Genomic DNA, 56122 nt, shown 5'->3' on the forward strand with positions numbered 1-56122 from the left:
GTCGCGGTGTCGGCCGTCGTACGGAACACCGACTTCCCGGCGGGGCAGGCGCGGGATTACCGCGCCCTGGTCTCGCTGACCCTGCAGAACGGCCACTGGCTGGTGGCGGATGCGCGAGTGGTGCCATGAACAGCCGGATCGTCGTCCCCGCACTGCTCGCCGCCGCCGTCATCGGCACCGGCGTCCCCGGCACCCTGCTCTACCACGAATCGCTGGCCGGCGCGGCCGCCGAGGCCAACCGCGCACCCGCCACCGCCGCCGCCAAGGCCCGGATCGAGCGCATCCTCTCCTACCGGTCCGCAGCGATCGGCCAGGACCTGGCCGAGGCCAAGGCGGCGACCACCGGTGAGTTCGGACAGCAGTTCGCCACCACCGCGGACCAGGTCATCACCCCCGCGGCCATCCAGGACCAGATCACCACCATGGCCACGGTCGTGTCGACGGCCGTGGAGTCGGCCGACGAGAACAGCGTGGTGGTCCTGGCCTTCGTCGACCAGACGACGACCACAAAGGACAAACCGCAGCCCAGCACCACCGCACTGCGGCTGCGGGTCACCCTCGATCGCGCCGGCGGCCAGTGGCTCGTCTCGCACCTGGCCCAGGTGTAGGCGCGCTCAGCGCAGCGGCAGGTTCAGCGGATTGAGCAGTGACGTCAGCGAAGCGGGCAGGCCCGACTTCGTGATGTCGCCGAGGATGTAGGGCTTGCCGTCCGGACCGAGGAACAGCCCGGTCGCCGGATCGTACGTCGTGGTGCCGGCCGCGGTCGGCGGCGAAAGGGGCACCGTCGCCGGTCCGGTGCCGGAGAGGAAGTCCAGCCCGCACCCGGCGGCGGTCGCCGAGCGCCGCGTGCGGTCGTTGGGACACGGCGAGTTGCGCGCGCCACGCACGAGCTGCTGGGCGTCCTGGGGCAGCTTGCAGTAGGAGTCACCAGGCGCCGGGATCGAGGTCGTGTCCGAAGGATCCCTTGCCTGCGCCCGGAAACCTTCGGTGCACGCGGTCGGCGAGTTGATCGCCGTCTTCAGGTTGAGCACCGCGGTGCCCGGCACCGGGCTGCCGCCGAGCGCACTGATGATGTCGTTCACCGTGGCCGGCAGGATCGCCACCACCTGCGCGACGTTGGGCAGGTACACGTCGACCATCTGCTCGGTCGACGTCAGGCTCGTCAGCAGCCGCGGCAACGTCGGGCGCAACGCGTCGACCAGTGAGCTCAGCTCGCTCGCGAACCCCGGGCCCTGGGTGAGCGCCGCGCGGATCTGCGGGTCGCTCATCCGCAGCTGATCGCTGAACGAGGCCAGATCCGCGGTATAGGAGGAAATGTCGGGCGCCTCGGCCTTCTGCGTGGCCAGCACCGGGACGAGGTCCGCGATCAGCTTGCGTGTCGGGTCCAGATTGTCCGCGGCCGCGGTGGTGAGCGTCCTGGCGGAGTCGAGGAACTGCTGAAGTGTCTGCCCGGTTCCGTTGAACGCGTTGTAGAGCTCGTCGATGGTCGTGTTCAGTTTGTCCTGCGGCACGGAGTCCGCCAGCGCCTGGGTGTTGTGCAGCACGCTGCCGATCTCCGTGGGCAGCGTGACCTGCCTGCCGGTCACCGTCGTGCCCGCGGCGAGATAGGGCGGCCCTTTCGTCGCCGGGATGAACGAAAGGTACTGCTCCCCGATGGCGGAGGTGTTGCGGACGGCGATCTGGCTGTCCACCGGAACCTGCACCCCGTCGTCCATCGAGAGGTCGGCCAGCACCCCGTTCCGGCTGAGCCGCAGCCCGGTGACCTTCCCGACCTCCACGCCGCGGAGGGTGACCACGGCGTTCGGGTACAGGCCACCGCTCGCCGGAAGCTCGACCGAGAGCCGGTACTGGCCGAACCCCAGCAGCCGGGGCAGTCCGACATAGGCGATCGAGGCGTACACGACGGCCGCCACGGTCAGGATCGTGAACACGACCAGCTGCCAGCGGACCAGCTTGGAGATCATCGGCCACCTCCGAGCAGTGACCCCAGCAGGGACGGCACGCCGTCATCCTGCGACGACGCCGGGGCCGGCTGTGCGCTCGACGTCCCGCCCGGCAGCGGCAGCACCGCATTCGGCTGCGTCGTGGCCGGGGCCGGCGCCGTACCGGGCGGCAGCCCGGCCGGCGGCGGCGCGGGTGTGTTGCCCTGGCCCAGCGGTGGCAGCGCGCCGAGGATCGGCAGGCCGGTGAGGAAGTTCTTCTGCAACGTCGGCAGCGTGAGGTCGAGGGTGACGTCGATGTTGGCGTAGTCGCCGCGGACCGCGTTGGCCACGGTCCGGCCCGGCCACGGGAAGTTGCCCACCAGCGACAGCGAGTCGACGAGATTGGTGCCGGAGTCGGAGAGCCGGCCCAGTACGGGCTGCAGCGACCTGAGGTTGGCCAGCAGGTCGTCCCTGGTGCCGTTGATGACCCTGGTGCCGACACCGCTGAGGTCCGAGAGGGCGGTCAGCGTGCTCGTCAGGTTGGCGCGCTCGGAGTTGAGCACCTGAACCCCCGCGGGAAGCTGGTCGAGCGCCTTGGCCAGCGAGTCGTTCTGCCGCGCCAGCGCGTCGCCGAAGTCGTGCAGGCCGTTGAGCGCCTTGGTGATGTTGCCGGTCTGCTGATTGAGCTGGGAGACCAGAGTGTCCAGATTGGACAGCAGGCCACGCGCGTCCTGCGTCCGTCCACGAAGGACGTCGTTCACCTCGGTGGTGATCGTCTTGATCTGGGCCAGCCCACCGCCGTTGAGCACGACCGACAACGCGCCGAGGAACTCCTCGGTGCTCGGGTAGTCCCCGGTCCGCTCCAGCGGGATCACCGCACCCGCGCCGAGGCGGCCGGTCGCCGGCTCCCCGCTGGGCGCGCTCAGCTCCAGGTATTCGGCCCCCAGCAGGCTTTTCTGGCCGACCCGCGCGGTGGCATTGGCCGGCAGGTCGGTCTCGGGGCCCAGATCAAGCGACACCTTCGCGTGCCAGTCGTCGAATTCGATCGCCGAGACGTTGCCCACGGTCACGTCGCCGACCTTCACCTCGGAGTTGGGCACGAGGTTGTCCACCTGCGCCAGCTCGACCGTCACCGGGAACGAGCCGTCTCCCCCGCCCTTGGTGAACGGCAGCGACCACGACCCGGGGCCGGTGAACTCGCAGCCGCTGAGCGTGAGTACCGCGGCCGCGGTGGCGGCCAGGACCGCCCGGGACCTGGTGCGCAGCGTCATTTCAGGCCTCCGGGGATGAGCAGTCCGAGCAGGGCGGGATCGGCCGGGGGGTTCGCGGCGGCGGCCGGCGGGGGTGTGCTGTTCTCCTGGCCCGCCACGATCTGGTTCGGCATCCCCTCGCGCACCACCGGGTTGACGCCCACCGGCAGGTGGTCGAACGGGATGACGGCCAGCAACGGCTGGAGCGCGGCCTGACAGCTTTCCGGTGGTCCGCCGACGGAGAACAGCGCCGCGCAGACGAAGGTCGCCGGGTGCGCGATCATCGAGTCGGTCACGGCCCCGTTGAGCGAACCGGACAGCGGGTCGTAGACGTTGTTGAAGTTCGCGACCGCGGTGGGTGCGACCTGCAGGATGTCCGCCAGCGTCTGCCGTTGCCCGGCGAGGTTTCCGGCGACCCGGGTGAGCGAGTCCAAAGTGGAACCGAGCTTTCCCCTGTTGTTCCGGACGAAGTCGCGGATGACACCCAGTGAACTGTCCAGTGTGGACAGTGTGGTGGCCAGTGTCGTGCGGTTGTCGTCGAGCACACCGGAGACCGACGCGAGCTGGTTCTGGAACCGCGCGACCACGTCGTCGCTGCTCGCCAGCGCGGTGACGAACGTCTGCAGGTTGCGCACCACGCCGAAGAGATCTCCGCTGCCGTCGGCCAGCGTGGAGACCGCTTTGGACAGCTGGGTCACGGTGTCCCGCAGGTTCGCGCCCTGCCCGTCCAGGTTCGCCGACGCGGTGTCCAGCAGCCGGGTGAGCGCGCCGTCGGAGTTCGCGCCCTGGGGCCCGAGGTCGGTGGTCAGTTTGTTCAGCTGGGCGGTGATCTGGTCCCACTCCACCGGAATCGCGGTGCGCGACACCGGAATCGTGCCGCCGTCGGCCAGCTGCTCACCCCCGGTGTAGGGCGGGTCGAGCTGCACGAAGCGGCTGGTGACCAGGCTCGGTGCGACGATCGCCGCGTGCGCCTGCTGCGGGATCGGATGGGCCGGATCGTAGGAGATCTCCACCCTGACCTGGTCCGCCTGTGGCTCGACCTTGGTCACCTTGCCGACCGGGACCCCGAGTATCCGCACCTCGTCACCGGCGTAGAGACCGTTGGCCTGCTGGAAGTACACGGCGGCGTGCCGCTGGCCGCCGGACCGGCCGACGACGAAGAAGCCGGCGGCGCCGAGTGCGAGCACGACGAGTACGGCCAGGAACCGGTAGGACGCGAGCCTGCGGATCACTTCTGGCCTCCCTGTTGCAGCACCTGCGGCAGCAACGGCGCCAGGTTGGTGGGCACGAGGTTCTCGACGATCGCGTAGAAGTACGGCCCGCCCGCGACGGCCTCACCCAATGACGTGGCGTAGACCTGCAGGTTGGCGATCGTCTTGTTCACGTTGTCCTGGTTGGAGTTGAGCAGGTCCAGCACCCCGGAGAGCTGGTCGAGCGCCGGCGTGAGCTCCTTCTGGTTGTCCTGCGCCAGCCCCTTGAGCTGGTCGACGACCGAGGTGACCTCGACGAGGAGCGTGTGCAGGTCGTCCCGCTTCTGGTACAGCTCCTGCAACAGCTCGTTCCCGTCCGTGAGCAACGTGGTCACCTGCTGGTTGCGCTGTGCCAGCACCGCGGTGACCCCGTTGGCCTGTGCGAGCAGGCTGCGCAGCGCCTGGTCACGCGTGGCGATCGTCGAGGAGAGCCGGCTGACGCCCTGCAGCGCGGTCCGCAACGCCTCCGGCGTGTTCTGGAACGTCTGCGCCACGGTGTCCAGCGACTGCGCGAGCTGCGCGGTGTCGATCTGCTGGGTGGTGCTGGACAGGGTCTGCAGCGCCTGGGTGATGTCGTAGGGCGGTTTGGTGCGGCTGAGCGGGATGTGGGAACCGCCGCGAAGCTCGCCCGTGCCGGCCGAGGTCAGCGCGAGGAACTTCTTTCCCAGCGGGGTCGCGGTGCCGATCGCGGCGGTGGTGCCGTCCCCCAGGTCCGTCCCGTCGTCGGTCACGAAATCCACTTCCACGTGACTGCCGACGAGTTCGACGCCGGTGACCGTGCCGACCTTCAGACCGCCGATGCGGACCTCGTCACCGGAGAGGATCCCGCCCGCCTCGGAGAAATCCGCCACGTATGCGGTGCTGGTGACGCTGCGGTAGATGGTGCCGGCGTTCAGCGCCAGCGCGACCAGCGCCACGATGACCACCAGCGCCACCGCTGCCAGCCTGACCGGGTTCTTCTCCCGGAACGACAGTCTGATCACTGGCATCGCTGCACCCCGCTGGAGACGAACGGCGTCAGGATCGGCGCTCCGGTCGGGCCGGTGACCCGCAGCCGCACGGAACAGATGTAGAAGTTGAACGCCGAGCCGTGACTGCCGGCCCGGGCGAGCCGGGCCAGGTTGTCGGGAAACTCGTCGAGGTCCTGCTGCAGCGTGCCGCGCCCGGCGTTGAGCAGGGTCGCCAGCCGGTCCAGCTGCGCGACGTCGCCGGTGATCTGCGGGCGCGCGTCGGCGAGCAGGTCACCGACCGATCTGGACACGTCGCTGATCTTCGAGAACGACTGCCCGATCGGGTCCCGGTCGGCGGCGAGGCCGCTGACCAGCTGCTGCAGCTGGGTGATCAGGTCCGACAGCTGCGGTGCCCGCGCGTTGACCGTGGTGAGCACCTGGTTGAAATCGTCGATCAGCTGCCCGATCACCTGGTCCCGGTCGGCCAGCTGGGTCGTCAGCGGGCCCAGGTTGGCGAGCAGGTCGTCCACCGCGCCGGATTGGCCCTGCAGCACCGAAATGAGGGAGCCCGACAGCTGGTTGACCTGATCCGGTTGCAACCCTTCGAACAGCGGGGCGAACCCGTTGTACAGCTCGTCGAGATCCAATGCCGGCGCGGTGTGGCTCAGCGGGATCACCGCACCCGGGCTCAGTGGCGTCCCCGCGCCGGTGCCCGGCGTGAGCTCCAGGTACCGGTCGCCGACCAGGTTCTTGTACCGGATCACCGCGTCGCCCGCGCTGGACAGGTGCACGCCCTTACGGACGGTGAACGTCACCTTGATGCTGTGATCCTGTTGCGCGGCAAGGTCTTTCACCTGACCGACGGGCACGCCCGCGGCCCGGACGTCCTCGCCGCCGTGCAGACCGGAGACGTCGGCGAACAACGCGCCGTAGGTGTTGTCGTCCTCGATCCTGATGTTGCCGAAGATGGCGACGAGCAGGGCGCTGAGCAGTCCGGTCGCCGCCACCAGCGCGATCACCTTGATCAGGTCCTTCGATTTCACCGGCCGCTCACCTGCGCCGCGTAAGGACCGAACAACTGGACCGCCAGCGGCGGGTCACCGGGTTCGACCGGTCCGTCCTGTTTGGACGGAAAGATGTCGGACCCGTCGTCGAACTTGACGTAGGGCGAAGGAAGCTGGTTCAGCGCATACGGGGCGCCGTAACAGCTCGGGCCGGTGTCCACGGCGACCTTCGGCAGGTCCGCCGGATTCCGGTACCCGTTCTGGGCGGGCTCGAGCTGCACGAACAGGCCGATGGTCGGCCTCGTACTGCCCACAGTGGCCTCCATGTAGCTGCGCGCCCGGTTGAGCTGGCTGAACAGGCACGGGAACACCGGCGAGTACCGCGCCAGCAGCCCGGTGATCGGGGTGAGGTCCGAAAGCGACTGCCGCAGAAGGTTTTCGTTGTCGGCAAGGAATCCGCGTGCGTTCCCGGCGAGCCCGGTGACGTCGACGAAGAAGGCGTCCAGCGCCGCGTGCTTGTCCACCAGCGTGCCGCTGGTGACTCGAGCGTTGTCCAGCAGCCGCATCAGATCAGGCGTCGCCGCGGCGTAGGTGGTGGCCACGGGGCCGGTGTCGGCGACGACCTGCTTGAGCTGCGGCAGGCTCGGGTTGAACTCGGTCAGGTAGTCGTTGAGCTGGGTGATGTAGTCGCCGATCTCGTTGCCCCGCCCGCGCAAGGTGTCGGCCAGCGCGCCCAGCGTCGCGTTGAGCTTGGCCGGGTCGATGCTCCGCAACAGCGAGACCACGCTGGCGAACACGTCGTTGACTTCGGTGTCCACCTGGGCCGGCCGCACCACCGCACCGTCCTGAATGGACGCGGCCGACGGCTGGGGCCCCGCGACCAGTTCGACGTACTTCGCCCCGAAGACCGTGGGCGCGAGGATCTCGGCGCGCACGTCCGCGGGAATCCGCTGTGCCTGCGCGGGATCCAGCGCGACGTCGAGCTTCGCGCCGTCGCCGACGCGGTCGATGCCACGCACCTGGCCGATCGTGATGCCGCGGAAGGTCACGTCCGCGCCGTCGTTCATGAGCAGCCCGGAGCGATCGGACAGCACGGAAACGTGCACGACGGGCGTGAACGCCTTCGCGTAGCTGCCCACCACCAGCCACACCAGCAAGGCGACCATGGCAAGGCCGGCGATTCCCAGCAGTTTATGGCGCGCTCGGCGCGAGACCCAGGACATCGGCTTCACCGGGAAATGTGCAGCGTGTTGGAATTGCCGTACAGGACAAGGCTGACCGCGAAGGCCACGAACATCACCCCGATGAGGGAAAGCCGAACCGCCCGCCCGACCGCGGCGCCGACGCCTGCCGGGCCGCCGGCGGCGGTGAAGCCGTAGTAACAATGCACCGACATCACCACCACTGACATCGCGAGAACCTCCACAAAGGAGCTGAGAATGTCGGCTGGTACGAGGAAAGTCGCGAAATAGTGGTCGTAGCTGCCCGCGGACTGGCCGTAGAACAACACGACCGTCATCCGGGTCAGGCCGTAGGACATGAACAGGGCGATGGCGTACAGCGGAGTCACCGCGATGAACCCCGCCAGGATCCGGGAGGTCACCAGGAACGGGATCGACGGCACGGCCATCACTTCGAGCGCGTCGATCTCCTCGCTGATCCGCATGGCCCCCAGCTCGGCGGTGAACCCGGCGCCGACCGTGGCGACCATGGCCACCCCGGCGATGAGCGGAGCGGCGATGCGGGTGTTGACGTAGGCGGAGATGAATCCGCTGAGCGCCTCGACGCCGACGTTCGCCAGCTGGGAATACCCCTGCAGCGCCACTTCGACACCGGCGGCACCGGTCAGGAACGCCACCACGACCGCCGTCCCGCCGACCAGCGCCATGGCTCCCGTGCCAAGGGAGACCGATGCCAGCTGCCGCGCGATCTCCTTCTTGTACCGCGCGATCGCCCGGAACGACCAGACGTAAGCCTTGCCGTGAAAGGCGAGTTGCTCGCCGAGCTTCTCCAGCCCGGTCCCGGGCGCCGACAGGGCCCGGCGTGCCCGCTGCGCCACAGGGCTCATCGTTCTCCCTCTCCTATGCGGACAGGCCGAGTTGCAGGTACACCGCGCTGATCAGCACGTTGAACAGGAACAGCAGCACCACCGAAAGGATCACGGTCTGGTTGACCGCGTCCCCCACGCCCTTCGCGCCACCACCGGCGGTCAGCCCGCGGTAGCAGGCGACCAGGCCCGCCGACATCCCGAACAACGCCGCCTTGATCTCGCTGACCACGAAGTCGCTCAGCGAGGTGAGCAACGTCAGGTTCGCGACGAACTGGCCCGCGCTGGCGCCCTGCACCAGCACGGAAAGCACGTAGCCGGTCGCGATCGCGACCACCGAGACGACCGCGTTGAGCGCTACCGCGACCACGGTGGAAGCCAGCACGCGCGGCAGGACGAGGCGGTGCACCGGGTCGATGCCCAGCACCTGCATCGCGTCGATCTCTTCGCGGATCTTGCGGGAACCGAGATCCGCGCACACCGCGGTCGCCCCGGCGCCGGCGACGACCAGCACGCTCGCCATCGGGCCGATCTCCCGGATCACCGCGAGGCCGACGCCGGCACCGGCGATGTCGATCGCGCCGATCTGCGCGAGCAGCTGGTTGATCAGGAAGATGACCACCCCGAGGAACGGAATCGTCAGCATGATCGCCGGAACCAGCGACACCCCGGTGATGAACACCGTTTGCTGCAGGAACTCGCGTGTCTGAAATGGACGCTTGAACAAGGCCAGGCCGGTATCGAGGGTCATCGCGAGAAAACCGCCGATCGGCCGGAGCGCTCTCGTCGCGGGAGCGTCGGACATGGTCCTCCTTCTGGCCGCGGTGCCAGGCCGGATACAACGATGATCGGGTTCTCGCGAGTCGTCTGTCGCGTTCGGACAGGTCATTGATCCTGGTTGGGAGCGTACAATAATATAACTCTATGACCCGAGCAACACCACCGGCAGCCAAAGCCGCCCGCCGGCCGAGCCCGCACCCGCGCCCACCCGAAGAGCACGACGAAGACACTGCGGCGGAAGAAGAACACCCGCCTGACAACGCCGAACCGGACGACGAAGATCCATTGAGGACTGTCCACCCGGTTGATTCCGCGCCGGAGTCCCGAATCCGTTTCAGCTTCCGGCGGGGCCGCTGGTTCTGGTCGGTGGTCTCCCTCGGCGTGCTGACCGTCCTGCTGCTCGGCCTGACCGGATGGCTCTACTCGCAGGTCCATGCGGGTGACGCGACACGGACCGACCGCGACGACGTGACACTCGCCGCCCGGCAGAGCGTGCTGGACCTGATCGGCCTCAGCCACACCGACGCCGACGCGGGCTACACCCGGTTGCTGCAGAGCACCACCGGCGGGTTCCACGACCAGCTGACGCAGCAGGCCGCCTCGTTCAAGCAGGCGCTCACCCAGGGGCAGGTCGTCGCTTCCGGCCAGATCGCCGAAGCCGGCGTCGAGCGCCTCTCCGGCGACGACGCCACCGCACTCGTGGTGGCGTCCGCCAACATCAAGAACACTCAGGCACCGCAAGGAGAAAACCGGCAGTACCGGCTACAGCTCGGGCTGCACCGCGAAGGTGACCAGTGGCTGGTTTCGGACTTGGAGTTCGTCGGATGATCCGCGCACACCTCACCCGCGCCCGGGTGCTCGTCCTGACCGCGTTCGTCCTCGTGATCGCCGCGCTCGTCGCCGGCAGTGCCGTGCTGTTCGGTCAGACCCGGCAGGCCGAGGCCGACAGCGCTGCCCGCGACAGTGCGCAGGAGGCGGGCAAGACGCTGGTGCCGAAGGTGCTTTCCTACAACTACCAGACCCTTCAGGCCGACATCGCGAACGCCACCGGTGCCGCCACCGGGAACTTCAAGCAGAACCTGCAGGCGCTGATGACCCAGGTCGTGCAGCCCACGGCGACGAACGACAACGTGGTCACCAAGGCCTCCGTCACGCACACCGCCGTCGTCGACGGCCACGGCGGCGACGTCGTTCTCCTGGTCCTGCTCTCCCAGGAGAGCACCAGCAGGAACCAGCCGACCCCGGTGGTCAGCACGAGCTCGGCCCGGGTGCAGTTGCACCGCGACGGCGACCGGTGGCTCGTCGCCGATCTTCAGCCGCTCTGACACGCGAACAGTTCATTGCGTTAATTTATCTGCCTATATATAGTCGTCCCTGCGCTGCATCCGGGCGACCGGTGCGTGCTGTCGAGGACAAAGGAGTCTCTGCTGATCATGACCGCCTCCACCGCACCGCGGACCCACCAGGGCGAAGAACGCATGCTCGTCGACGGAGAGCTCACCGGGTCCGCTTCGGGCGCGCGCTACGACAACATCAACCCGGCCACCGAAGAGGTGCTGGGCCACACGGCCGCCGCCACCGCCGCGGACATGGACCGCGCGATCGCCGCCGCCCGCCGGGCCTTCGACGAGACCACGTGGTCGACCGATCACGCCTTCCGGGCCCGCTGCCTCGAACAACTCGACCAGGCGCTGCACGACGAGCAGGAAGCGCTGCGCGCGGAAATCGTCGCCGAGGCCGGGGCGCCCATCACGACCACCTACATCGCGCAGCTCGACTGGCCACTGGCCGACGCGCTGGCCTATCCCGCGGCCCTGATCAAGGACTACGAGTGGGAACGCCCGCTGCCCGACACCGAGCTGTTCGGTGCGGTCAACCACCGCCGGGTCGTCAAGGAGGCCACCGGCGTCGTCGCCGCCATCACGCCGTGGAACTTCCCGTTCGAGGTGGTCGTCAACAAGATCGCGCCCGCACTGGCCGCGGGCAACACCGTGGTCCTCAAGCCGGCCCCGGACACGCCGTGGACCGCGACCCGCATCGGCAGGCTCGTCGCCGAGCGCACCGACATCCCGGCCGGGGTGTTCAACGTCGTCACCACCCCCGACACCGCGGTGGCCGAACAGCTGCTCACCGACCCGCGGGTGGACCTGGTCTCCTTCACCGGTTCGACGGCGACCGGCCGTCGCATCGTGGAACTGTCCGCCGCCACGATGAAACGCACGGTACTGGAGCTGGGTGGCAAGTCGGCGATGATCGTGCTCGACGACGCCGACTTCGCTGCCACCGTCCCGCAATCGATGGCGGTGTGCATGCACGCCGGGCAGGGCTGCGCGCTGAACAGCCGGCTGCTGGTGCCCCGCGCCCGCTACGCCGAGGCGGTCGAGATCGCGACCGCCACGTTCGGCCAGGTCCCTTACGGCGACCCTACCGACCCGGCCAACTTCGCCGGCCCGCTGATCAACGCGCGCCAGCACGAGCGGGTTCTGGGCTACCTCGAAAAAGGCAGGCAGGAGGGCGCCAGGGTCACCGTCGGCGGCGGCCAGCCCGAACACCTGCCGAAGGGTTTCTACGTCCAGCCAACGGTTTTCGCCGACGTGGACAACGGCATGACCATCGCGCGGGAGGAGATCTTCGGCCCGGTCCTCGTCGTGATCCCCTTCGACGACGACGCCGGCGCGGTCCGCATCGCCAACGACAGTCCCTACGGCCTGGCAGGCAGCGTGTTCTCCGCCGACGACGAGCGAGCCGACCGGGTGGCCCGCCGGATCCGCGCGGGCAGCCTGATGGTCAACGGCGGCATGTTCTACGGGGCCGACGCGCCTTTCGGCGGTTACAAGCAAAGCGGCATCGGCAGGCAGAACGGCCGCGAAGGACTCGAGCAGTATCTGGAAACCAAGACCATCGGCTCACGCTGAGCCGGGGAGGAGACGTGGCGATGGAACCCATTCTCGAAGGTGTGAAGGTCGTCGAGCTCGCCGCGTGGACCTTCGTCCCCTCGGCGGGTGCGGTGCTCGCCGACTGGGGTGCCGACGTGATCAAGATCGAGCATCCGGAGACCGGCGACCCGCAGCGCGGGCTGATCAACTCCGGTGTGGTCGCGGGCAAGGAGGGCGTGAACCACTTCATCGAGCAGCCCAACCGCGGCAAGCGAAGCATCGGTGTGGACGTGTCGAAGCCCGAGGGGCTCGAGGTGGTCTACAAACTCGTCGAGCAGGCCGACGTGTTCGTCACCAACCTGCTTCCCGGCTCCCGCGAGCGCCTCGGCGTCGACCTCGAGAAGATCCGGGAACGCAACCCGAAGATCATCTATGCCCGCGGGCACGGCTACGGCACCAAGGGTGAGCAGGCCGACCGTGGTGGTTTCGACCTCGCCTCCTTCTGGGCGCGCGGCGGTATCGGCGACGCGCTCGCGGTCACCGAGGGCGCCTATCCCCCGGCGCAGCGCCCCGCGTTCGGCGACGTGTTCGGCGGTTTCGCGATCGCGGGCGGGATCGCGGCCGCGTTGTTCCGCCGGGAACGCACCGGCAAACCCTCGGTGGTCGACGTCTCCCTGCTGGCGGCCGCCATCTGGCAGCTGGGACCGGACGTGGTCGGGTCGAAGCTGATCGGCTCGCCGATCCCGAAGTACGACCTCGAAGAGATGCCGAACCCGGTCGCGAACCTGTATCGCACGCAGGACAACAGGTTCATCGCGCTCGTGCTGCTGCAGGCCGACCGGTTCTGGGGCGAGCTGTGCACCCGGATCGGCCGCGAGGACATGATCGCCGACGAGCGCTTCGCCGACGCCAGGAACCGGTTCGCGCACCGGCGTGAGTGCATCGCCGAGCTCCGCGGCACCTTCGAAAGCCAGCCGCTGAAGCACTGGCAGCACCAGCTCGAAGGTTTCGACGGGGTCTGGGACACCTTCCAGAACGCGCTGGAAGTGCACGACGACCCCCAGGTGCAGGCCAACGGATACCTCCCGGAGGTCACCGACGGCAACGGCAACACCTTCGCACTCGCGGCGAACCCCGTGCAGTTCGACGAAACCCCGGCCCAGCTGCGCCCGGCTCCGGGGCACGGCCAGCACACCGACGAGCTCCTGCTCGAACTCGGTTTCGACTGGGAGCAGATCATCGCGCTGAAAACCTCGTCGGCGGTGCTGTAGACCAACCTGGAGGGCAGGGCCGGTGAAGGCTCCGAGCGTCAAGACCAGGCTGACCGCCCTGGTGGCCGCAACGGTGCTGGCGGTAAGTGTGCCGGCTGCCTCCCCGGTCCAGGCTTCGGACGACTCGCCGGTGACCGGCGTGCACCTGAGCTGGTACCCGGGGGCGGAGACCGGTTACGGCGCACTCGCGCAGCACGGGGTCACCAGCGCCCCGGAACTGCTGGACGCACTCGCCCGGGACTTCGCCGACGGCCCGCGCCTCACCTCCTACGGCGGGACCACCACCGGTGCCCCCGACATGCAGGATTTCCTGGTGCTCTGGCTGCCCGTCTGGCTCGACGAGCTGATGTCCGGAACCGCGGCGGACACGCACGGTCTCGACCCGTCCCGGCCCGCCGACCTGAGCAAGATCCTCTGGCTCGCCCACGTCGCCGGCTACTACGGCGGGGTCTGGATGCGGAAGAACTTCCTCGATTCCGATGTGCCCCTGCACGCCGGGCTGCCGTTCGGCAACGCCGGAATCGACCAGTTCTACGGCAACTTCGTCGACAGGTTCCGCGCGGTCGCGGACAGCGGTGATCCGGGGCAGGTCCTCGCGGCCACCCGCGCCACGCTGCGCAGCGATCTGGTGATCGCACCGTCCGGGATCGACTCCGCCACGCTCGTCTCGCAGATCCTGCCTCCCACCGACAACCTCGCCGCGTTCGCGTACGACTCGACGTGGCTGGAGAACCTCCTGCCGCCCCACCTCGACGCCCCGGTCGGCGCGGTGCCCGGTGTGGACGACTTGTTCACCCGTGATCAGCGCCAACTCCTGGGTGCCCGCTACGGCATACCCGAGCAGGCCTACCTGACGCGGGCCCGCGCCGGCTACGACCGGGTGCTCTCCGCCACGGGTGAGGTCAAGGCGCGCTACGACCAGACGGTCGACGGCAAGTTCGGTGAGATGCCGCTGCAGCTGGCACAACAGCGGTTCAACCTCTACGGCGTCGTCGTGTACGGGATCGGTCTGCCCGCCGCGTCGAACTACCGCGGATTCAGCCAGGACGAGTACGACCGCGTGCTGACCTGGGCGGCGTACGCCGTGATGGGGAACCAGGCGAACTCGATGAACGGGTTGTCCGCTTACGCCGGCCAAGATGTGCCGGCCGCGCGCAACCAGCTACGTGCGACATTGGTCTGGGCTGCCTACGTCGGCGCCTACGGCTGGGGACATCTCAATCCCGCGGTGACCGCTGCTCAGCCCATGTCCACGCTGTTGCCGGTGTTCACGCGGGACGGCACATAGCGCGGGTGCCCGCTTCGTGTTCGCCTGGAAGGGAAAAGTTCACCCCAGGAGATCGAGGACCGTGGAACCCGCGTCGTCGCCGAGCAGATAGCCTTCCGCCTCGTCGAGATGACGCCGCCACAGCGCCTCGGCCCCGTCGGCATCCCGCGCGCGGATCAGCTCCACGAGCTTGCGGTGGGTCTTGGACGTGCTGCGCCGGGCCCGGTCGGCCACCGGGCCGGCCTCGGGCTGCAACGAAGTGTTCGCCACTTCGATGATGTGGTGCAGCATCTCGGACAGCAGCGCGAGCGTCTCGTTGCCCGCCAGGCGCACGACCAGCAGGTGGAAGTCACCGTGCAGCCGCACGGCCTCCAGCGAGTCACCGACCGGGACGGCCTCATGCCGTTCCAGCGCCGACGTCAGCACTTCGAGGTCTTCCTTCGTGCGCCGCCGCGCCAGCTGGGCCACACTGGGCAACTCGAGCGCGACCCGCGCCTCGTACACGTCGCGCAGCGTGGCGCCCTGGTACTCCAGGATGAATCCCGCGTAGCGGGCGGCGACCTCGCGCCGGGGCGGCTGCACGCGGGCGCCGCCGTGCGCGCCGCGACGGATCGCAATGAGACTTTCCGACTCCAGCACCCGGAACGCCTCGCGCAGTGTCGGCCGGGAGATACCGAACTGTTCCATCAGCTCGGATTCCGAGGGCAGGGCGTCGCCCTCCGCGAGCTCGCCCCGGATGATCTGGCGGCGCAGCTCGGTCGCGACCAGTTCCGCCATCTTCGGGACCCGGACCGGCTGGACCACGGTTTCGGACGGCGGACGGGACACCTCCTGTGCCCTCCCCGCGGCTCTGGGTGTCACCGGTCCTCCCCGTTCACTCACTCAACCAGATCATGCACTGTATTCGCTGTTGTACTGGAGCGAACCCCGGACCGCCGGTCAGCGTGGGCCTCGTCACCAGGGCCCGCGCCGGCCGGCGGTCCGGCCTGCCGGTCAGTTCCGGAAGCTCGCCCGTGCCGCCCTCATCGCGTCGAGACGCCGGGTCAGCAACTCGGCCTCGTCCTGTTCGAGCGGGCCGATACCGGCCGCGCGCAGCCGCTCCAGCTCACCCGTGACCGCGATGATCTCGTCGTCGAGGCGCTCTCCCGCCTCGTCCTTGGTCAGCAGATCCTGGTCGGTCCAGTCGTCCGCCGGGATCCGGTCGCCGGCTGCCATGGCGCGCTCAGCCCGCCACGCCGGCCGGGGCCGGCTTCGGCGCCGGCAGGTTGTAGAACCGGCGGGCGTTGAGCTCGACCATCTTGTGCACCTCTTCGTCGGGCACATTGGCGAACGCTTCGGCGGCACGCTTGCGGCTGGCGGGCCAGAACGAGTCCGAGTGCGGGTAGTCGCACTCCCAGGTGATCTGGTCCACGCCGATGACGTGCCGGTTCTCGACCCCGAAGTCGTCCTCGATGAAGCAGCCGTGGAAATGCTTCTTGAACAGCTCCAGCGGCTCGACGTCCTGGTTGATGTTCTGGTAGAAGCGGTGCTTGCGCCACACGTAACCGGCACGCTCGACGATGTAGGGCATCCAGCCGACCCCGCCCTCGGACAACCCGATCTTGAGCTTCGGGTGCTTGTGCAGCGCCGGCGAGAAAAGCCACTCGGAGGTGGCGTGCATGCTGTTGAGGCCCATCAGGTTGATCATCACCGCGAACGGGGCGTCCTGCGCGATGTTCGGGACCGAGGTCGCCCCACCGCTGCCGAAGTGCTGGCACAGCGGCATTCCGGTCTCCTCGGCGGCCGAGAGCACCGGGTCCCAGAAGTCGGCGTGCACCGAGGGCAGGCCCAGCGCGTGCGGCAGGTCCGGGAACGAGATGCCCTTGGCACCCTTGGCCGCCACGCGGTGGATCTCCTTCACCGACTCCTGGGCGTCCCACAGCGGCAGGATGACGATCGGGATCAGCCGGCCGGGGGCCGCGGCACACCACTCGTCGAGCACGAAGTCGTTGTAGGCCTGGACACACGCGAGCGCGAGATCCTTGTCCTCGGCCTCCAGGAACACCGTCCCGCAGAACCGCGGGAACGACGGGAAGCACATCATGGCCTCGACGCCGTCGATGTCCATGTCGGCCACCCTGGCCTTCGGGTCGTAGCACCCGGGGATCATGTCGTCGTAGCGGACCGGTTCCAGCCCGTACTCCTCGGGTTTCTTGCCCGCCACCGCGTTCAGCCCGATGTACGGGTAGATCCGGTCCTCGTAGACCCACACCTGGGCATCCGGGAGGCCCTCGCCGAGGGGCTGCTCGACGATCCGGGGGCCCACGTCCCGGTACTTGGCAGGCAACCGGTCCTGCCACACCCGCGGGTGCTCGATCAGGTGGTCGTCTACCGAAATGAGTTTCATCCAGGGCTGCAGCGGCATCGCTGACTCCTCACCACCAGGGTTTTCCGGTTTTCTTCCGTTGTTGTCGTGCCGAACTCACGTGGACAAGATCGCGACCGCGGCGGTACCGGGCGCACCGTAGAGATGCGCGTAGCCCACCTTCGGGCCGCCGGGCACCTGCCGGTCCCCGGCGCGGCCGCGCAGCTGCGTGACGATCTCGTAGACCTGGCGCAGGCCCGAGGCGCCGACCGGCTCGCCGTTGGCGATCAGCCCGCCATCGGTGTTGATCGGCAGCTTGCCCCCGATCTCCGTCTGTCCCTCCGCCAGCAGCGATTCCTGCTCGCCGTCCTTGCAGAACCCGTTCTCCGCCATGTGGATCACCTCGGACGCGGCATCGGTGTCCTGCAGCTGGGCGAGGTCGACGTCCTCCGGGCCGATGCCCGCCTCCTCGTAGGCGGCGCGGGACGCGTCGACCGTGGGGCTGGGTGCGCTCTCCAGCGGGATCGACGGAGTCAGCAGCTCGAAAGCGCCGAGACGCCGGCTGCGCAGCTGGCTCGCCTTCAGGTAGACCGGCTTGTCGGTGTACTTGTGCGCCTGGTCGGCCCGGCACACCAGCACGGCCGCGGCGCCTTCGTTGGGCGCGCAGTACATGTACTGCGTGAGCGGGTGGTTCAGCACCGGCGAGTTCAGGATCTCCTCCTCGGAGATCGGCTTGCGCCGCCAGGCCTTCGGGTTCGCCGCGCCGTTGCGGAAGTTCTTCGCCGCCACCTTGGCCAGCGTGGCTGTGCTCAGCCCGTGGTCGTGCAGGTAACGGGTGGCCTTCATGCCGAAGAAATGCGTGGTCAGGAACAACCCAGCGGCACCGTACCAGCCGGGCAGGCCCGACACCGACGGGTCCGCCGCGAAGGCGCCGCGGGGGTGCTTGTCCAGCCCGATCGCGATCGCGAGGTCGTGCTCACCACTTTCGACGGCCTTGGCCGCCATCGTCAGGGAGGTGTTTCCCGTGGCGCAGCCGTTCAGCACGGCGCGGGCCGGGATGCCGGTGAGCCCGAGCAGGCCGACCACGGCCTCGGGGTTGGTGACCTCCATGCTGCCGGCGTACGCGCATTGCACGTCCTGCCACCGGGCACCGGCGTCGGCCAGCGCGTCACGTACCGCGTCCGCCCCCATCTCCAGCGCGGACTTTCCTTCGTAGCGGCCGAACGGGTGCAACCCGACGCCGACAATCGCAACGTCCACCAGGACTCCTCTACACCGGCTGGAAAGCGAACATGACGGTCTCGTCGCCCTCGGGCGTGGAGCCGAACGGGAGGACGGTCAGTTCCATCTCCTGCCCGATCTCGAGCTTGTCCGCGTCGGGCTCGGTCAGCCGGGCCTCCACCCGGCAGGCGCCCGGCAGCTCCACGTATCCCACGCTGAACGGGACGAACGTCTCCGGGGTGTCGGCACCGGCGTAAGGCGGTGCCGGGGGCCGGAACCGTTGCGTGGTGAACGTCCACAGCCTGCCACGACGGGGCAGCTCGACCTGCGCCACTTCGGCTTCGCCACAGGCGAGACAGTGCTCGCGGTACGGGAACGCGACGTGGCCGCAATCTCCGCAGCGGCCTCCCAGCAGTGCCGGTTCCGCTGCCGGCCAGGTGAACAGCCCTGGCGCCAAGGGAATCCGCTTCGCCATCGAAGCTCCTACTCTTCCGGCTGGGCAACTGAGAACACCGTACTGCTAAGTAGCACAAATATCTATCTAAATAATCTGCTTGAGGTCCTGCGGCGGGGTCAGGTGCCAGGCCGCCAGCTGCCGGCGAAGCAGTTTCCCGGCCCCAGTGTGCGGCAGGGCAGGCACCTCGTACCAGAACGCCGGCACCTTGAACCCGGCAAGGCGGGCACGGGCGAACGCGTGCAGCTCCTCGGCCGTGGGCGGCTTGCCCGCCGGAACGACGAAAGCGGCGATCGTCTGCCCGAGCCGCTGGTCCGGCACCCCCACCACCCCGGCGGACGCGACCGCCGGATGCGCCTGCAGCGTCTGCTCGACCTCCAGGGGATAGACGTTTTCGCCGCCGCGCACGATCCGGTCATGGGTCCGCCCGGCCAGATACACGTAGCCCTCGTCGTCCAGGCGGCCGAGGTCGCCGGTACGCAGCCAGCCGTCCGCGCCGGGCAGGCTCAGGTGCCCGGCGCGGGCCAGCAACTCACCGGCCCCGGTCTCGTCCGGGTTCTCGACGCGCAAGTCCAGCCCGGGCACCGGGCGCCCGACCGAACGCAACAGCTCCGTGCGCCCGCGCAGCGCACGCAGGTGGTCCTCCGGGGTCAGGCAGGTGAGCGGACTGCCTTCGGTCTGCCCGAACAGGTTCACCATCCGCACGCCCGGCAGGACCTCGAGCACCCTGCGCAGCGTGCCGGGGTCGATCGGCGAGGCACCGTAGACGAGCGTGCGCAGCGGCACCGCGTCCAGCGCATCGGCCGCGAGCAGCATCTCGATCATGCTGGGCACCAGCAGCGCATGGGTCACGCCGAGCGCCTTCAGCTCGCGCCACCAGCCGACGCTGAACGAGGGGGCCGCCACGATGGTCGCCCCGGCCGACAGTGCGACCAGCGCGTTGCCCAGCCCGCCGATGTGGTGCACCGGGGATCCGGTGGCGTAGACCGTGCCGGGCTCGCCGAACCCGACGAGCCCGGACAGCAGCTCACTGCGCCGCGCCAGTACCCGCTGCGTCAGCGGCACGCGTTTGGGCGCGCCCGTGGTACCGCCGGTGTGCAGGTAGACCGCGACCGAATCCGGCCAGGGAACCGAAAGGGGGTCCCGCCCGTCCCCGGCGAGCGCCGGAACGGGAACGGGCCGGGCGCCGCTCGCGCGGCCGAGTTCTCCGGCGGTCTCCGCGAACGCGGGCTCGTGCAGGACCAGGTGCCCACCGAGATCGCGCACGGGTCCCGTCAGTTCGTGCACGGTCAGTTTCGGCCCGAGCGGGGCCAACGGATGCCCGGTCGCCGCACCGGCCAGCAACAGCGCGAACGTGCCCGCGTTCGTGGTCACCAAGGCGGGTAGTGGCGCACCGGAGGGCAGGCCGAGCGCTTCGATCCACCGGGCGGTCGCCGCCGCGGCGTCGAGCAACTGCGCACCGGTGACCGTCCGCTCCCCGGCGATCACCGCGGGCCGGTCCGATCCCTCGTGAGCCGCGACGACCGCGGCGGACCAGTTCTCCATCACCGCGGGTCGAACCGCTGGGCCCCGTCCAGGCGGATGGTCTCGCCGGTGAGATACGGGTTCTCCAGAATGTGCTCGACCAGTCCCGCGTACTCCGCCGGCTTGCCGGGGCGCCTGGGGTTGGGGATCTTCGCCAGCACCTCCTCGCCGACGCGCTCCATGATCGGCGTCCGCATCGTGCCGGGCGCGACCGAGGTCAGCACGACCGCGCCCCGCCGGCCGTCGCCATCCGGTCCGGGTCCGCGCGATGGCCGCCGCGGCGATCCGCAGGACGTTGTACGTTCGAGGGAGGCCGGGTTGCCGTCGCGCTGCGCGACCTTTTCCGCGACGCCGAACCCGCCGTGCGCGACCACGGCGTACCGGAACGTGCCGAGCTTTCCGGCCTCGGCCACCGCGTTCGAGACACTGGCCTCGCCGAGCCCGCCGGCACCACCTGTCACGAGAACGACGCCGTCCGCGAGAGCCACAGTTCCTCCAGGAGTCGAGAACGATCTTATCCTGACCGGCATTCTAGAAACAGTTAGCTAAATATGCTATTTTTTGGCCGAGGACGGAGGTCAGATGACACAGGTTTCTTCGGTAGGCACGTACCTTCCGTGCTGGGGAAGCGCACTGCGGCGGCAGGCCGACGACGACGAGGACGTGCTCACCCTCGCCGTGGAAGCGGGACGGGCGGCACTGGGCGAGACCGGTGGCGCGGAGCGCGTGATCCTGGTCAGCCGCCAGCTGCCGCTGCTGGAAGGCGGTAACAGCGCGGTCCTGCTCGCCGGGCTCGGGCTCGACCCGGAAATCGAGGTCAGCGAACGGCTCGGGGGCGCGCCAGCCGCGTTGGACGCGCTCAGCTCGGCGCGGCCCCGCACGCTGGTGATCGGCGCGGATCTCGAACCCGCCGGAGCCGCCGCCGTCCTCACCGGCGACGAGGGTCTGTCCGTACGGGCGACGGCCCGCCTCACCCGCAGCCTCCCGGTCCGCACCCGCGACGCGGCCGGCACCGTGCACGACTACGGCGACCCCCGGCTGCTGCGCGAGCGCGGCCTGCTCGCGTCCGTCGCCGCGACCGACGCCGGCAAACCCGTCGCGGTGGCCGGAGCCGACTTCAAACAGGCGAAATCCCTCTGCGCGGGGACACCGCCGGAGCTGCCGACGACCGGGGCGAGTGCGCCGTTCTTCGCGCTGGCGAGCCTGGCGCAGGAGGGCACGACCGGCACGCTGCTCGCGGTCGAACAGGCGAGCCTCACCGGTGTCGCCGTCGAAGCGGGCCCCGTGCGAATCGACCGCCGGGAATCCGCGGCCCGACCGCTGCCCAGGCGAAAGCACACTCCGGGCGCGGACATCCCGATCTCACTGGCCGCCTACGACCGCGCCTTCGAACCCAAGCTGCGCTGGGAAGCCGGCCGCCACCCCGGCAGCGACGAGCTCGATTTCCCGCCCCGGTACCGCGTCGGGCAGGACGGCTCGGTAAGCACGGACTACACGCTCGTGCCGCTGCCGCGCACCGGGACCGTCTACACGGGAGTCACCGTGCACGTGCCGGTGCCCGGCCTGAAAACCCCGTACTCGCTGGTGATCGTCGAGCTGGACGACGTGGGCGTACGGGCACTGGTGAAAGTGACCGGCACCGAGCCCGGCACCGTCGACATCGGCGACCGCGGCCGGCTGGTGCTGCGCCGGGTCGCCATCCGGTCCGGCGTGCCGGACTACGGGTATGCCTTCGAACCGGAGGAAGCATGAGGAAGGTCGCTGTCGTCGGCGCGGGAATGACGCCCTTCGCCGAGCATTTCGCGCTGGGTATCAAGGATCTGCTGCCGATGGCGTTCGCCGAATGCGCCGCCAGCGTCGACAAGGGGCTGGACCGCGGCGACATCCAGGCCGCCTGGTTCGGCGAGCTGAGCACCACCGACGGGTTCCCGTCCGGCATCCTCGCCGACACCCTCGGCCTGACCGACATTCCGGTTACCCGGGTCGAGAACGCCTGCGCGACAGGCAATGACGCGGTCCGCAACGCCCTGTTCGGCATCGCCTCCGGCGCCTTCGACATCGCACTCGTCGTCGGCGCGGACAAGGTGCGCGAGTCGGCGTCCAAGGACACGTTCTGGGAGTGGGCCGGGATGACCCGCGACATGGCCTGGGACTACCCGCTCGGCCTCGTCGCGCCCGCCAACTTCGCCCTGCACGTCGCGCGCTACCTGCACGAGTCGCCCGCGACGAAGGAACACATGGCGATGGTGGCCGTGAAGAACCACCACCACGCCGTCACCAACCCCAAGGCCCAGCTGCGGTTCGACATCACCGTGCAGCAGGCCCTCGACGCGCCGACCGTGGTGGCCCCGTTCGGCCTCTACGACTGCACGCCACAGAGCGACGGCGCCGCCGCGCTCCTGCTGGTGTCCGAGGACGTCGTGGACCGCTACACCGACCGTCCGGTGTGGATCCGGGGCGTCGGGCTCGGCCTGGACCGGGTGATGCACCAGCACAAGCGGGACATGACCACCTTCCCGGCGACCGTCAAGGCGGCGAAGCAGGCACTCGGCATGGCAGGCCTGACACCGTCCGATGTGGACGTCGCCGAGGTGCACGACTGCTTCACCGGGGTCGAGCTGATCAGCTACGAGGACCTCGGGTTCGCCGAGCGGTTCGGCGCGCACAAACTCGTCGAGGCCGGGGTGACGAGCGTAGGCGGTGCCCTGCCGGTGAACCCGAGCGGAGGGCTCAAGGCGAAGGGGCATCCGCCGGGCGCCACCGGTGTCGCGCAGTGCGTCGAGATTTTCGAGCAGCTGCGCGGCGAAGCGTCCAACCAGGTCGACGGCGCACGCATCGGCCTGGCCCACAACATCGGCGGACCGACCGCGGTCTCGGCCGTCACCGTGCTGGAGGGTCCTGGTGCCTGACATCCCGTTCCTGAGCGACTGCACGCCGCTCACCGACCAGCAGCGGGACCTGCAGCGGATGGTGCGCGAGTTCGCGGCCGACCGGGTCGCGCCGTTGGTCGCCGAGGCCAACGCGAACGAGAAGTTCCCCCGTGAGGTGCTGCTCGAGATGGGCAAGCTCGGGCTGCTCGGCGGCCTGGTGCCCGAGGAGCACGGTGGCCTTGGTCTGGACCACCTCACCTACTCGATCGTGATCGAGGAGATGGCGCGGGTGGACCACATCGCCGCCGTCTACATGAGCATGCCCTCCAGCCTCGTCGGCGCGGGACTGCGGAAGTACGGCACCGAGGAACAGAAACAGCGCTGGCTGCGCCCGCTGGCCCAGGGTGAGCTGTTCGGCGCGGGCGGGGTGACCGAGCCGCGGTCGGGCAGCGATGTCGCGGGGATCACCACGACCTATCGCGTCGACGGGGATTCGTTCGTGATCAACGGGTCGAAGGCGTGGATCTCCAACCTCGACAACGCCGACTTCGTCGTCACCTTCGCGACGAAGGACAAAGCGCTGGGGCGCAAGGGAATCAGCGCGTTCATCATCCCGGTCGACACCCCCGGTGTCACGCTGAAACCGTACCGGGACAAGCTCGGCTTCCGCTCGATCTCGACGGGGGACGTGTTCCTGGAGGACGTGCGGCTGCCGGCGGGCCAGCTGCTCGGCGAGGAAGGCCAGGGCTTTTACGTCGCCATGGCCGCGGTGGAGAGCGGGCGGCTCGCGGTCGCCTCCCGCGCGGTGGGCCAGGCCCACTCCGCGCTCGAAGACACCCTGTCCTACTCGCAGGAGCGGGTGGTGTTCGGGCAGGCCATCGCCGAGTTCCAGCTCACCAAGGCGAAGATCGCTGACATGGCGACCGGCGTGGTCACGGCACGACTGCTCACCCACGCCGCCGCGCGGCTGATGGACGGTGGCGACCGCGCTCGCGTGCAACTGTCGATGGCCAAGCAGTACGCCAGCGACGTGATGCAGCGGGTCGCCACCGAGGCGGTCCAGGTGCACGGGGCCTACGGCACCTCCCCGGAGTATCGTGTGTCCCGGATCTACCGCGACGCCAAGGTTTTCCAGCTCGTCGAGGGTGCCAACGAGATCCATCGGCTGCTCGTCGCCGATTACCTGCTGGGAAACCGGAAGTAGCGTCGGCGCGGACGGTACTTTCCGAGGACAGCAGTCCGTACACGAACTCCCGGGGAGACCGTCCGCGCATGTCCCAGTCAGTCAGACCTGGCCCGTCCCCAGCGCGCCTGACCGCGGTCCTCGCCTTCGCCGGTGTCGTCGTCGCGGTGATGCAGACCCTGATGGTGCCGTTGCTGTCCGAGCTGCCCGAGCTGTTGCACACGTCCAGCTCCAACACGGCCTGGGTGATCACGGTGACCCTGCTGACCGGCGCCGTCGCCACGCCGGTGCTGGGCAGGCTCGGTGACATGCACGGCAAGCGCCGGATGCTGGTGCTCGCACTCGGCCTGCAGGTCGCCGGCTGCCTGGTGTGCGGGTTCACCTCCGCGCTGGTGCCGATGATGATCGGCCGCGGCCTGCAGGGGTTCGCGATCGGCGCGATCCCGCTGGGGATCAGCATCATGCGGGACGAGCTGCCCGCCGAACGGCTCGGCTCGGCGGTCGGGCTGATGAGCTCGTCGCTGGGCATCGGCGGCGCGCTCGCACTGCCCGCGGCCGCGCTGGTGGCCGAGCACCTGGACTGGCACAGCCTGTTCTTCGGCGCGGCCGCGCTCGGTCTCATCAGCCTCGCGCTGGTTCTGCTCGTGGTGCCCGAGTCTTCGGTGCGCACGCCCGGCCGCTTCGACCTCCGCGGCGCGATCGGCCTGTCGGCGGGGCTCGTCAGCCTGCTGGTCGGGATCTCCAAGGGCAGCGACTGGGGCTGGGGCTCCGGGCGCACCCTCGGGTTCTTCGGCGCCGCGGTGGTCATCTTCCTGGCGTGGGGGTTCATGGAGCTGCGCACGGCCGAGCCACTGGTCGACCTGCGCACCACCGCGCGAAGGCAGGTCCTGCTCACCAACCTGGCGTCGATCATGGTCGGGTTCGCGCTCTACGCGACCCAGCTGGTACCGCCGCAGCTGCTGCAGCTGCCCACGGCCACCGGGTACGGGCTGGGCCAGTCGATGATCATCGCGGGGTTGTGCGTCGCCCCGTCGGGGTTGCTGATGATGGCGGTCTCCCCCTTCGGCGCCCGGCTGACCCGCGCGCGCGGGCCGAAGATCTCGTTGCTGTGCGGGATTCTGGTGCTCGCCGTGTCGTATGCGGCGGGGCTCGCGCTGCTGCACGAGGCGTGGCAGCTCGCGGTGTTCTCCGCCATGGCCGGTGTCGGGGTCGGGCTGGCCTACGCCGCGATGCCCGCGTTGATCATCGATGCCGTCCCCACGTCGGAGACCGCGGCCGCCAACGGCCTGAACACGCTGATGCGCTCGATCGGCACCTCGTCGTCGAGCGCCGTGGTCGGCATGGTGCTGGCCCACCTGACGACGGACTTCCACGGGACCCCGGTGCCGGCACTGGCCGGGTTCCGGACCGCGTTCCTCATCGGCTGCGGCGCCTGCGTCGTCGCGCTCCTGGTCGCCTCCTTCATCCCCGGCCGCCGCTCCGCGGTGGCGCCGGGGGCCTTGCGGGGGACGGTGCGAACTTCGCGGGGCGGGCTCGCGGGGGCGCTGGTGATCGCCACCGACGAGCCGGGCGACGTCGTCGGCAGCGTCACCACCGATGCGGACGGCACGTTCCATCTCAGCGATCTGCCGTCGGGGCGCTACGTGCTCGCTGTCGCCGCGCCCGGGTACCGGGCGGCCGCCGCGACGGCCGAGGTCGGCGACGGAGCCGGCGACGGCCCGGACTTCGAACTGTCGCCGCATATCGCGGTGCGGGGCACGGTCCGCACGGACGACGGCTCACCCCTGCCCGACGCGCGGGTCAGGCTGCTGGGGCCCGAAGGGGCCGTCGTGGCGGTCGAAACGACCGGCGCGCACGGCGACTACCGCTTCGACGGCCTTCCGGGCGGCCGCTACACCATGATCGTGAGCGGCTACGCGGTCGTGTGCACCACGGTGTCCCTGTCCGGCCGCGGCCGCGACGATTTCGACCTGGTCCTGAGCCACCCCGAGCACTGACCGGGATCACCAGAGCGCGGCGCCCCAGTCGGTCTCGTCCCGGAGCCGGGGTTTGACCACCTTGCCACCAGCGTTGCGCGGCAACGGCTCGGACCGCAGGACGAGGTATTGCGGCACCTTGAAATCGGCGATCCGCGCTCGCGCGAACCGCACCAGCTCCGCCGCCGTCGCTTCCCCGCGCAGCACCACCGCGGCGGCGACTTTCTTGCCCAGCGCGGGATCCGGCACCCCGACGACGGCGACCTCGGCGACGGCCGGATGCGCGGCGAGCGCGTTCTCCACTTCCGTGCAGTAGACGTTCTCCCCGCCGCGGTTCACGACGTCGGTCCGCCGGTCCAGCAGCCGGATGGCACCGTCGCCGGTGATCCGCGCGATGTCGCCGGTGTGCAGCCAGCCGCCCTCCAGCGCTCGCGCGGTGGCCTCCGGGCGGCCCCAGTAGCCACTCATCAGCTGGGGGCCGCGCACCAGCAGCTCACCGGCGCCGTTCACCTTGAATTCGGTGGCGGGCATGGCGAAGCCGACCGTGTCGGCGTGCGTCAGGGTGTACTCGTGGGGCAGCCCGCTGACGACCCCGCACGTCTCCGTGAGCCCGTAGCCAGGGCAGAGTTTCGCGTGCGGGAACGCATCCCGGAGGCGCGACACCTGATCCGGCGGGGTCGGGGCGGCGCCGTAGCCGACCCTGCGCACCCCGCTGACATCGGTCCGGGCGAACTCGGGCCGCTGCAGTGCCAGCCAGTACATCGCGGGCACCGCGGTCAGCACGGTGATCCGCTCCGCGGCGATGGCCCGCAACCACTCCCCCGCATCGAAAACCCGTTGCAGCACCGTTGTCCCGGCCGCGAGACACGTGGGCAGCCACTGCACGAGGCTGCCCATGACGTGGAACAGCGGCGCGGGAACGAGGTTGCGCACGTCGCCGTAGGGCAGTTCCAGCGCACGGCGGGCGGCCTCGGCGGCGGACATGATCGCGCGGTGCGACAGCATCGCGCCCTTCGGCGCCCCCGTGGTACCGCTCGTGTAGAACAGCGCGGCCAGGTCGTCCGGTCCGGCATCCAGCACGAGCGGCGGGCCATCGGGCAGGGCAGCGCCGGGTCCGACCGTGAAAGCCGCACCGCAGTCGTTCACCACGTACTCGGCTTCGGCCTCGGTGAACCGCGTGTTGACCGGCACGGCAACCGCCCCGGCCAGTGACGCGCCGAGGAAGGCCAGGCACCAGCCGACCTCGTTGCCGAGCCGGATCGCGACCCGGTCTCCAGGCCGCACGCCGTGGCCGGCGAAGCCACCCGCGACCCGGGTGGCGCGCTCGAACAGCTCCCGGTAGGTCACCCGGGAGCCGTCCGGGCCGACCACCGCCTCGGCGTCCGGTTCCTTCGCGGCCAGCCCGGCGAACAAGGCGGGCAGCGACGGCGGAAGGTCCGCGAACCGCGGTCCCGGCACCACGCCGGACTCGTCGTAGGGCCGGATCCAGGCGGTGCTCACCGGGGTCAGACCAGCTCGACGATCGTGGCGTTGGCCTGGCCGCCGCCCTCGCACATCGTCTGCAGGCCGTAGCGGATCCCGTTGTCCCGCATGTGATGCAAAAGCGTCGTCATGATCCGCGCGCCGCTGCCGCCCAGCGGGTGACCCAGCGCGATCGCGCCGCCGTTGGGGTTGAGGGTCTTGACGTCGGCGCCGATTTCGGCCAGCCAGGCCATCGGCACCGGGGCGAACGCCTCGTTGACCTCGAAGGCCCCGATCTCGGACACGTCGAGTCCGCTGCGCCGCAAGGCTTTCTGGGTGGCGGGGATCGGCGCGGTCAGCATGATCACCGGGTCGTCGGCCGCGACCACCGCGGTGTGCACCCTGGCGATCGGACGCAGGCCCAGCTCGGCCGCCTTCTCGCTGGTGGTCATCAGCAGGCCGGCGGAGCCGTCGCTGATCTGCGAGCTGTTCCCGGCGTGGATCGTCCCGTCGGGCTTGAACGCGGGCTTCAGCTTGGCCAGCGACTCGACGCTGCCGCCCCGCCGCACGCCTTCGTCGGCCGAGACGACCGTGCCGTCGTCCAGGGTCACCGGCACGATCTGCGCGTCGAACCGGCCTTCGTCCTGTGCGGCGGCGGCCTTCTCGTGCGAAGCGACGGAGAACTCGTCCAGCTGGGTCCGGGACAGGCCCCAGCGCTCGGCGATCATTTCCGCGCCGATCCCCTGGTTCGGCGGCGTGCCCCCGAACCGGCTCCGCAGCGCGGACCCGAACGGGTTCGCGTCGCCGACCGCGGTGCCCATCGGCACCCGGCTCATCGACTCCACCCCACCGGCGACCACGACGTCGTACTGGCCGCTGATCAGTCCGCCTGCCGCGAAATGCACCGCCTGCTGCGACGATCCGCACTGCCGGTCCACCGCGGTGCCCGGCACCGACAGCGGCCATTCCGCCGCCAGCACGGCGTTGCGGGCGATGTCGAAAGTCTGCTCGCCGACCTGGCCGACGCAGCCCCACACCACGTCGTCCACCACGGCGGGGTCGATGCCGGACCGCTCCGCGAGCGCCTGCAGCACCCTGGCCGACAGGTCCACCGGGTGCACCCCGGACAACGCGCCGTTGCGCTTGCCCACCGGGGTCCGCACCGCCTCCACGATCACCGCGTCACGCATACTGTTCTCCTTCGTCCAACGACAGTTCCGGATTCCGTTCCCACAAGTCCCGCAGCGCGTCCCGCCGCTCGGGCCGGGACAGTCCGCGAAGGTCCGCCGTGCCGGTCTCGGTGACCACGACGTCCACGTCGTGCCCCGGCGTGCTCACCGGACGGGACAACTCACGCACCAAAGTGGACTGTCCATTGTGCTGGGTCACGGTCGCGATGACGCTCAGCCCGCCGACGGACCTCGTCGCGGCGGCCGTGTAGTCCGCATGCCCGCCGATACCGCCGAGGACAGCGCTCGCCGTGCCCTCGACGTTGACCTGGCCGTCGAAGTCGATCTCCACGGCCGTGTTGACCGCGAACAGCGGCTCCGCGGACAGCCTGCCGAGATCGTGGGTGAACTCGATCGGGTGCAGCAGCGGGCGGCCGTCGGCCCACTCGTACAGCCGCGGCCCGCCGGCGAGATAGGTACAGACCGGGTCACCGATCACCAGGCCCCGCGCGGCCAGATCCACCACGGGTCCGGGCAGCATTCCCGTGTCGATCCGCACGGGCACCTTCAGCTCGCCGAGCATCGCGGCCGCCACCGGCCCGGGACCGACCTGCAGGCGGGCGCCCTCGGGAACCAGCGCCACCAGTGCTTGCGCGATGGCCAGCTGCTCCGCGCGCGGGGACGATTCCGGCAGCGTCAGCGGTGGGTCCGCGCTTTCCCCGACGACGACCACCTGCTCCCGCGACAGCCGCGCCCCGGCGTCGGCGCGCGGCGCGGCCGGCGAAACCACCCCGGCCACGATGGCACCCGCGGCGATCGCGGCCCGTTGCCAGGAAACCTCGCTGCCGAACAGGAACCCGTCACCGTCCGGGACCACAGTGGCGACCAGCAGATCGGGGCGCCACGGTCCGTGCAGCAACGCCGGAACCGCCGACAGCCGCACCGGCGGGAACCGCACCGTCCCGGCGGCGACACCGGCCCGCAGACCCCAGCCGGGCATGACGGTGCGCACGTCGTCGAACGCCGCGAAGTCCAGCCCGGGGTCGGTCCGCGGCAGCCAGCCCAGGATCAGGCGCACTCCCCCGGCCCGCGCGGCCGCCGCGGACAGTTCCGCCGAAACGGCGCGGGGTGCACCGAACCCGTCCCCGACCGCGACCGTCATCCCCGGCCGGACGAGCCCGGCGAGCGCGGTCACCGCGGCGAACCCATCAAAACCCCATGGAGCGGCCGATGAGATCTTTCATGATCTCGGTGGTGCCGCCGTAGAGTCGCTGCACGCGGGAATCCCGCCAAAGCCGCGCGACCTCGTACTCGTTCATGTAGCCGTAGCCACCGTGCAACTGCAGGCAGCGGTCGAGGATCTCCCACTGCACCTCGGTGGTCCACCACTTCAGTCCGGCCGCCTCCTGCGGGGTCAGCTCGCCGGCGTTGGCGGCCAGGATGCACTGGTCGAGGTACACCTGCGCGACATCGAGCTTGGTCTTCATCTCGGCCAGGAAGTGGCGGTTGACCTGGAACTTCCCGATCGGCTGGCCGAACGCCTTGCGTTCGGACACGTACCCGGTCGTCAGGTCGAACGCCCGCCGCGCCGCCGCGACCGCGTAGGTCGCGATCCCCAGGCGCTCCGCCGGCAGGTTGTGCATCAGGTGGTAGAAGCCCCGGTTCTCCTCCCCCACCAGGTTTTCCACCGGAACCTCGACGTTGTCGAAGAACAGCTCCGCGGTGTCGGCCGACCACTGACCGATCTTGTCGAGCTTGCGCCCGCGCGAGAACCCCGGCCGCGTCGTCTCGACCGCGATCAGGCTGATCCCCTTGCGCCCGGCTTCCGGGTCCGTCTTCGCGGCCACCAGCACGAGGTCGGAGAGCAAACCGTTGCTGATGAAGGTCTTCTGGCCGTTGACGATGTACCGGTCGCCCTCGCGGCGGGCGGTGGTCTTGAGGCCGGCCACGTCGGAGCCCGCGGCCGGTTCCGACATCGCGATCGAGGTGACGATGTCGCCGCTGGTGAACCCGGGCAGCCAGCGCTTCTTCTGTTCCTCCGTGGTCAGCCCGACCAGATACGACGCCAGGATGTCGTTCTGCACGCCCAGACCGATGCCCACCGCGCCGGTGCCGAACATCTCGTCGCTGATGATCGCGTTGAACCGGTAGTCCCGGATGCCGAGCCCGCCGTACTCCTCGGGCGCCTCCCAGCCCAGCAGACCCGCCTGCCCGGCCTTGCGCCACGCCTCGCGGCTGACCTTGCCCGCACGTTCCCACTGCTCGGTATAGGGCACGCACTCCCGTTCGAAGAAGGCGCGCGCCGTCGCGCGGAACTGCTCGTGTTCATCGGTGAAGATGTTTCGGCGCATCGGCCACCCTCCAGTGCTGGGCGAAGAACGGCGCGGACACCAGTACCCCGGGCTTCACCCGACAGCTAAATCAGCTAGATAATTAAGCAGTATAGGTGAGCGCGGGTACCGGTTCCACTGTCGGCCCCGTCATAGCCCCTGCGCGGCGAAACGGCGCCGCAAGGCCGGCTTGGACGTCTTGCCGAGCCCGGTGCGGGGCAGTTCCGCGACGATCTCGAGTTGTTCGGGCAGTTTCTGCGGTGTCAGCCCGGCTTCGCGAAGGTAGGCCACGATCTCCTCGAGCGTGGGCCGGGTTCCTCCCCGCAACGTCACGACCGCGCACACCCGCTCGCCGCGGTCGGCGTCCGGCAGCCCGATCACCGCGGCCTCGGCCACGGCCGGATGTCCGGCCAGCAGCGTCTCCACCTCGACGGGGCCGATCTTCTCGCCCTTGCGGATGATCACGTCCTTGAGCCGTCCGGTCACCTCCACGTGACCGTCGGGCCGCAGATGCCCCAGATCGCCCGTGCGGAACCAGCCATCCGCGGTGAAGGCCTCGGCCGTCTGCGCCGGGTCGGTGTAACCCTGGAACACCGCGGGGCCCTGCACCTGCACCTCGCCGTCCTGCCCCGGCGGCAGCACGTCCTCCCCGTCGGCGATCCGCACCTGGCTGCCGGGAATCGGCCTGCCCTCGGTCTCGGCGAGCTGCTCGGGACTGTCCTCCGGGGACGCCACGCAGATCATCGGCACCTCGGTCATCCCGTAGTCGTGAGCCAGCGTCGCGCGCATCTCGTCCCGCACCGCGTGGAACACGCTGGGCGGGCACGGCGCACCGCCGCCCTTGAGCAACCGCAGGCTCGGGACGAGCAGTTCGCCCGGCGGCATTTTCCGCTGCTCGGCGAGAAACGCGGTGTAGAACACCGTGGAGCCGCCGGTCGCCGTCACCCGGTGCCGCCGGAAGACCTCGGCGGTGCCCGCCGGATCGAAAGCCTCGACGAGGACGATCGGGAAACCGCCCAGCAACGCGGTCATCAGATAGACGATCCCGCCGACGTGGGCGATCGGGTAAGGCATCGAACCCACGTCATCCGGTTGCCGCCCGAGCCCGCTGCGCAGGGTGAACCCGCGCGCGGCGGCGAGCAGCGAGCTGTCGGCGTGCCGTGCCCCCTTCGGCAGTCCTGACGATCCGGACGTGAAGTAGATCCACCGGTGGTCGCCGGACGGGGCCGGGACGGGCGGCAGCCCGGCGGTGTCCGCCGACTCCGGCGCGTCCATCCCGATCGTGAGCACCTTGGGCCGCCGCGGGAACTCCCGCGCCATGGCGGCGTAATCGAACCCGCGCCAGGTCCCCGGCACGAGCATCACCTCGGCGGCCGAGGCGTCGACGGCCGCGCCGGTCTCCCGCTCCCGGTACATCGGGATGACCGGCGCCTGCACCGCCCCGAGCCGGGCGAGCGCGGCCATCACGAGCGCGGTGCTCAGCCGGGTCGGCAGCTGCCAGGCCACCCGCGTGCCCGGCCCGATACCGGCCGCGAAAAGCGCCGCCGCCACCCGCTCCGCCCGCTCATGGAATCCGGCGAAGGACAGCGACTCGCCCCGCTCGTCGATCAGCATGGGCCGCGCGCCGGAGAGCGCGGCCCGCCGGCGCACCAGATCCCAGAAACCCTCCGCGGCGCTCAGTTCGTCTTCGGCAACCGGAACAACGGAACCACTGGTCGACACTTCGATCCCTTTCCTCGTCCGCCCCCGGATGGAAACCGCCGCGAGGGCCCCATCCAGCGGACGCGGACCGAACCTCGACGTTCCGCGTAAATAGTAGAATAATTTGGCCCTTGAGCAACAGTGCGGAGCGGGTTACCCGCCTTCCGCCCTTGCCTTGAGCGAGTCGAGCATGTCCTGCACGCCCTTCGCCGCCAGCTTCTCGATCATGAACTTCGGCAACGGCCACTTGATGTCGATGGCCTGGGACAGGACCGCCTCGCTGGCCCCGCCCTCACCCGGCTCGACCGAGAACGCGAAGTCGTTCCTCATCATGACGTCACCCTCGACGAGGTGGTACTCGAACCCCGACGGCGGCGAGTGGTCGTACTCGACGACGTAGGTGGCCTGCTGCCCCATGGCCTGCACTGTCGTCCTCGTCCGCCGCGGGCGCCCCGACTCGTCCCGTTCGAGCACCTCGACCTTGTCCACCTCCTTCTGCCAGCCCGGATGCCGCTCCACGTCGAAGAGAATGCCGAGGATCTTCTCCGGTGGCGCGGAAATCGAAACGGATCTGGTGACCGTGGCCATGCGTGTTCCCTTCCTGAACCGACCTCAGGACCCGGTGCGGGTGCCCGGGGTGAACGCCAGCGGCAGGTGCCGCAGCGCGTGGACCTCACCGGCGTCCTCGAACCGGACGGGCTCGCCGTCGAGGCGGAAGTCGGGCAGCCGCGTCAGGATCTCGTCCAGCATCACCTGGAACATCTCCCGGGCGAGGTTGGAGCCGAGACACCGGTGGCTGCCGACCCCGAACGCGACGTGCTTGTTGTCCGCCCGGTCGAAGTCGATGACGTCGGGGTTCTCGAACACCCCGGGATCCCGGTTCGCCGCACCCCACATGAGGATGGCCTTGTCGTCACGACGCAGGCACTGCCCGCGGAACTCGGCGTCGCGGGTGACGGTGCGGGCCAGCCCGAGGGTCGGGGTGTCGTGCCGCAGGAACTCCTCGGTGGCCGCGGGCAGCAGGTCGCGGTCCTCGATCAGCCGCTGCCGCAGGTCTTCGTGCCTGCACAGCTGGAGCAGCGCGTTACCGGTCAGCCCGCTGGTGGTGTCCATCCCGCCGAAGATCATCAGCAGCCCGTACATGGTGATCTGCGCTTCGTCCAGCGGCTCGCCGTCGAGCTCGCCGTGCACGATGCGGGCGTAGAGGTCGGACTCCGGGCGGGCGCCGCGGCGGCGCTCCATCTCCTCGGTCAGTTCGTTGAGCAGAGCGGCCGCGGCTGTCATCGACGCGTCCGGGTCGTGCGCGCGGTCGTGGATGATCCGGTGCACGTTGCGGACCCACTCCGGCCAGCCTTCCTCCCGGAACCCGAGCATGCGCAGGATGAGCCGCGCGGGCAGCGGCGTGGTGAGCTCTCCGACGATGTCGCACTCGCCGCGCTCGATGAACCCGTCGATCAGCTCGGTCGCGATCTCGCGCATCACCGGGCGGAGGTCCTTGGCGGCCTTCGGCGAGAAGGCCGCCAAGGTGATCGCCCGAAGCTGTTGCGTCTGCGGCGGATCGCTCTCGATCGGCAGGATCGGGAACGGGATGCCGGAGGCCGGGATGCCCACCCCCGCGGCGGAACTGAACAGCTCGCTGTCCCGGGCGGCCTCGTAGACGGAGGCATAGTCACCGAGCACCCAGAACCCGCCGAACCGCGGGGAATGCGCGACCGGACAGCGCTCGCGCAGCCGGTCGAAGGTCTCGTAGGGCTGATCGCGAAACTCCGGCGAATGGTGGTCCAGGTCGAACTCGGCCCGCCGGCCGGTGCCGGAAGGCGTCTGTGCGGTGGTCATTGTGCGCTCCTTTGCGAACAGGCGACCTGACCGGGATCAGGGCTCGATGACGGTGATTGCACCTTCGGGGCAGGCCTGCGCGCCGCGGCGCGCCTGCGGTTCCATGGCCGGCTGCACCTCCACGACATCGAGCGCGCAGTAGCCGTCGTCGTCGAGTTCGTAGACGTCGGGGGCGACCGCATAGCACCGGGCATGGCCGGTGCACGCTTCCCGGTTCAGCGAAACTTTCATGACACCCCTTCGCTCTCTCTGCCGTCCGGCCGACGCTACTAAGGATGGTGTCAACTTTCAAGGGCGTGCGTCCACGGCCGGCCTCCGGCCCTATGCTGAACAGGATGAACGGCGATCTTGCGGCGGACGCGAACCGTGGAACGGTTGCGGCACAAGAGAACCGCCGTCCGGTCCTGGACAGCGGCCGGCTGCCCGTCCGTCGGCGGGCGCCGTATCCGGTGAGCCCGGCCATCGGCCCGGAAGGTACGCGCGCCTGCCTGGAAATGATCGAAGCCGGCCACCGGCTCTTCACCGAACGCGGGTACCACGGCACCACGACCACCGCCATCGCCGAGGCGACCGGCCGGTCCGACGCGGCGTTCTACCAGTACTTCGACAGCAAGCAGGCGCTGTTCCTGCTGCTGTTCGAGAACCTCGGCCGGGATCTGGTGGCCCACTTCGACACGCTGCCCCCGGTCACCGGATCGCGGGCGGGACTGGCGGCCCTGCACCGCTGGCTGACCGGGCTGGGCGTGGTCCTGAACCGCCACTCCGCGTCGTTTCTGGAATGGCCCACCCCGGATGAGGACGACCAAGCTCCGGCGGAGAACCCGCAGGAGGCCTACATCGCCCGGCTCGGCGGCACTGTCCGCGAGCGGCTCGCGGACGCGGACTTCGCGGGGCTCTCCTCCCGCACCGTCTCACTCGTGGTCACCGCACTCACGGCGTACAGCCATTTCGTCCTGGACGTACGCAACCGCGGCTCCCGTGCGGAGGCGACCGCCCCCGTCATCCTCGACGACGTCCTCTCCCGCGTGATCCACCGGAGCTTGTTTCCCGCCGCGTACCCGGCGCGTGCACCTGGCCGGCTCGGACGGCCGGGCGCCGCCCGGACGAACACCGCCCCGGAGCGGTTGCCGGGACTGCGCCGGCCGGTGACCCGGCGTGGCCATGCGACCGTGCGGAAGATCAGCAAGGCGGCCATCGCCGCGTTCGAGGCCCGCGGGTTGGCCGGCACCAGTGTCAACGACATCATCGCGGCCGCCGGCGTCGCGCACGGCACCTTCTACACCTACTGGGCCGACCGGGCGGCGATCGTCACGACGTTGATGCATCAGGCCGCCGAGGCGGTGCTCGCGCACCTCGGCTCCCTGCTCGCGGTCGGCTCCGCCACCGGCCTGCGCGGCTGGCTCTCCGGCTGGCTCGACGTCGTCGCCGAACACGGGCCCGTCCTGCACGTCTGGGCCACGGACATCGTCGACGAGCCCCTGCTGCAACCGCTGGGCATCGAGGTCGACAACCGGCTGCGCGACGTCGGGAACCGGCTCCTCGCGGACTCGTCCGCACTGGGCGGCCTCGACGAGAACGCCCGCGCCACCGTGCTGTGGACGATACTGGCCGAGCTCCCGCGGTCCGCGTGGCGCCGGAACCCGGTCCTCACCCGCGACGAGGTGCTCCAAGCCCAGATTCTCTTGCTGGCCCGTGGTTTTCTCGGCTGGCCGCTCTGAAGCCGCTGCGCCCGCTGGGCATTGCGCGATCCTGGGCCTCGGTGGGCGTCGATCCGGTGCGCACCGGGCCTGCTTCGTTGGCGGCCAAGCCGTGGCGACGACTCCAGCCGCCTAGTTCTGCACCAGCTCCGCGCGCGCCCGTTGGATCAGATGCTCCACCAGAACGAGGAGGACCTCCTTGCCGGAGTCCCGATGACGCGCGTCGCAGAGGTTGACCGGGACGTGGTCGTCGAGGTCGAGTGCCTGGCGGACCTCGTCGGTGGTGTAGGTGGGGGCACCGTCGAAACAGTTGACCGCCACCACGAACGGCATCTGCCGCCGCTCGAAGAAGTCGACCGCGGCGAACGATCCGTCGAGGCGGCGGGTGTCGGCGAGCACCACGGCACCCAGCGCGCCGCGGGCGAGCTCGTCCCAGAGGAACCAGAACCGGTCCTGCCCCGGGGTGCCGAAGATGTAGAGGATCAGCTCGGGGCTGATCGTGATCCGGCCGAAGTCCATCGCGACGGTCGTCGTCGTTTTCGCCTCGACACCGGTGAGGTCGTCCACTCCGGTGCTCAGCTCGCTGAGCACCTCTTCGGTCCGCAGTGGCGCGATCTCACTCACCGAGCCGACCATCGTGGTCTTACCGACGCCGAAACCGCCGGCGATCAGGATCTTGACCGCCGCCGCGGCCAGCCCGGGATCGCCCGGAGAGTCAGAGCTTGCGAATGCCATTGAGAACCGCCTGCAGTAGTTTGATGTCGGGAGCGGCCGTCCGGCTCGGCGAGGGTGGGGAACGGAAGATCAGGTGCCCCTCGTTGATGAGGTCGCCGATCAGGATCTTGGTGACCGCCAGCGGGAGATGGAGCTTCGCCGAGACCTCTGCCACCGACATCGCGGACTGGCAGATCCGGACGATCTCGGCGTGCTCCGACTCCAGCCGCCACGCGTCGGATTCCGGACGCACCGCGACGACCAGCGTGATCATGTCCAGATCGTGCCGGCCGTCCCTGGTCCGCCCGCGCGTCACCGCATACGGCCGGACCAGGGGGCCCGCCGCTTCGTCGAACCAGGGCTCCCGCCGGTGCGTCATGAGGACTGAGGATTGATCCGCTGCTGGTCGAAGAGGCTGTGCCGGGGCATCGCGGAGAGGTAGGTGCCGACCCGCTGGACCACCTGGTTCATCTCGTAGGCCACCATCCCCATGTTCGCCGTCTCGGACGTCAGCAGGGCCAGGCAGGCGTTCTGCCCGGCCGAGGTGACGAACAGGACCGCCCGGTCCAGCTCGATGACGGTCTGCCGCACACCTCCACCGTCGAAGTGCTGGCCCGCGCTGCGGGCGAGACTCTGCAGTGCCGAAGCCATCGCCGAGAAGTGCTCGGCGTCCTCAGTGGACATTGCCGTCGACTGGCCGAGCAGCAGGCCGTCTGTCGAGAGCACCACGGCGTGACGGACGCCCGCCAGCCGTTGGACGAGGTCGTCGAGGAGCCAGTCCAGCTTGCGGGTGTTGGTAGTCGCCATAACCTTCTCGTCGTTCATCATGCTCGTGGATCCTGGTTGAACAGCTCTGCGTCGGGTTTCGCCTGCCGGCCCTGGCGGGTGCCGTTTTCGATGGCGGACAACAGATCCCTGGCCTGCTCCGGAGACCAGGGCCGTTCGGCGGGCGCCTGCGTCTCGCGGGGTGCGGCGGGTCGCGGCGCGGGCTGCGGGCCGGTGGCGGCGAGCTGGGGCGCGAGACTCGCCTGCCGCCGGCGGCGGGGCAGCACGGGCCGGTCGTCGGCAGGCCGTGGGTCCGGCCTGCCGCGCACGGCCGGCTCCGCCTGCGCGCGGTGCACGTGCCGCGCCTGCGGAGTTTCGCGCTGCGGAGCGGGTTCTGGAACTGGTGCACTCGGCGTCATCGGCGGCTCCTCGCTCGGCCAGTTCGCCGCGGCGCCGCCCCGGTCCGCGGGGGTGCGCTGGGCGGTGTCGTCGGAGAGGCGCAGGCGCCGGCGCACGCGCCCGTTGGTTTCGGTGGGGTCGCCGGTACTGGTCGGCGCTTCGACGGCGATCAGGCTGGACGGGACGAGCACGATGGCGCGGATGCCGCCGTAGTCCGACTCGACGAGGCGCACGGAGGTGTCGTTGCGGCCGGCCAGCAGCGCGACCACGAACACGCCGAGCCGGGAGTCACTGGACAACGTCGTGACACTGAAGTCCGGTGGGTTGCGGAGGGTTTCGTTGACCCGCGCCAGCTCCTCCGGGGGCATGCCCAGCCCCTGGTCGGTGATCTCCACGACGACGCCCTTGCCGACGATGTTCCCGGTGATCTCGACGCGGGATTCCGGCGGCGAAAACGACGTCGCGTTGTCGACCAGCTCGGCCAGCATGTGGATGAGGTCGGCGACCACGGTGCCGACGATGGACACCTCGGGCAGCCGGGTCGTGCGGACCCGGGCGTAGTCCTCGGTCTCGGCGACCGCGCTGCGCACCAGTTCCACGAGCGGCACCGGGTTGCGCCAGCGGCGGCCCGGCTGCTCGCCGCCGAGGATGATCAGGTTCTCCGCGTTGCGGCGTTCGCGGGTGGCGAGGTGGTCGAGCTGGAAAAGCATGTCCAGCTGGTCCGGGTCCTCCTGCTGGAACTCGGCCCGGTCGAGGATCTCCAGCTGGCGGTGCACCACGACCTGGCTGCGGTGCGCGATGTTGAGGAACACCGCGTTGACGCCCTCGCGGGTCTTGGCCTCCGTCACGGCCGCCGTGACGGCGGCGTATTGCGCCCGGTTGAAGGCCTCGGCGACCTGGCCGATCTCGTCCGAGCCGTAGTTCAGCGGCGCCCGCTCGGCCGCCAGGTCGACGGTCTCGCCGTCGCGCAGCCGCTCCATGACTTCGGGCAGCCGTTCGTCGGCGAGGGCGAGGGTCTCCCCGCGCAGCCGCTTGAGGCGGCCGATGAACCTGTTGGCCAGCCGCAGCGTGATCAGGAACGCCACGATCGCGATCACCAGCACGGCGACGCCGCCCCAGATCGATCTGGTGGCGGTCTTGCCGCCGGTGTCGTAGGCGAACTGCTCGGCGTATTTGTGGTGCGAACGCCACAGATCGAGCAACTCCCCGCTCACCGTGGTCGCGGAGTTCTGCCACTCCGTCACGCCGAGCGGTAGCGGCGGGAAGTTGCGCGCGCTGACCGGAGCCGTGCCGCGCTGGGCGATCGCGCTTTCCATCGCGCTCACCTGCTGCCAAGCGGGACTGGCCGTCATGGCCTGGTACCGGGCCTGTTCGTCCGGGGTGAGCGTGGGCACGAGGTTCTGGAGCTGGGTGTGGTACGAGCCGACCTGGTAGGTGTACTCCTGCAGCTGCGCGGCGGTCAGCCCGCCACTGCTGATCGCCGACGCGGCGAGCGCGTTACCCCGTGACATCGACTCCGCGACCTGGAACAACGCCGTCGCCGTCCCCTCCTCGGATGCCGTACCGGCATCCGGGGCGGCGTGCCCGATGTTCTGCATGCCGACCGAGACGACGCTGAGCAGCTGGTTGAAGAACGTGTAGGTGTCGCCCACCGGCACGGCACCCGCGTCGATCCGCTCGCGCATCGCCGCGACCTGCTGCTTGAGCTGGTCGAACAACGAGGACGCGTTCGCGATGGTGCTGGAGTTGATCTTGGCGAGCTCGTCGCCCGCCGCGCGGATGTCGGTGAGCGCGACGTCGGTCTTGGCGCGCTGCGCCGGCAGCGCCGCGGCGCTCTGCTGGTCACCACCGAGCTTCAGCAACGTCAGCCGGCGTTCCTCCTGCACGGTCTGGGCGAACGCGATGCCCGGGGCCGTGGCCCGGTCGACCTCGCCGGACCAGTCGCGCGCCTGAAAACCCTGCGTCACCAGGTAAATCGCCGCACCGGCCCCGACCACGAAAAGCGCGACACTCGGGATGAGCGCGATGGCCAGGATGCGGGCACGAACACTGAGCGTGGCCTTGAACACCGGCGTAACGTACCGGAACTACCCGGTAGAGTGAAGTAAATCAGGCAGATCTTTTCCGAGAATGAGCTTAATGATTAGTCTGGCCGGCTCAGGACAGCACGTCGAGGACGGTCTCGGCCGGGTCGCTGATCATGTATTCGCTGACCTGATCGAGGTGCCGGCGCCAGAAGGCGACCGCCTTGTCGGTTTCCTTGGCACGAATGAGATCCACGATCCTGCGGTGCGCCCGCTGGGTGGCCCGCACCGAAGGCTCCGCGCTGCCGTCGTTGCGATGGGCGTTGATGAACGACTGGTTGTGCCGCTCGATGATGGCGAAGACCATGTCGAGAAGGACGATCATCGTCTGGTTGCCGGCGAGCTCGGCCAGCAGCCGGTGGAACTGCAGGTCGTGCTCCTCGGCGAACGCGATCGGGTCGCCGAGGAACTCTTCGCCCTCGGCAAGAGCCCCCTCGAGCCGGCGCAGGTCGGCGGCCGTACGTTTCCTCGCCAGCGTGCCCACCGCCGTCGACTCCAGCACCCCGCGCGCGTGGTGCAGGTCGGCCAGCGTGGTGCCGCGGTACTGCAGCAGCGTTCCGGCATAACGGCCCGCCGCCGCCACGTCCGGGACCAGGACGTGCGCACCACCCCGGGCCCCGCGACGGATCTGGATGATCTGCTCGGACTCGAGGATCCGGAACGCCTCGCGCAAGGTCGGGCGGGACACGCCGAACTGGACCATCAGCGCGCTTTCGGGCGGGAGGGCGTCGCCCTCCTTCAGCTGGCCGGTCACGATCTGCCGCCGCAGCTGCGCGGCGACCATCTCACCGGCCTTGGGCACCCGGACGACCGTCGATTTGGGCGTGGCGACCACGAGCCCCCCTTCCTTCGTCAACTCATTCAGTTCATCGTACTGAGTAACCGGGCCGGGACGGACGGCATCCTGGTATACGCGCGCGTCGTGAGCTGGACAGTCACACTGAGTTTCACCCGACGACGGTCATCCCGCCGTCGACGAAGACGATCTGGCCGTTGACGTAGTCGGACGCTCCCGACGAAAGCCACACGGCAGGGCCAACCACGTCGGACAGCGTCCCCCATCGCCGGGCCGGGTGCGGCCGGTGAGCCACGCGCTGAACTCCTCGTCGTCCACGAGGTTCTGCGTCATCGCGCGCCTCAGGTTGCGCGGTGCGCCCTTCGCCAGTCGGCGAGGCTCGCCGCCAGTGGGGTTCGCGGTACTGGATCCCGGCGTTGTTGACCAGAATGCCGATCGGGCCCACCTCGTCCTCGATCGAACCGACCGCCGCGGTGACAGCCTCCTCGCCGGCCACGTCGAATGCCCGCGCCCGGACACGCTTCTCCCCGAACCGTTCCGCGAGCCTCGCCCGGGTTCGATCGAGCCGCGCGGGATCGACGCCGTTGAGACGATGGTGCCACCGGCGTCGTCCAGCCCTTTCGCAACGCCGCGGTAAGCGGGCTCACCACCACGATCGCACGTGTCCACAGTGGACGGTGCACGCACGCGAGGCCGCGCCCGTGTTGACATCCGTTCCGGACCCGATCTAGGCTAAAAACAAATGGTTGTTCGTTATCCGGCAGGATCCTGACTTCCGCGGTAGAAAAGGAAAAACCATGGGCAAGCTCGACGGCAAAGTCGCCTTCATCACCGGCGCCGGACGTGGCCAGGGCCGCGCGCACGCGGTCCGGCTCGCCGAGGAGGGCGCGGACATCATCGCGGTGGACATCTGCGCGCCGATCGCCAGCGTCCCGTACGAGATGTCGAGCGCCGACGATCTGGCGGAAACCGCGAAGCTGGTGGAAAACGCGGGCGGGCGGGTGGTTGCCCGCCAGGCCGACGTGCGTGACCGTGCCGCGCTCGAGGCCGCCGTGCAGGAGGGGACCAGCGAGTTCGGGAGGCTCGACATAGTCGTGTCCAACGCCGGCATCTGGTCGTCCGCGGCCTTCACCGAGATGTCCGACGACATGTACCACGACATGATCAACGTGCAGCTGCACGGCTCGTACAACGCCTGCCGCGCCACGGTTCCCCGCCTGATCGAGCAGGGCGACGGCGGCTCCATCATCCTGATCAGCTCGACCGCCGGGATGCGCGGCTTCCCCAACCAGGTGCACTACAACGTCGCCAAGCACGGCGTGATCGGGCTGATGCGCAGCCTGGCGAACGAGCTCGCGCCGCACTTCATCAGGGCCAACTCGATCCACCCCAGCTCGACCAACACGAAGATGATCCAGAACGAGGCCATCCACAGTGCCTTCGCGCCCGGGATCGAGAACCCGACCGTCGAGGACTTCGGGGACACGTTCACCGCGATGAACCTGCTGCCGGTCCCGTGGGTGGAGCCGGTCGACATCTCGCACGCGGTCGCGTGGCTCGCCTCCGACGAATCGCGCTACGTCACCGGGATCACGCTGCCCGTGGACGCCGGGTTCCTCGCCAAATACACGTAGGCATGTGCGCGACGCGACGACCCGGGAACAGAGCGCGACAGTCCTCAAGAGACATTGACCAGGCCGCCACGGCGGGTTATACAAACAACTGATAGTTCAGCAAGTCCACCACGGAAGCGACGGTGCCGCCGTGATGACCGACGACCTGGCAACGAACCTGCGCCGGCAGGCGCTCGAAGCGCGCTATCCCGTATGGGTACCGCGCACCACGGCCCAACTGCTCGACGTGGTCGCCGCCCGGCATCCGGCCCGCCCGCTGGTGTTCACCGCGGACCGGACCTACAGCTACGCCGACATCACGGCGTGGTCGCGGCGGCTCGCCGCCGGGCTGATCGCGCTCGGTGTGGCGCCCGGTGACCATGTGGCCGTCGACATGGCGAACCTGCCCGAGGCGATCGCGCTCAAGTTCGCGATCGCGCGGGTGGGCGCCGTGTCGGTGTCGCTGAACTACCGCCTGCGGCACGAAGAACTCGGCTATGTGCTGCGCCGGTCGGATGCCACGGTGCTGATCACCATGGACCGCTTCCGCGAGATCGACTACCTCGACTCGCTGGACCGGATAGCCCCCGGCTGGGAGACGCGGGCCGGCGGCGCAAGCCTGCCACGGCTGCGGAACGTGTTCGTGCACAACGGTCCCGCGGCGCCACGGCGCGGCCGGGCGCTGGCCGAACTCGTCGCGCTGGGCGCCGCCGTGACCGACGACGAGGTCGCGGCCCGCACCGCCGCCGCGGACCCGGACGGGTACTCCGACCTGCTGTTCACCTCCGGCACGACAGCGCCCGCGAAAGGCGTGCTGCTACGGCACGACGCCGTCCTGCGCACCGCGTACGCGAGCGCGTACACCCGCGCCTTCGGCGACGGCCGCCGCATCCTGTTCGCGCTGCCGGTCTACCACGTGTTCGGCTACGTGGAAGGCCTGCTCGCCGTCCTGTTCGCCGGCGGGGCGGTGCGCCCGCAGACCGTGTTCGACGCGGCCGGGATGCTCCGGGACGTCAGCCGGTACCGGATCGACGAGCTGATGTGTGTCCCGTCGATGACCATGGAGGTGCTCGCCGCCGCCCGCGACGGCGAGCACGACCTGTCCTCGCTGCGGGCGGTGTTCTCCTCCGGCGCGCCCCACGAGGACGGGGCCTGGGAACAGATCCGTGACGTACTCGGCGTCGACGAAATCTTCACCGGCTACGGGCAGACCGAGACCAGCGCCTCCACCACCTGCACGCGGCCGGGCGACGCGATCGACCGGCTCAGGCACACCAACGGCGCCCTCAAGCCCGCCGGCGTCGCGGGCGACCCGGCGCTGGGCGGTGTCCTCGCGGTCTACAAGACGGTGCATCCCGAGACGGGCGAGGACCTGCCCGTCGGCACCCCCGGCGAGCTCGTGGCCCGCGGGCCCATCATGACCAGCGGCTACTACCGCGACCCGGCGGAGACCCAAGCCCTGTTCACCCCCGACGGCTGGCTGCGGACCGGCGACCTCGGCCGGCTCGACGACGAGGGTTACCTGATGCTCACGGGCCGGAAGAAGGACTGCTACCGCTGCGGCGGCGAGCTGGTGACGCCGGGCGAGGTGGAGCGGGTGCTCACCCGGCATCCGGGGGTGCGGGCCGCGTATGTGGTGGCGGTGCCGGACGACCGGATGGGCGAGGTCGGCTGCGCCTGGATCGTGCCCGCTGCCGGGCGGCCGCGGGCCGAGGACCTGATCGGCTACTGCGCGAGCAGGCTCGCCCGGTTCAAGGTGCCCGCCGTGGTCCTGTTCACCGAGGCCGCCGAGGTGCCCACGACGGCGACCGGCCGGGTGCGCAAGTTCCTGTTGGCCGAACGCGCCGTGCGGGTGCTGCGGAACCGTCCGGGCGTGCCCGGCCCGGCCGGACGCCAGACCGTGCCGGCGACCACTGGGGGCTGATCGGGCGCAACCCAACCGCCGTGGGCCGCGCCTCGTTCACCTCCGTACCATCTACGGATGGCCAAGCGTAAGGAAGCCCGCGTCCGGGCGACGGGTCCGGTGTCGGCCGACCTCATCGAGCAGGAGGCGGTCCGGCTGTTCAGCGAGCGGACCTACCCGGTGGTCGGCATGCGCGACATCAGCGACGCGGTCGGCATCCTGCCTGGCAGCCTCTACGTGCACATCACCAGCAAGGAAGAGCTCCTGCTGAACATCGTGGTGCGCGGCATCCAGAACTATCTCGACGCGATCCGGCCGATGGCCGAGTCCACCGAGCCGGCGCCGGTACGCTTGCGCGGCGCGATCAAGGCCCACATCCGGGTACTCTCCGGCGGGGTCGACCGCACGCGGGTGGCCTTCCACCAGTGGACCTACCTGAACCCGGCGAACCGGAAACGGATCGTCGCGATGCGGGGGCGCTACGAGGATCTGTTCGCCACGATCATCGCGGACGGGATCGCCTCGGGCGAGTTCCGCAAGATGCGCAGCCAGCGGATCGCGGTGCTGAGCACGATCGGCACGCTGAACTCGGCGACCGAGTGGTACTCCCCCACCGGCACGCTCAGCCCGGAGGAGGTCGGCGACCAGCTCGCCGACGGCGCGCTGCTGGGTCTGCAACAACAGTAACCACCTTACGCCGCGGCGGAAAACCGCTCGCGCAACTGTCGCTTGAGGACCTTGCCGTAGGCGTTGCGGGGCAGTTCGTCCACCCACACGACCTGTTTCGGCACCCGGTAACCCGCCAGTTTCGCGCGGCACGCCTTGATCACCGCCTCGCCGTCGGTCTCGCTCCCGGCCGGGACGAGGACCGCGGTCACCGCCTCCCCCCAGATCCGGTGCGGTACCCCGATCACGGCCGCGTCCTTGACGCCCGGCAGCGCGGTGAGCACCTCCTCCACCTCGCGGGCGTACACATTGGACCCACCGGTGACGATCATGTCCTTCTTGCGGTCCACCAGGCGAAGGTAGCCATCCGCGTCGAGGTGGCCGATGTCGCCGGTGTGCAGCCAGCCCCCGGCCAGGGTGCGGGCGGTGTCTTCGGGGCGCCCCCAGTAGCCGTTCATCGTCTGCGGCGCCGAAACCAGGATCTCGCCGGGATCGCCCGCGGGCAGCTCCGCGCCCTCGTCGTCGACGACCCGGATGCGCACGCCCGGCAGCACCCGCCCGGCCGAGGACACCAACGGTGAGCCGGGATCGCGCAGCGCCCGCAGATGATCCTCCTGGTCCAGCACCGTGAAGAACATCGGCGACTCCATCTGCGCGAACGACTGGATCAGCCGTCCGTCGAACGCTTCGGTGGCTTCGCGCAGCGTCGCGGGGTCGATCGGGGAACCCGCGTAGTACAGCCGGCGCAGCGTGTCCGGCACCTGCCATCCCCCGGGACGCGCGTCGAGCATCATCCGGATCATCGACGGCACCACGAACATCCCGGTCACCCCGTGGGTGTCCAGCAGCCGCAGGGTGCGGGTGGCGTCGAACGAGGCGCACAGCAGGTTGTGCCCGCCCAGCAAAAGGGTTGGCAGCAAAAGGAAACCGGCCCCGTGCGTCAGTGGCGCGACGTGCAGGGTGACCTCGCCCTCGCCCATCCCGAGCACCTTCACGGCGGTGTCGGCGACGCTGCGCCAGGACCGGTCGCTCAGCACGACGGCCTTGGGCGCGCCGGTCGTGCCGCTGGTGTACATCAGGCTCGCCGGGGACAGGGGGTCGCGGGCCACCGGCCGGTCCAGTGGCTCGGCGCGGTCGGCCAGCTCGCGCAGCTCGGAGGTGTCGGCGCGGATGACGGTCAGGCCCGGCAGCTCCGGTATCCGCTCGAGGAACTCCGCCGTGGTCACGAGCACGCGGCTGCCCGAGTCGGCGAGCATGTGCCGGTAGTCCGGGGCCAGCAGCCGCACGTTGAGCGGGACGACGACCAGCCCGGCGGCGACCGCGCCGAGGTAGCACTCCACGTACGCGTGGCTGTTGGGCAGCAGCAGCGCCACCCGGTCGCCGGGCCGGAGTCCGAGCCCGCGGAAGGCGCCGCCCATCGCCGCCGCCCGCTCGGTCACCTGCGCGTAGGTCAGCGTCGGGGCGCCCGTGGTGTCGTCGAGGTCGCTCAAGCACGGCCGGCCGGGATGGCGTTCGGCGGCGTCCCAAAGGGTTTCGGCTGCGGTGAGGGGAGACGGCATGTCAGCAGGGTAGGCACCGGAAGCCGGCGTACGATATGGAGAATCCATAGAGATTCCGACAGAGAATCAGAGATCTCCACAATGTCCGGTGGCGACAACCTGCTGGCCGTGGTCGCGGAGCGGCTCCGGCGCCGGTCCGACGACCTGGTCGAGCGGCAACTGAAAACGCTGCGCGGGTTCGGTTCCTACGACCGGGTGCCCGCCGACGACCTGCGCCGGTCCTGCCTGCGGAACGTGGCCAGGGTGGTGGCCACGCTGGAACAGCACGACCGGCTGCCGCCCGATATCGAGGAGGACGAACGGATCTCGGGCCGGCGGCGGGCGCTGCAAGGGGTGCCGGCGGAGGACGTCGTCGAGGCCTACCGCGCGGTGCTGAGCGTGCTGCGGGACGCGTTCATCGAAGAAGCGGCCGCGGCGGCGGCCGACCCCTGGGAGGTGCTCACCGGAACCCGGCGCCTGTGGGATCTCACCGACCGCTACAGCAACATCCTGGTCTCGGCCCGCCAGCAGGTCGAGATCGACGCGGCACGGCGCGACGAACGCAACCGGATCGCCTTCCTGCAACGACTTCTCGTCGGCGGGGTCGACCCGGCGGAACTGCGTGCGGGCGGCGCGGTGCACGGTGTGCTGCCCGGGCACCGGTACTGGGTGCTGCGCGGGCGGCAGCATTCCGGTGAGCCACAACTGCTCAGCAGGCATCTGGAATCGGCACGGGCCGGTGCCCGGCCACTGGTGGCGCCCCTCGACGACGACGTGGCCGGGATCAGTGCCGCGCGGCCGGTCCCGCTCGACTCAGCGGTGATCGCCGTCGCCGGGCCTGTTCCGCTTTCCGGTGTGCCCCAAGCATTCGCCGAAGCCACCCGGGTGCTCGACGTCGCCCTGCGCTATGGGCGGACGGGGGTGGTGGACAGTTCGTCGCTGTCGGTGCGGGTGGCGGTCGAGCAGCACGGCGAGATCGGCGAGCAGTTGTTCCGGCGCTATGTCGCCGGGCTCGGCGAGGGCGCCGGTTCGGCGGAGATCCTGCTGACCGTGCAGGCCTTCCTACGGGAGCGCCGGTCCGTCGCGGCGACCGCGCGGGCACTGTCGGTGCACGAGAACACCGTGCGGTACCGGCTCGACCGCTATCACACCCTCACCGGCGCCGACCTGGCCGACACCGACGTCCTGGTGGAAGTCTGGTGGGCCCTGGAGTACGCCAGCATCCGCCGCTGACCCGGAACTCGCGCGCCGGCACGGGATCGCGGTTGACGGACGCGGGATGGCGTGTCAGCATAACAAACAATTGTTTGGAGGTGTCGCATGGCTGGGACACCGGCGCGACGGTATGCCCACACCCCGGAACTGCTGCGCGGCTCCGGGGCGGGGCTCGGCCCGTTGGCGACGCGTTTTCCTTATGAGCAAAGGACTCTGCTGCACGTGCTGGCGGCGCAGGTTGCCGAGCGGGGCGAGGCGGACTGGCTGGTGTTCGACGGCACCGACCGGCTGACCTTCCGCGCCGCGCAGGACGGTGCGTACCGATTCGCCGCCGCCACGCGGGCCGCCGGGCTCACCGGCGCGAACGTCGCGCTGCTGCTGCGGAACCAGCGCGAGTTCATGCCGGCCTTCCTCGGCGCCCAGGCCGCGGAAGGCGTCGCCGCGCCGCTGAACCCCGAGCTTCGCGGGCCGCTGCTGGAAACGATCCTCGGCCGGTGCGGCGCGCGGATACTCGTCGTGCGCCCGGATCTGCTCGGCGTACTCGCCGACGCACCTTCACTGTCCGAAGTGGAACTGGTGCTCGTCTGCGGCGAAGGCGGACACGAGGAGAAGGTGCACGGCGTAGAAGTCGTCGCGCTGGAAGACTGGATCGCCCCGCACGCGCCCGAACCACCACCGGCGTTCCCCCGGCCCGCCGACCTTGCGGCGCTGGTGTTCACCTCGGGCACCAGTGGCGGTTCCAAGGCCGCGATGTGGTCGCACCACTACCTCTACCTCAGCTCGGCGTCGGTTTCCGACGCCCTGGAGCACACACCGGACGACGTGCTGAGCACGCCGCTGCAGCTGTGTCACATAGCGGGCCTGCAGAACTTCGCGAACTCCGCGCTCCACGTCGGTTGCACCGCGCACCTCAAGTCACGGTTCTCGGTCCACACCTGGTGGGACGAGATCGCCACGGACGGCGCCACGTTCTCGATGCTGATGGGCCAGATGGCGGCCATGATCCTGGACGTCGTTCCGGCCGCGCCCGAGCACCGGCTCCGTTACGTCTACATCCTGCCGCAGCCCGCCGGGCGCGAGGAGTTCGAACGGCGGTACGGCACCACGGTCATCTGGCAGGGCTGGGGCATGACGGAGATCTTCCCGCACGTGCCGACGAAACACCGGCTCGAAGGCGTGCCGGCCGACACGATCGGCCCGGCACCGTCCTGGGTGGACTATGGCGTGGTCGACGAACAGGACCGGATGCTCGCGCCGGGCGAGCTCGGCGAGATGGTCTACCGTCCGCTGCTGCCGGACGCGATGGCCCGCGGCTACTACGGCGACCCGGTCGCGACCACGAAGGCGTTCCGCAACTTCATGTTCCACACCGGCGATCTCGGCTACTACGACGAGCGAGGTTTCGTTCATTTCGTCATGCGGAACCAGGACGCGATCCGGCGCCGCGGGGAGAACATCTCCGCTACAGAGCTGGAAAACATCGCCCGGCGACACCCCGGGGTCCGCGACGCGGCCGCCTACGCCGTCCCGTCCGAGCTGGGTGAGCACGAGGTCAAGCTCGACGTGCTCGGCGCGGACTCACTGAATCTCGGCGAGCTGCACGACTGGCTGGTCCGGCAGCTCCCGAGATTCATGGTGCCCCGCTATCTCGAGCGGCGTACGGAGTTCCCGCGGACGCCGAGTCAGCGGGTGGAGAAGTACAAGCTGGCCCGCGAGCCGCTCAGTCGCGCCGAAGTCCGGGAGTTCGCACCGGTGCGGCGGCCCTGACGGCCGCCGGCCAGTCACCACCAACCGATTGTCCACCAACAGAAGGGCGGCACAATGGCGTCGATCGCTCCCCGGTTCGAGGAGTATGCCAAGAAATACCAGAACATCCGGCTCGAACGGGAGGACGGCGTCCTCACGGTCACCGTGCACACCGAGGGCAAGAGTCTGGTGTGGACGGACCAGGCGCACGACGAGCTGGCTTACTGCTTCACCGACATCGCCTGCGACCGGGAGAACAAGGTCGTCGTGCTCACCGGCGCCGGCGAAGCATTCTGCGCCGAGATCGATTTCTCGAGCTTCGACCTCGGCACCGCAGCCGACTGGTCGCACATCATCTTCGAGGGCCAGCGCGTGCTCAACAACCTGCTGAGCGTCGAGGTTCCGGTGATCTCCGCCATCAACGGCCCGGCGACCGTGCACCCCGAGGTGGCCGTGCTCTCCGACATCACGATCGCCGCCGAGACGACGAAGTTCCAGGACTCGCCGCACTTCCCGTCCGGCATCGTCCCCGGCGACGGCGCGCACGTCGTGTGGACCCATGTGCTCGGCCCGCAGCGCGGCCGTTATTTCCTGCTCACCGACCAGGTGCTGGACGCGAAGCAGGCGCTGGAGTACGGCGTGGTCAACGAGGTCGTGGCACTGGACCAGGTGCTCCCCCGCGCGCTGGAGATCGCCAGGAACATCGCGGCCAAGCCCGCGCTGGCCCGCCGCTACTCCCGCGTCGTGCTGACCCGCGAGATCAAGCGCCTGATGCACGAACAGCTCGGTCTGGGCCTGACTCACGAGGCACTGGCCGCACTGTCCCTTTGAGAACGCAAGAAAAGGGGGCGCCGTCCGGTGCCCCCTTTTTTCTTGCTGTCACACGACTTTCAGCTGCCGCACGTGGTGGTGCCAGCCGAGCGCGATCCGCCGGATCTCCCGGACGTCGCCCTCGATCTGCGCGACCAGCGCGGCGACCGAGCCGAAGGCCAGCGTCGGGCGGACGAACGACAGCGGGACGACCTCCAGCCGTCGGCCGTAGAGGTCACCGGCGAAGTCGATCAGGTGTACCTCGAACCGTTGTCCGTCACCGGGAAAGGTCGGGTTGGTGCCCACGCTGATGGCCGCGACGTACCAGGTCTCGTCGTCCGGCGCGTCCAGTACCCTGGCGAGACCGCCGTACACGCCGTCGCCGAGCGTGGCGCCGTCCACCTCGATGTCCAGGTTCGCGGTGGGGAATCCGAGCTCACGGCCGCGCGCGTCGCCGTGCACCACGGTGCCGATCACCTCGCGGTCCGAGGTCCGCCGCACCGGCAGCGGCACCAGCTCGCCGGCGGGAATGCCTTGCTCCGCAAGCGATCGGACCTTCGCCGGGTTTCCGGTGAGCAGCCGGACCGAGCGGACTCCGAGGTCTCGCAGGATCTTCGCTGCCATCGTGTAGTCGGGCGCGTCGGCCGGCAGGCCCGGTTCCGCGTCGGCGGCGTCCGCACCGGAATCCTGGAGCTGGTAGGTGCGCAGCTTGTCCAGCAGCCCGATGCCACGGCCTTCCTGGCCACGCAGGTAGACGACCACGCCACGGCCCTCGGCGCCGATCGCGGCCAGCGCGTCGGTCAGCTGCGGCCGGCAGTCACATCGCAGTGAGCCGAACACGTCCCCGGTCAGGCACTCGGAATGCACTCGCACCAGCACATCCGCGCCGGCCACGTCGCCGAGCACCAGCGCGATGTGCTCACGCCCGTCCAGGTCATCGCGGTAGCCCACCGCCCGGAACTCCCCGGCGCGCACCGGCAATCGCGTCTCCACCACCCGTTGCAGCCGCCGCTCGCGGCGGTAGGCCGCCAGATCCGCGATGCTGATCAGCCGCAGCTCGTAGCGAGCGGCGAACCGCGTCAACTCGGGCAGCCGGGCCATCCCCGTCGCGTCCTGCTCGCTGACGATTTCGCACAGCACCCCGGCGGGCCGCAGCCGGGCGAGTTTCATCAGGTCCACGGCCGCTTCGGTGTGCCCGGCGCGTTCCAGCACCCCGCCCCCGCGGGCACGCAACGGGAGGACATGCCCGGGCCGCGCGAGGTCCACCGGCCCGGTGGTCTCGTCGGAGAGCAGCCGGATCGTGTGTGCCCGGTCCCGCGCGGAGATCCCGGTGCCGATCCCCTGGCGCGCGTCCACGGTCACCGTGTATGCGGTCTGGCGCGGATCTTCGTTTTCGGCCACCATCGGCGGCAGGTCGAGCCGGTCGGCGTCGGCCCCGGTGAGCGCCACGCACAAGTAGCCCGACGTGTGCCGCACCGCGAAGGCGACCAGCTTCGTCGTCGCGAACTCGGCCGGGAAGACGAGATCGCCCTCGTTCTCCCGGTCCTCGTCGTCCACCACCACGACCGGCTTGCCCCGCGCCAGGTCGGCGAGCGCATCTTCGATGCGGTCGAACCGGCTGCCCATGGAGACCTCCTTGTTCCCTTGGCTATTCACCCAGCAGGCCGCGGAGCAGGGCGTCGGCGAGCCGTTCCCCGATCTCCGCGCCCGTGTCCGGGCCGTCGGGCTTGTACCACTCGGCGGTCCAGTTCAGCGCGCCCAGCAGCCCCAGCACCGAAACCTTGAGGTCCAGCTTCGGGTCGAACACCCCGCTGGCCCGGCCGTCCGTCATCACCGAGCGGATGTCGGCCTCGTACTGCCGCCGCTTTTCCACCACGCGACGGCGGTTCTCGCCGGTCAGGTACCGCCACTGGTGGAAGACCACCAATGTGCGTTCGGGGTTCTGCGCCACGATGCTCACGTGTCCCCGCACCAGCTGCCGCAGCCGCTCGTCGGCACCGCCGGGGCCGGACATGGCCGCCTTGCTCAGCGCCAGGAAGCTGTCGATCCCGGCCTCCACGATCTCCATCAACAGCGTCTCCTTGCCGTCGATGTGCGTGTACAGGCTGCCCGGCAGGACACCGACGGCGGACGCGATGTCCCGCATCGTGGTGCCGGTGTAGCCCTGTTCACCGAACAGCCGGGTCGCTTCCTCCAGGATCGATCCGCGCGTTCGCCCCGCGCTCGCCCTCGCCGCCATCCGCCGCCCCTTCCGCTGTTGCCGGTCACGAATCCGCGGCGGCGAACCGGCCGAACGCGCCGCGGCAGAAAACCAGGGGGCCGGGATGGTCTCCGTCGGCGGAGAGCGACCGTACCCCGCCCAGCACGATCCAGTGATCGCCCGCGTCGTCGATGCGCACCAGCTCGCAGTCGATCCACGCGGGCACGCCCGGCAGGATCGGATGCCCGGACGGGGTGGGGGTCCAGTCCAGGCCCGCGAACTTGTCGCCGCCCGAAGTGGCGAAGCGCCGGCTGAGCTCCAGCTGCGGGTGGCCGAGGATGTTGACGCAGAACGATCCCGCATCGCGCATTCTCGGCCAGCTCGACGAAGTCTTCGCCGGCAGGAAGGCGACCAGCGGCGGGTCCAGCGACACGGAGGTGAACGATCCGACGGCCAGACCGGCGGGCTCGCCGTCGGCGCAGATCGCGGTGATCACCGCGACCCCGGTCGGGAAATGCCCGAGCACGGCGCGGAACTCGCGACTGTCCACGATGGACGCTGACCCGGTCATGACGCTCCCTCCGCCAGCACGTCCTTGATCTCTTCGGTGCTCAGGCCCGCCGCGGCAAGGACCTCCTCCGTGTGCTGACCGACGTGCGCGGGCCATCGGGCCGGCGCGCCGGGGCGTTCCATCGGCAACCGCACCAGCCGCTCGCCCGCCGGCGCACCCGCCGGTTCGAGGAAGATCTCACGTTCGGCCGTCAGCGGATGCTCGATGGCGCGGCCGACCGGGTTGACCGGCGAGACCGGCACTTCGGCGGCGCCCAGCACCTCCTCCAGTTCCGCGCCGGTGTGGCGGACTGTCCGCTCCTCCAGCAACGCGTGCAGTTCGGCTCGCCGGGCCACCCGCTGGGCCACCTGCACGAACCGCGGATCCGTCGCCAGCTCCGGGCGCCCGAGCGCGCCGCACAACCGCCGGTAGATCGCGTCGTTCCCGGCCGCGATCATCGCCCACCCGTCCGCGGTCCGGAACGCTTCGTACGGCGCCGAAATCGAGAACCCGGACCCGCTCGGCACCGGGGACTGCCCGGTGGCCAGCACGTTGAGGATCTGGTTGGACAGCAGCGCCATGCTGGAGTCGACCAGCGTCGCGCCGACCCGTTCGCCCTTTCCCGTGGTGCGCCTGCGTTCCACGGCGGCCATCACGGCGATCGCCGCCCACATGCCGGTGGTGATGTCGATCAGGGACACCGGCACCCGGGCGGGCTCCGCACCGGGATGCCCGGTCGCCGCCATGATCCCGCTGAACGCCTGGATCACCGGGTCGTACCCGGGCAGTGACCGGCCGCGGGGGCCGTCGCCGAACGCGGAGACCGAACAGTAGATCAGCCGCGGATTGCGCTCGGCCATGTCCTCATAGGACAGACCCTGCTTGGCCAGCTTGCCCGGCCGGAAACTCTCGATCAGCACGTCCGCCTCTTCGACGAGGCGGAGCACCGCCTGCCGGCCCGCCGGCTTGGTCAGATCGAGGGCCACGCTGCGCTTGTTCCGGTTGAACGAGAGGTACACCGTGCTGGTGCCGTCGACGAACGGCGGCATGTGCCTGCTGTCGTCCCCGCGGCCGGGGCGCTCGATCTTCAGCACGTCCGCACCGAGGTCGGCCAGGATCAGCGACGCCATCGGGCCGGCGATCACGTTCGTCAGGTCGACCACACGCAGCCCGTGATAGGTCGATTCCGGTTGTGCCATCACGCTTCTCCCCTCGGTCACCTTCGGACGGTCCACTGTGGTCAGTCCGTTGTGGCGGCTTCGCGTTCGCGCTTCCACTGCTCCTGCGCCGCTACCCGCGCCGCCGCCGTCGAGGACCGGTTGGACTCCGTCTCGTCGAGCACGTGGTTGTAGGAACCGAGCACCGGGCCCAGGTGGCCGTTGAACCGCGGGATGACCTCCTCGGCGAACAGCTCGTAGCTGCGCAGGGTGTCGGACCAGTTGGCGAAGTCGGCGCCCTGGAACAGGTACGTGCCGAACCCGCCGGACCGGTCGAGCAGCCGCTGGATCTGGGCGGCCGCCATGTCCGGCGTGCCGATCACGCCGCGGCCGGTTTCGTTGAGCAGGTCCGCGAGCGCACCGGTGCTCTCCGGTACGTCGATCGCCGACGGGGTGATGTGCGACAGGTAGTCGTACTGCCAGCGCAGGCCGTATTCGCAGTTGCGCTTGGCCTGATCGACGGTCTCGGCGACGTGCATCGGGCCCATCAGCCGCCAGTCGCCGCGCTCGACCGTGTGGCCGTTGCGCGCGGCCTCTTCCTGCACGATGTCCCAGTGCACGGGCAACTGGTCGTTGCCGGTGGGGTCGGTCGCGGCCAGGGACAGCAGGCCCAGCCCGTGCCGCCCGGCGAGCTTGGGGCCGGACGGGGATACCGTGCCGACCACCGAAACCGGCAGCTCCCCATACGGCGCCAGCTGCAAGACGGCTTCCTGCAAGGTGAACCAGTCGGACTTGGCGGTCACGGTCTCCCCGGCCAGCAGGCGGAGGATGACGTCCAGCGACTCCTCCATCCGCGGCCGGAGCTGGGTGGCCTCCATGCCGAGCATCTTGGCGTCGGTCGGCAGCTGGCCGGGTCCGGCGCCGAGCATGACCCGGCCCTTGGTCTGGTGGCTCAGCTGCACCATGCGCTCCGCCACCTGGAACGGGTGGTGGTAGGGCAGCGAAATCACGCCGGTGCCGAGCTTGATGTGCGTGGTCCGTTCCGCGGCCGCCGCGATCAGCAGCTCCGGCGAGGCGACGATCTCGGCGCCACCGGAGTGGTGCTCGCCGAACCACACCTCGTCGAAACCGAGCTGGTCCAGGTGCTCGGCCAGTGCGACGGCACGGCGGATCGCCAGTGTCGGGTTGAGCCCGATCACGTTCTGCGGCGGCACGAAGACGCCGAACTTCAGTGGTCCCGCCTGGTTGGTGGCCATCATTTCCCTCCCGGGGTCCGGTTGTACTGCGGCTCGCGCTTCTCCAGCGCCGCGGCGACCCCTTCGCGCAGGTCGTCGGTGTGGTACAGCGCGGAGACCGCCCAGAAGCTCGCGGACATCGCGGTGGACAGGTCGTGCGACCAGCTCGCCCGCAGCGCCTGCTTGGTCGCCTCGATCGCCAGGCGCGGACGGCCCGCCAGTTTCGCGGCGAGCGCGACGGCGGCGTCCCGCAGTTCGTCCGGCTCGACCACATGGGTGACCAGGCCGATCTCCAGCGCCCGCGCGGCATCCACGATGTCGCCGGTCAGTGCCAGCTCCGCGGCCATG

General features: G+C 69.9%; 54 protein-coding genes and 1 pseudogene (2 of these 55 cut by a window edge). 18 read left to right on the top strand and 37 right to left on the bottom strand.

Annotated features, from left to right (window positions below; all coding sequences use genetic code 11):
• Both VHD82_RS02955 and VHD82_RS02960 read left to right on the top strand, forming a co-directional pair.
• Positions 1-129: the 3' portion of a hypothetical protein gene (locus tag VHD82_RS02955; RefSeq protein WP_325696686.1), read on the top strand. It extends 438 nt beyond the left edge of the window; the window shows 129 of its 567 coding nt (coding positions 439-567); its start codon lies off the left edge, out of view; the stop codon is at positions 127-129.
• The gene (locus VHD82_RS02960; RefSeq protein ID WP_325696688.1) at positions 126-608 is read left to right on the top strand and encodes a hypothetical protein; all 483 of its coding nucleotides are present in this window, start codon (positions 126-128) and stop codon (positions 606-608) included. The genes VHD82_RS02955 and VHD82_RS02960 overlap by 4 nt, the downstream gene beginning before the upstream one ends.
• A 6-nt stretch (positions 609-614) precedes the next feature.
• On the opposite strand, the gene VHD82_RS02965 is transcribed toward VHD82_RS02960, so the two are convergent.
• The 8 genes from VHD82_RS02965 to VHD82_RS03000 are packed head-to-tail and all read right to left on the bottom strand — an operon-like array spanning position 615 to position 9228.
• Positions 615-1964, bottom strand: coding sequence for an MlaD family protein (locus VHD82_RS02965; RefSeq protein ID WP_325696691.1), 1350 nt, complete (start codon positions 1962-1964; stop codon positions 615-617).
• Positions 1961-3193, bottom strand: a complete 1233-nt coding sequence (locus VHD82_RS02970) for an MCE family protein (protein WP_325696693.1) — start codon at positions 3191-3193, stop codon at positions 1961-1963. Before VHD82_RS02970 ends, VHD82_RS02965 begins: the two co-directional genes overlap by 4 nt.
• Entirely contained in the window at positions 3190-4404 is a 1215-nt protein-coding gene (locus VHD82_RS02975; protein WP_325696694.1) for an MCE family protein, read from the bottom strand. The genes VHD82_RS02970 and VHD82_RS02975 overlap by 4 nt, the downstream gene beginning before the upstream one ends.
• Entirely contained in the window at positions 4401-5411 is a 1011-nt protein-coding gene (locus VHD82_RS02980) for an MCE family protein (RefSeq protein ID WP_325696695.1), read from the bottom strand. Before VHD82_RS02980 ends, VHD82_RS02975 begins: the two co-directional genes overlap by 4 nt.
• Positions 5402-6415, bottom strand: coding sequence for an MCE family protein (locus VHD82_RS02985; protein ID WP_325696697.1), 1014 nt, complete (start codon positions 6413-6415; stop codon positions 5402-5404). The genes VHD82_RS02980 and VHD82_RS02985 overlap by 10 nt, the downstream gene beginning before the upstream one ends.
• Positions 6412-7599, bottom strand: coding sequence for an MCE family protein (locus VHD82_RS02990; protein WP_325696699.1), 1188 nt, complete (start codon positions 7597-7599; stop codon positions 6412-6414). Before VHD82_RS02990 ends, VHD82_RS02985 begins: the two co-directional genes overlap by 4 nt.
• Before the next feature lie 5 nt (positions 7600-7604).
• On the bottom strand, positions 7605-8444 hold the full coding sequence (locus VHD82_RS02995) for an MlaE family ABC transporter permease (RefSeq protein WP_325696701.1): 840 nt from the start codon (positions 8442-8444) through the stop codon (positions 7605-7607).
• A gap of 13 nt (positions 8445-8457) precedes the next feature.
• Positions 8458-9228 carry an ABC transporter permease gene (locus VHD82_RS03000; protein WP_325696703.1) on the bottom strand — a complete coding sequence of 257 codons (771 nt, stop codon included), beginning with the start codon at positions 9226-9228 and terminating at the stop codon, positions 8458-8460.
• Positions 9229-9569: 341 nt separating this feature from the next.
• Here VHD82_RS03000 and VHD82_RS03005 point away from each other — a divergent pair, with 341 nt between their 5' ends.
• From VHD82_RS03005 to VHD82_RS03025, 5 genes are all read left to right on the top strand, one after another.
• Entirely contained in the window at positions 9570-10031 is a 462-nt protein-coding gene (locus VHD82_RS03005) for a hypothetical protein (RefSeq protein WP_325696705.1), read from the top strand.
• The gene (locus VHD82_RS03010) at positions 10028-10528 is read left to right on the top strand and encodes a hypothetical protein (protein ID WP_325696707.1); all 501 of its coding nucleotides are present in this window, start codon (positions 10028-10030) and stop codon (positions 10526-10528) included. Before VHD82_RS03005 ends, VHD82_RS03010 begins: the two co-directional genes overlap by 4 nt.
• A 108-nt stretch (positions 10529-10636) precedes the next feature.
• A complete protein-coding gene (locus VHD82_RS03015; RefSeq protein WP_325696709.1) occupies positions 10637-12118 on the top strand; it encodes an aldehyde dehydrogenase family protein in 1482 nt (493 codons plus the stop codon).
• 20 nt (positions 12119-12138) lie between these two features.
• Positions 12139-13350 (top strand): CoA transferase, encoded by a 1212-nt coding sequence (locus tag VHD82_RS03020; protein ID WP_325696710.1) that lies wholly within the window; start codon positions 12139-12141, stop codon positions 13348-13350.
• 22 nt (positions 13351-13372) lie between these two features.
• A complete protein-coding gene (locus tag VHD82_RS03025) occupies positions 13373-14638 on the top strand; it encodes a hypothetical protein (protein WP_325696711.1) in 1266 nt (421 codons plus the stop codon).
• 39 nt (positions 14639-14677) lie between these two features.
• Here the strand turns inward: VHD82_RS03025 and VHD82_RS03030 are convergent, their stop codons facing one another.
• From VHD82_RS03030 to VHD82_RS03060, 7 genes are all read right to left on the bottom strand, one after another.
• A complete protein-coding gene (locus VHD82_RS03030; RefSeq protein ID WP_325696713.1) occupies positions 14678-15478 on the bottom strand; it encodes a FadR/GntR family transcriptional regulator in 801 nt (266 codons plus the stop codon).
• Positions 15479-15610: 132 nt separating this feature from the next.
• Positions 15611-15832 carry a hypothetical protein gene (locus tag VHD82_RS03035; protein WP_325696714.1) on the bottom strand — a complete coding sequence of 74 codons (222 nt, stop codon included), beginning with the start codon at positions 15830-15832 and terminating at the stop codon, positions 15611-15613.
• A 7-nt stretch (positions 15833-15839) separates the two neighbouring features.
• Complete coding sequence (locus tag VHD82_RS03040) at positions 15840-17021, bottom strand: amidohydrolase family protein (RefSeq protein WP_325696716.1); 1182 nt, start codon at positions 17019-17021, stop codon at positions 15840-15842.
• A gap of 57 nt (positions 17022-17078) precedes the next feature.
• Positions 17079-18224, bottom strand: coding sequence for a thiolase family protein (locus tag VHD82_RS03045; RefSeq protein WP_325696893.1), 1146 nt, complete (start codon positions 18222-18224; stop codon positions 17079-17081).
• A 7-nt stretch (positions 18225-18231) separates the two neighbouring features.
• Positions 18232-18657, bottom strand: a complete 426-nt coding sequence (locus VHD82_RS03050) for a Zn-ribbon domain-containing OB-fold protein (protein ID WP_325696718.1) — start codon at positions 18655-18657, stop codon at positions 18232-18234.
• Positions 18658-18723: 66 nt separating this feature from the next.
• Positions 18724-20181: a fatty acid--CoA ligase family protein gene (locus tag VHD82_RS03055; protein WP_325696720.1), complete on the bottom strand. Its 1458-nt coding sequence runs from the start codon at positions 20179-20181 to the stop codon at positions 18724-18726.
• A complete protein-coding gene (locus VHD82_RS03060; RefSeq protein ID WP_325696722.1) occupies positions 20181-20648 on the bottom strand; it encodes a hypothetical protein in 468 nt (155 codons plus the stop codon). The genes VHD82_RS03055 and VHD82_RS03060 overlap by 1 nt, the downstream gene beginning before the upstream one ends.
• 94 nt (positions 20649-20742) lie before the next feature.
• Between VHD82_RS03060 and VHD82_RS03065 the strand changes: the two genes are divergently transcribed.
• The 4 genes from VHD82_RS03065 to VHD82_RS03080 all read left to right on the top strand — a co-directional run bounded on the left by VHD82_RS03065 (position 20743) and on the right by VHD82_RS03080 (position 26210).
• Positions 20743-21912, top strand: a complete 1170-nt coding sequence (locus tag VHD82_RS03065) for an OB-fold domain-containing protein (protein ID WP_325696724.1) — start codon at positions 20743-20745, stop codon at positions 21910-21912.
• On the top strand, positions 21909-23069 hold the full coding sequence (locus tag VHD82_RS03070; protein ID WP_325696726.1) for a thiolase C-terminal domain-containing protein: 1161 nt from the start codon (positions 21909-21911) through the stop codon (positions 23067-23069). The genes VHD82_RS03065 and VHD82_RS03070 overlap by 4 nt, the downstream gene beginning before the upstream one ends.
• Positions 23062-24234, top strand: coding sequence for an acyl-CoA dehydrogenase family protein (locus VHD82_RS03075; RefSeq protein WP_325696728.1), 1173 nt, complete (start codon positions 23062-23064; stop codon positions 24232-24234). Before VHD82_RS03070 ends, VHD82_RS03075 begins: the two co-directional genes overlap by 8 nt.
• Positions 24235-24302: 68 nt before the next feature.
• A complete protein-coding gene (locus tag VHD82_RS03080) occupies positions 24303-26210 on the top strand; it encodes an MFS transporter (protein ID WP_325696730.1) in 1908 nt (635 codons plus the stop codon).
• Positions 26211-26216: 6 nt separating this feature from the next.
• Here VHD82_RS03080 and VHD82_RS03085 read toward each other — a convergent pair whose 3' ends face one another.
• The 8 genes from VHD82_RS03085 to VHD82_RS03120 form a co-directional block, all read right to left on the bottom strand.
• On the bottom strand, positions 26217-27689 hold the full coding sequence (locus VHD82_RS03085) for a class I adenylate-forming enzyme family protein (RefSeq protein WP_325696732.1): 1473 nt from the start codon (positions 27687-27689) through the stop codon (positions 26217-26219).
• Positions 27690-27694: 5 nt separating this feature from the next.
• A complete protein-coding gene (locus VHD82_RS03090) occupies positions 27695-28840 on the bottom strand; it encodes a thiolase family protein (RefSeq protein WP_325696734.1) in 1146 nt (381 codons plus the stop codon).
• Positions 28833-30014 (bottom strand): acetyl-CoA hydrolase/transferase C-terminal domain-containing protein, encoded by a 1182-nt coding sequence (locus tag VHD82_RS03095; protein WP_325696736.1) that lies wholly within the window; start codon positions 30012-30014, stop codon positions 28833-28835. Before VHD82_RS03095 ends, VHD82_RS03090 begins: the two co-directional genes overlap by 8 nt.
• A gap of 13 nt (positions 30015-30027) precedes the next feature.
• Positions 30028-31170: an acyl-CoA dehydrogenase family protein gene (locus VHD82_RS03100; RefSeq protein WP_325696738.1), complete on the bottom strand. Its 1143-nt coding sequence runs from the start codon at positions 31168-31170 to the stop codon at positions 30028-30030.
• A 129-nt stretch (positions 31171-31299) separates the two neighbouring features.
• Positions 31300-32871 carry a class I adenylate-forming enzyme family protein gene (locus VHD82_RS03105; protein ID WP_325696740.1) on the bottom strand — a complete coding sequence of 524 codons (1572 nt, stop codon included), beginning with the start codon at positions 32869-32871 and terminating at the stop codon, positions 31300-31302.
• A 132-nt stretch (positions 32872-33003) separates the two neighbouring features.
• Positions 33004-33438 carry an SRPBCC family protein gene (locus VHD82_RS03110; RefSeq protein WP_325696742.1) on the bottom strand — a complete coding sequence of 145 codons (435 nt, stop codon included), beginning with the start codon at positions 33436-33438 and terminating at the stop codon, positions 33004-33006.
• A gap of 24 nt (positions 33439-33462) precedes the next feature.
• The gene (locus VHD82_RS03115) at positions 33463-34686 is read right to left on the bottom strand and encodes a cytochrome P450 (RefSeq protein ID WP_325696744.1); all 1224 of its coding nucleotides are present in this window, start codon (positions 34684-34686) and stop codon (positions 33463-33465) included.
• Between the two features lie 36 nt (positions 34687-34722).
• On the bottom strand, positions 34723-34917 hold the full coding sequence (locus tag VHD82_RS03120; RefSeq protein WP_325696746.1) for a ferredoxin: 195 nt from the start codon (positions 34915-34917) through the stop codon (positions 34723-34725).
• Positions 34918-35021: 104 nt separating this feature from the next.
• On the opposite strand from VHD82_RS03120, the gene VHD82_RS03125 reads away from it, so the two are divergent.
• Positions 35022-36404, top strand: coding sequence for a TetR/AcrR family transcriptional regulator (locus tag VHD82_RS03125; protein WP_325696748.1), 1383 nt, complete (start codon positions 35022-35024; stop codon positions 36402-36404).
• Positions 36405-36515: 111 nt separating this feature from the next.
• Here VHD82_RS03125 and VHD82_RS03130 read toward each other — a convergent pair whose 3' ends face one another.
• The 7 genes and pseudogenes from VHD82_RS03130 to VHD82_RS03160 form a co-directional block, all read right to left on the bottom strand.
• The gene (locus tag VHD82_RS03130; RefSeq protein ID WP_325696750.1) at positions 36516-37118 is read right to left on the bottom strand and encodes a GTP-binding protein; all 603 of its coding nucleotides are present in this window, start codon (positions 37116-37118) and stop codon (positions 36516-36518) included.
• Positions 37099-37476, bottom strand: coding sequence for a DUF742 domain-containing protein (locus VHD82_RS03135; RefSeq protein ID WP_325696752.1), 378 nt, complete (start codon positions 37474-37476; stop codon positions 37099-37101). The genes VHD82_RS03130 and VHD82_RS03135 overlap by 20 nt, the downstream gene beginning before the upstream one ends.
• Positions 37473-37904 (bottom strand): roadblock/LC7 domain-containing protein, encoded by a 432-nt coding sequence (locus VHD82_RS03140; RefSeq protein WP_325696895.1) that lies wholly within the window; start codon positions 37902-37904, stop codon positions 37473-37475. Before VHD82_RS03140 ends, VHD82_RS03135 begins: the two co-directional genes overlap by 4 nt.
• 17 nt (positions 37905-37921) lie before the next feature.
• Positions 37922-40330, bottom strand: a complete 2409-nt coding sequence (locus VHD82_RS03145; protein ID WP_325696754.1) for a nitrate- and nitrite sensing domain-containing protein — start codon at positions 40328-40330, stop codon at positions 37922-37924.
• 88 nt (positions 40331-40418) lie between these two features.
• Positions 40419-41201 carry a FadR/GntR family transcriptional regulator gene (locus tag VHD82_RS03150; protein ID WP_325696756.1) on the bottom strand — a complete coding sequence of 261 codons (783 nt, stop codon included), beginning with the start codon at positions 41199-41201 and terminating at the stop codon, positions 40419-40421.
• 91 nt (positions 41202-41292) lie between these two features.
• Entirely contained in the window at positions 41293-41436 is a 144-nt protein-coding gene (locus VHD82_RS36695; protein WP_414637430.1) for an SDR family oxidoreductase, read from the bottom strand.
• A gap of 111 nt (positions 41437-41547) precedes the next feature.
• Positions 41548-41712: pseudogene (locus VHD82_RS03160) on the bottom strand (SDR family NAD(P)-dependent oxidoreductase); the annotation flags it as partial.
• 226 nt (positions 41713-41938) lie between these two features.
• On the opposite strand from VHD82_RS03160, the gene VHD82_RS03165 reads away from it, so the two are divergent.
• The 3 genes from VHD82_RS03165 to VHD82_RS03175 all read left to right on the top strand — a co-directional run bounded on the left by VHD82_RS03165 (position 41939) and on the right by VHD82_RS03175 (position 45344).
• The gene (locus VHD82_RS03165; RefSeq protein WP_325696758.1) at positions 41939-42775 is read left to right on the top strand and encodes a mycofactocin-coupled SDR family oxidoreductase; all 837 of its coding nucleotides are present in this window, start codon (positions 41939-41941) and stop codon (positions 42773-42775) included.
• 133 nt (positions 42776-42908) lie between these two features.
• Entirely contained in the window at positions 42909-44678 is a 1770-nt protein-coding gene (locus tag VHD82_RS03170; RefSeq protein WP_325696760.1) for a class I adenylate-forming enzyme family protein, read from the top strand.
• A gap of 57 nt (positions 44679-44735) precedes the next feature.
• The gene (locus VHD82_RS03175) at positions 44736-45344 is read left to right on the top strand and encodes a TetR/AcrR family transcriptional regulator (RefSeq protein ID WP_325696762.1); all 609 of its coding nucleotides are present in this window, start codon (positions 44736-44738) and stop codon (positions 45342-45344) included.
• A 5-nt stretch (positions 45345-45349) separates the two neighbouring features.
• On the opposite strand, the gene VHD82_RS03180 is transcribed toward VHD82_RS03175, so the two are convergent.
• Positions 45350-46882 (bottom strand): class I adenylate-forming enzyme family protein, encoded by a 1533-nt coding sequence (locus VHD82_RS03180; RefSeq protein WP_325696764.1) that lies wholly within the window; start codon positions 46880-46882, stop codon positions 45350-45352.
• Between the two features lie 81 nt (positions 46883-46963).
• Between VHD82_RS03180 and VHD82_RS03185 the strand changes: the two genes are divergently transcribed.
• The 3 genes from VHD82_RS03185 to VHD82_RS03195 all read left to right on the top strand — a co-directional run bounded on the left by VHD82_RS03185 (position 46964) and on the right by VHD82_RS03195 (position 50653).
• Positions 46964-48094 (top strand): helix-turn-helix domain-containing protein, encoded by a 1131-nt coding sequence (locus VHD82_RS03185; protein WP_325696766.1) that lies wholly within the window; start codon positions 46964-46966, stop codon positions 48092-48094.
• An 87-nt stretch (positions 48095-48181) separates the two neighbouring features.
• A complete protein-coding gene (locus VHD82_RS03190; protein WP_325696768.1) occupies positions 48182-49843 on the top strand; it encodes an AMP-binding protein in 1662 nt (553 codons plus the stop codon).
• A 54-nt stretch (positions 49844-49897) separates the two neighbouring features.
• Complete coding sequence (locus tag VHD82_RS03195; RefSeq protein WP_325696770.1) at positions 49898-50653, top strand: enoyl-CoA hydratase/isomerase family protein; 756 nt, start codon at positions 49898-49900, stop codon at positions 50651-50653.
• 48 nt (positions 50654-50701) lie between these two features.
• Here the strand turns inward: VHD82_RS03195 and ribB are convergent, their stop codons facing one another.
• The 6 genes in view from ribB to VHD82_RS03230 are tightly spaced (at most 41 nt apart) and all read right to left on the bottom strand, a layout consistent with a single transcriptional unit that may run on beyond the window.
• Positions 50702-52258, bottom strand: coding sequence for a 3,4-dihydroxy-2-butanone-4-phosphate synthase (gene ribB, locus VHD82_RS03205; RefSeq protein ID WP_414637423.1), 1557 nt, complete (start codon positions 52256-52258; stop codon positions 50702-50704).
• Between the two features lie 22 nt (positions 52259-52280).
• Positions 52281-52871 (bottom strand): TetR/AcrR family transcriptional regulator, encoded by a 591-nt coding sequence (locus tag VHD82_RS03210; protein WP_325696772.1) that lies wholly within the window; start codon positions 52869-52871, stop codon positions 52281-52283.
• A 25-nt stretch (positions 52872-52896) separates the two neighbouring features.
• Entirely contained in the window at positions 52897-53403 is a 507-nt protein-coding gene (locus VHD82_RS03215; protein WP_325696774.1) for a flavin reductase family protein, read from the bottom strand.
• Entirely contained in the window at positions 53400-54581 is a 1182-nt protein-coding gene (locus VHD82_RS03220) for a CoA transferase (protein ID WP_325696776.1), read from the bottom strand. Before VHD82_RS03220 ends, VHD82_RS03215 begins: the two co-directional genes overlap by 4 nt.
• Positions 54582-54622: 41 nt before the next feature.
• On the bottom strand, positions 54623-55798 hold the full coding sequence (locus VHD82_RS03225; protein ID WP_325696778.1) for an LLM class flavin-dependent oxidoreductase: 1176 nt from the start codon (positions 55796-55798) through the stop codon (positions 54623-54625).
• Positions 55795-56122 carry the 3' end of an enoyl-CoA hydratase/isomerase family protein gene (locus VHD82_RS03230; RefSeq protein WP_325696780.1) on the bottom strand. 494 nt of this gene lie beyond the right edge of the window, so only the last 328 of its 822 coding nucleotides appear in the window; its start codon lies off the right edge, out of view; its stop codon occupies positions 55795-55797. Before VHD82_RS03230 ends, VHD82_RS03225 begins: the two co-directional genes overlap by 4 nt.

Source organism: Amycolatopsis sp. (genome assembly GCF_035546795.1).
Taxonomy (GTDB): domain Bacteria; phylum Actinomycetota; class Actinomycetes; order Mycobacteriales; family Pseudonocardiaceae; genus Amycolatopsis_E.

Excerpts from the sequence above, each read along its gene's own strand:
- VHD82_RS02960 (WP_325696688.1), top strand. The coding sequence starts at position 126 with ATGAACAGCCGGATCGTCGTCCCCGCACTGCTCGCCGCCGCCGTCATC.
- VHD82_RS02965 (WP_325696691.1), bottom strand. The coding sequence starts at position 1,964 with ATGATCTCCAAGCTGGTCCGCTGGCAGCTGGTCGTGTTCACGATCCTG.
- VHD82_RS02970 (WP_325696693.1), bottom strand. The coding sequence starts at position 3,193 with ATGACGCTGCGCACCAGGTCCCGGGCGGTCCTGGCCGCCACCGCGGCC.
- VHD82_RS02980 (WP_325696695.1), bottom strand. The coding sequence starts at position 5,411 with ATGCCAGTGATCAGACTGTCGTTCCGGGAGAAGAACCCGGTCAGGCTG.
- VHD82_RS02990 (WP_325696699.1), bottom strand. The coding sequence starts at position 7,599 with ATGTCCTGGGTCTCGCGCCGAGCGCGCCATAAACTGCTGGGAATCGCC.
- VHD82_RS02995 (WP_325696701.1), bottom strand. The coding sequence starts at position 8,444 with ATGAGCCCTGTGGCGCAGCGGGCACGCCGGGCCCTGTCGGCGCCCGGG.
- VHD82_RS03000 (WP_325696703.1), bottom strand. The coding sequence starts at position 9,228 with ATGTCCGACGCTCCCGCGACGAGAGCGCTCCGGCCGATCGGCGGTTTT.
- VHD82_RS03010 (WP_325696707.1), top strand. The coding sequence starts at position 10,028 with ATGATCCGCGCACACCTCACCCGCGCCCGGGTGCTCGTCCTGACCGCG.
- VHD82_RS03015 (WP_325696709.1), top strand. The coding sequence starts at position 10,637 with ATGACCGCCTCCACCGCACCGCGGACCCACCAGGGCGAAGAACGCATG.
- VHD82_RS03020 (WP_325696710.1), top strand. The coding sequence starts at position 12,139 with ATGGAACCCATTCTCGAAGGTGTGAAGGTCGTCGAGCTCGCCGCGTGG.
- VHD82_RS03035 (WP_325696714.1), bottom strand. The coding sequence starts at position 15,832 with ATGGCAGCCGGCGACCGGATCCCGGCGGACGACTGGACCGACCAGGAT.
- VHD82_RS03040 (WP_325696716.1), bottom strand. The coding sequence starts at position 17,021 with ATGCCGCTGCAGCCCTGGATGAAACTCATTTCGGTAGACGACCACCTG.
- VHD82_RS03050 (WP_325696718.1), bottom strand. The coding sequence starts at position 18,657 with ATGGCGAAGCGGATTCCCTTGGCGCCAGGGCTGTTCACCTGGCCGGCA.
- VHD82_RS03055 (WP_325696720.1), bottom strand. The coding sequence starts at position 20,181 with ATGGAGAACTGGTCCGCCGCGGTCGTCGCGGCTCACGAGGGATCGGAC.
- VHD82_RS03065 (WP_325696724.1), top strand. The coding sequence starts at position 20,743 with ATGACACAGGTTTCTTCGGTAGGCACGTACCTTCCGTGCTGGGGAAGC.
- VHD82_RS03070 (WP_325696726.1), top strand. The coding sequence starts at position 21,909 with ATGAGGAAGGTCGCTGTCGTCGGCGCGGGAATGACGCCCTTCGCCGAG.
- VHD82_RS03080 (WP_325696730.1), top strand. The coding sequence starts at position 24,303 with ATGTCCCAGTCAGTCAGACCTGGCCCGTCCCCAGCGCGCCTGACCGCG.
- VHD82_RS03090 (WP_325696734.1), bottom strand. The coding sequence starts at position 28,840 with ATGCGTGACGCGGTGATCGTGGAGGCGGTGCGGACCCCGGTGGGCAAG.
- VHD82_RS03100 (WP_325696738.1), bottom strand. The coding sequence starts at position 31,170 with ATGCGCCGAAACATCTTCACCGATGAACACGAGCAGTTCCGCGCGACG.
- VHD82_RS03110 (WP_325696742.1), bottom strand. The coding sequence starts at position 33,438 with ATGGCCACGGTCACCAGATCCGTTTCGATTTCCGCGCCACCGGAGAAG.
- VHD82_RS03115 (WP_325696744.1), bottom strand. The coding sequence starts at position 34,686 with ATGACCACCGCACAGACGCCTTCCGGCACCGGCCGGCGGGCCGAGTTC.
- VHD82_RS03120 (WP_325696746.1), bottom strand. The coding sequence starts at position 34,917 with ATGAAAGTTTCGCTGAACCGGGAAGCGTGCACCGGCCATGCCCGGTGC.
- VHD82_RS03125 (WP_325696748.1), top strand. The coding sequence starts at position 35,022 with ATGAACGGCGATCTTGCGGCGGACGCGAACCGTGGAACGGTTGCGGCA.
- VHD82_RS03130 (WP_325696750.1), bottom strand. The coding sequence starts at position 37,118 with ATGGCATTCGCAAGCTCTGACTCTCCGGGCGATCCCGGGCTGGCCGCG.
- VHD82_RS03135 (WP_325696752.1), bottom strand. The coding sequence starts at position 37,476 with ATGACGCACCGGCGGGAGCCCTGGTTCGACGAAGCGGCGGGCCCCCTG.
- VHD82_RS03140 (WP_325696895.1), bottom strand. The coding sequence starts at position 37,904 with ATGGCGACTACCAACACCCGCAAGCTGGACTGGCTCCTCGACGACCTC.
- VHD82_RS03165 (WP_325696758.1), top strand. The coding sequence starts at position 41,939 with ATGGGCAAGCTCGACGGCAAAGTCGCCTTCATCACCGGCGCCGGACGT.
- VHD82_RS03170 (WP_325696760.1), top strand. The coding sequence starts at position 42,909 with ATGACCGACGACCTGGCAACGAACCTGCGCCGGCAGGCGCTCGAAGCG.
- VHD82_RS03175 (WP_325696762.1), top strand. The coding sequence starts at position 44,736 with ATGGCCAAGCGTAAGGAAGCCCGCGTCCGGGCGACGGGTCCGGTGTCG.
- VHD82_RS03180 (WP_325696764.1), bottom strand. The coding sequence starts at position 46,882 with ATGCCGTCTCCCCTCACCGCAGCCGAAACCCTTTGGGACGCCGCCGAA.
- VHD82_RS03185 (WP_325696766.1), top strand. The coding sequence starts at position 46,964 with ATGTCCGGTGGCGACAACCTGCTGGCCGTGGTCGCGGAGCGGCTCCGG.
- VHD82_RS03190 (WP_325696768.1), top strand. The coding sequence starts at position 48,182 with ATGGCTGGGACACCGGCGCGACGGTATGCCCACACCCCGGAACTGCTG.
- VHD82_RS03195 (WP_325696770.1), top strand. The coding sequence starts at position 49,898 with ATGGCGTCGATCGCTCCCCGGTTCGAGGAGTATGCCAAGAAATACCAG.
- ribB (WP_414637423.1), bottom strand. The coding sequence starts at position 52,258 with ATGGGCAGCCGGTTCGACCGCATCGAAGATGCGCTCGCCGACCTGGCG.
- VHD82_RS03210 (WP_325696772.1), bottom strand. The coding sequence starts at position 52,871 with ATGGCGGCGAGGGCGAGCGCGGGGCGAACGCGCGGATCGATCCTGGAG.
- VHD82_RS03215 (WP_325696774.1), bottom strand. The coding sequence starts at position 53,403 with ATGACCGGGTCAGCGTCCATCGTGGACAGTCGCGAGTTCCGCGCCGTG.
- VHD82_RS03220 (WP_325696776.1), bottom strand. The coding sequence starts at position 54,581 with ATGGCACAACCGGAATCGACCTATCACGGGCTGCGTGTGGTCGACCTG.
- VHD82_RS03225 (WP_325696778.1), bottom strand. The coding sequence starts at position 55,798 with ATGATGGCCACCAACCAGGCGGGACCACTGAAGTTCGGCGTCTTCGTG.